This window comes from Variovorax paradoxus (assembly GCF_030815855.1).
Taxonomy (GTDB): Bacteria; Pseudomonadota; Gammaproteobacteria; order Burkholderiales; family Burkholderiaceae_C; genus Variovorax; species Variovorax paradoxus_M.
In genome coordinates this window covers 280,569-334,163 of the sequence record NZ_JAUSXG010000001.1, presented here as the reverse complement: position 1 = coordinate 334,163, position 53,595 = coordinate 280,569, and the positions used below count along the sequence as shown (strand labels likewise).

58 protein-coding genes and 1 pseudogene (2 of these 59 running past the window's edge) are annotated in these 53,595 nt (G+C 66.2%); 29 read left to right on the top strand and 30 right to left on the bottom strand.

Annotated features, from left to right (window positions below; all coding sequences use genetic code 11):
- The 8 genes from QFZ42_RS01545 to QFZ42_RS01510 all read right to left on the bottom strand — a co-directional run.
- Positions 1-856 carry the 5' portion of a cytochrome c oxidase subunit 3 gene (locus QFZ42_RS01545; RefSeq protein WP_307699258.1) on the bottom strand. It extends 26 nt beyond the left edge of the window, so only the first 856 of its 882 coding nucleotides appear in the window; it begins with the start codon at positions 854-856; its stop codon lies off the left edge, out of view.
- 79 nt (positions 857-935) lie between these two features.
- Complete coding sequence (locus QFZ42_RS01540) at positions 936-1,145, bottom strand: DUF2970 domain-containing protein (protein WP_307699257.1); 210 nt, start codon at positions 1,143-1,145, stop codon at positions 936-938.
- Positions 1,142-1,768, bottom strand: a complete 627-nt coding sequence (locus QFZ42_RS01535; protein WP_307699256.1) for a cytochrome c oxidase assembly protein — start codon at positions 1,766-1,768, stop codon at positions 1,142-1,144. The genes QFZ42_RS01540 and QFZ42_RS01535 overlap by 4 nt, the downstream gene beginning before the upstream one ends.
- Positions 1,769-1,787: 19 nt before the next feature.
- Positions 1,788-1,913, bottom strand: a complete 126-nt coding sequence (locus QFZ42_RS01530) for a cytochrome oxidase small assembly protein (protein WP_373423298.1) — start codon at positions 1,911-1,913, stop codon at positions 1,788-1,790.
- Positions 1,914-1,936: 23 nt separating this feature from the next.
- The gene (ctaD, locus tag QFZ42_RS01525) at positions 1,937-3,574 is read right to left on the bottom strand and encodes a cytochrome c oxidase subunit I (RefSeq protein WP_307699255.1); all 1,638 of its coding nucleotides are present in this window, start codon (positions 3,572-3,574) and stop codon (positions 1,937-1,939) included.
- 55 nt (positions 3,575-3,629) lie between these two features.
- Complete coding sequence (gene coxB, locus QFZ42_RS01520) at positions 3,630-4,808, bottom strand: cytochrome c oxidase subunit II (protein WP_307699254.1); 1,179 nt, start codon at positions 4,806-4,808, stop codon at positions 3,630-3,632.
- A 60-nt stretch (positions 4,809-4,868) separates the two neighbouring features.
- On the bottom strand, positions 4,869-5,345 hold the full coding sequence (locus QFZ42_RS01515) for a DUF2244 domain-containing protein (protein ID WP_307699253.1): 477 nt from the start codon (positions 5,343-5,345) through the stop codon (positions 4,869-4,871).
- A gap of 167 nt (positions 5,346-5,512) precedes the next feature.
- Positions 5,513-6,427, bottom strand: coding sequence for a biotin synthase (locus QFZ42_RS01510; protein WP_307699252.1), 915 nt, complete (start codon positions 6,425-6,427; stop codon positions 5,513-5,515).
- Between the two features lie 23 nt (positions 6,428-6,450).
- Between QFZ42_RS01510 and QFZ42_RS01505 the strand changes: the two genes are divergently transcribed.
- Both QFZ42_RS01505 and trmL read left to right on the top strand, forming a co-directional pair.
- On the top strand, positions 6,451-7,167 hold the full coding sequence (locus tag QFZ42_RS01505) for a ComF family protein (protein ID WP_307699251.1): 717 nt from the start codon (positions 6,451-6,453) through the stop codon (positions 7,165-7,167).
- 19 nt (positions 7,168-7,186) lie between these two features.
- A complete protein-coding gene (gene trmL / locus QFZ42_RS01500) occupies positions 7,187-7,648 on the top strand; it encodes a tRNA (uridine(34)/cytosine(34)/5-carboxymethylaminomethyluridine(34)-2'-O)-methyltransferase TrmL (RefSeq protein WP_307699250.1) in 462 nt (153 codons plus the stop codon).
- 7 nt (positions 7,649-7,655) lie between these two features.
- Here the strand turns inward: trmL and QFZ42_RS01495 are convergent, their stop codons facing one another.
- Positions 7,656-8,126 carry a MaoC family dehydratase gene (locus QFZ42_RS01495; protein ID WP_307699249.1) on the bottom strand — a complete coding sequence of 157 codons (471 nt, stop codon included), beginning with the start codon at positions 8,124-8,126 and terminating at the stop codon, positions 7,656-7,658.
- Positions 8,127-8,178: 52 nt separating this feature from the next.
- A complete protein-coding gene (locus QFZ42_RS01490) occupies positions 8,179-8,799 on the bottom strand; it encodes a ParA family protein (protein WP_307699248.1) in 621 nt (206 codons plus the stop codon).
- 92 nt (positions 8,800-8,891) lie between these two features.
- On the opposite strand from QFZ42_RS01490, the gene kefF reads away from it, so the two are divergent.
- On the top strand, positions 8,892-9,632 hold the full coding sequence (gene kefF / locus QFZ42_RS01485; protein ID WP_307704145.1) for a glutathione-regulated potassium-efflux system oxidoreductase KefF: 741 nt from the start codon (positions 8,892-8,894) through the stop codon (positions 9,630-9,632).
- Between the two features lie 2 nt (positions 9,633-9,634).
- Positions 9,635-11,494, top strand: a complete 1,860-nt coding sequence (gene kefC, locus QFZ42_RS01480) for a glutathione-regulated potassium-efflux system protein KefC (protein ID WP_307699247.1) — start codon at positions 9,635-9,637, stop codon at positions 11,492-11,494.
- Positions 11,495-11,510: 16 nt separating this feature from the next.
- Here kefC and QFZ42_RS01475 read toward each other — a convergent pair whose 3' ends face one another.
- A complete protein-coding gene (locus QFZ42_RS01475) occupies positions 11,511-12,377 on the bottom strand; it encodes an amidohydrolase family protein (RefSeq protein WP_307699246.1) in 867 nt (288 codons plus the stop codon).
- A 104-nt stretch (positions 12,378-12,481) separates the two neighbouring features.
- On the opposite strand from QFZ42_RS01475, the gene QFZ42_RS01470 reads away from it, so the two are divergent.
- From QFZ42_RS01470 to QFZ42_RS01450, 5 genes are read left to right on the top strand one after another with little or no spacing between them, the layout of a single operon-like run.
- On the top strand, positions 12,482-13,255 hold the full coding sequence (locus QFZ42_RS01470) for a crotonase/enoyl-CoA hydratase family protein (RefSeq protein WP_307699245.1): 774 nt from the start codon (positions 12,482-12,484) through the stop codon (positions 13,253-13,255).
- A complete protein-coding gene (locus tag QFZ42_RS01465; protein ID WP_307699244.1) occupies positions 13,252-15,105 on the top strand; it encodes a feruloyl-CoA synthase in 1,854 nt (617 codons plus the stop codon). The genes QFZ42_RS01470 and QFZ42_RS01465 overlap by 4 nt, the downstream gene beginning before the upstream one ends.
- Positions 15,106-15,128: 23 nt before the next feature.
- Positions 15,129-15,893, top strand: coding sequence for an SDR family NAD(P)-dependent oxidoreductase (locus QFZ42_RS01460; protein ID WP_307699243.1), 765 nt, complete (start codon positions 15,129-15,131; stop codon positions 15,891-15,893).
- A 32-nt stretch (positions 15,894-15,925) separates the two neighbouring features.
- Positions 15,926-16,915 carry a Bug family tripartite tricarboxylate transporter substrate binding protein gene (locus QFZ42_RS01455; protein ID WP_307699242.1) on the top strand — a complete coding sequence of 330 codons (990 nt, stop codon included), beginning with the start codon at positions 15,926-15,928 and terminating at the stop codon, positions 16,913-16,915.
- A 16-nt stretch (positions 16,916-16,931) separates the two neighbouring features.
- The gene (locus QFZ42_RS01450) at positions 16,932-18,686 is read left to right on the top strand and encodes an acyl-CoA dehydrogenase family protein (RefSeq protein WP_307699241.1); all 1,755 of its coding nucleotides are present in this window, start codon (positions 16,932-16,934) and stop codon (positions 18,684-18,686) included.
- A 21-nt stretch (positions 18,687-18,707) separates the two neighbouring features.
- Here the strand turns inward: QFZ42_RS01450 and QFZ42_RS01445 are convergent, their stop codons facing one another.
- A complete protein-coding gene (locus QFZ42_RS01445; RefSeq protein WP_307699240.1) occupies positions 18,708-19,352 on the bottom strand; it encodes an NAD(P)H-dependent oxidoreductase in 645 nt (214 codons plus the stop codon).
- 51 nt (positions 19,353-19,403) lie between these two features.
- Here QFZ42_RS01445 and QFZ42_RS01440 point away from each other — a divergent pair, with 51 nt between their 5' ends.
- The 4 genes from QFZ42_RS01440 (at position 19,404) to QFZ42_RS01425 (ending at position 21,230) form a co-directional block, all read left to right on the top strand.
- The gene (locus tag QFZ42_RS01440) at positions 19,404-20,054 is read left to right on the top strand and encodes a TetR/AcrR family transcriptional regulator (RefSeq protein ID WP_307699239.1); all 651 of its coding nucleotides are present in this window, start codon (positions 19,404-19,406) and stop codon (positions 20,052-20,054) included.
- Positions 20,055-20,076: 22 nt separating this feature from the next.
- A complete protein-coding gene (locus QFZ42_RS01435) occupies positions 20,077-20,565 on the top strand; it encodes a MarR family winged helix-turn-helix transcriptional regulator (RefSeq protein WP_307699238.1) in 489 nt (162 codons plus the stop codon).
- A 65-nt stretch (positions 20,566-20,630) separates the two neighbouring features.
- Positions 20,631-20,900, top strand: coding sequence for a type II toxin-antitoxin system prevent-host-death family antitoxin (locus QFZ42_RS01430; RefSeq protein WP_307699237.1), 270 nt, complete (start codon positions 20,631-20,633; stop codon positions 20,898-20,900).
- 12 nt (positions 20,901-20,912) lie between these two features.
- Positions 20,913-21,230 (top strand): CcdB family protein, encoded by a 318-nt coding sequence (locus QFZ42_RS01425; protein WP_307699236.1) that lies wholly within the window; start codon positions 20,913-20,915, stop codon positions 21,228-21,230.
- Between the two features lie 77 nt (positions 21,231-21,307).
- Here the strand turns inward: QFZ42_RS01425 and QFZ42_RS01420 are convergent, their stop codons facing one another.
- Positions 21,308-21,970, bottom strand: coding sequence for a TetR/AcrR family transcriptional regulator (locus tag QFZ42_RS01420; protein ID WP_307699235.1), 663 nt, complete (start codon positions 21,968-21,970; stop codon positions 21,308-21,310).
- A 135-nt stretch (positions 21,971-22,105) separates the two neighbouring features.
- Between QFZ42_RS01420 and QFZ42_RS01415 the strand changes: the two genes are divergently transcribed.
- From QFZ42_RS01415 to QFZ42_RS01395, 5 genes are all read left to right on the top strand, one after another.
- Complete coding sequence (locus QFZ42_RS01415) at positions 22,106-22,543, top strand: VOC family protein (protein ID WP_307699234.1); 438 nt, start codon at positions 22,106-22,108, stop codon at positions 22,541-22,543.
- Positions 22,544-22,592: 49 nt separating this feature from the next.
- Positions 22,593-23,120: an SRPBCC family protein gene (locus tag QFZ42_RS01410; protein ID WP_307699233.1), complete on the top strand. Its 528-nt coding sequence runs from the start codon at positions 22,593-22,595 to the stop codon at positions 23,118-23,120.
- Positions 23,121-23,140: 20 nt separating this feature from the next.
- Entirely contained in the window at positions 23,141-23,560 is a 420-nt protein-coding gene (locus QFZ42_RS01405; RefSeq protein WP_307699232.1) for a VOC family protein, read from the top strand.
- Between the two features lie 40 nt (positions 23,561-23,600).
- Complete coding sequence (locus QFZ42_RS01400) at positions 23,601-25,088, top strand: DHA2 family efflux MFS transporter permease subunit (protein ID WP_307699231.1); 1,488 nt, start codon at positions 23,601-23,603, stop codon at positions 25,086-25,088.
- A 64-nt stretch (positions 25,089-25,152) separates the two neighbouring features.
- Positions 25,153-25,512 carry a DUF1428 domain-containing protein gene (locus QFZ42_RS01395; protein ID WP_307699230.1) on the top strand — a complete coding sequence of 120 codons (360 nt, stop codon included), beginning with the start codon at positions 25,153-25,155 and terminating at the stop codon, positions 25,510-25,512.
- A 10-nt stretch (positions 25,513-25,522) separates the two neighbouring features.
- On the opposite strand, the gene QFZ42_RS01390 is transcribed toward QFZ42_RS01395, so the two are convergent.
- Entirely contained in the window at positions 25,523-26,281 is a 759-nt protein-coding gene (locus QFZ42_RS01390) for a sulfite exporter TauE/SafE family protein (protein ID WP_307699229.1), read from the bottom strand.
- Between the two features lie 201 nt (positions 26,282-26,482).
- Here QFZ42_RS01390 and QFZ42_RS01385 point away from each other — a divergent pair, with 201 nt between their 5' ends.
- Positions 26,483-26,956 (top strand): DoxX family protein, encoded by a 474-nt coding sequence (locus tag QFZ42_RS01385; protein ID WP_307699228.1) that lies wholly within the window; start codon positions 26,483-26,485, stop codon positions 26,954-26,956.
- Between the two features lie 9 nt (positions 26,957-26,965).
- Here the strand turns inward: QFZ42_RS01385 and QFZ42_RS01380 are convergent, their stop codons facing one another.
- Positions 26,966-27,712, bottom strand: coding sequence for a Crp/Fnr family transcriptional regulator (locus QFZ42_RS01380; protein WP_373423297.1), 747 nt, complete (start codon positions 27,710-27,712; stop codon positions 26,966-26,968).
- 29 nt (positions 27,713-27,741) lie between these two features.
- On the opposite strand from QFZ42_RS01380, the gene QFZ42_RS01375 reads away from it, so the two are divergent.
- Positions 27,742-29,403 carry an adenylate/guanylate cyclase domain-containing protein gene (locus QFZ42_RS01375; RefSeq protein WP_307699226.1) on the top strand — a complete coding sequence of 554 codons (1,662 nt, stop codon included), beginning with the start codon at positions 27,742-27,744 and terminating at the stop codon, positions 29,401-29,403.
- Positions 29,404-29,520: 117 nt separating this feature from the next.
- Positions 29,521-29,871 carry an alpha/beta hydrolase gene (locus tag QFZ42_RS01370; RefSeq protein ID WP_307699225.1) on the top strand — a complete coding sequence of 117 codons (351 nt, stop codon included), beginning with the start codon at positions 29,521-29,523 and terminating at the stop codon, positions 29,869-29,871.
- A 45-nt stretch (positions 29,872-29,916) separates the two neighbouring features.
- On the opposite strand, the pseudogene rtcA reads toward QFZ42_RS01370, so the two are convergent.
- From rtcA to QFZ42_RS01335, 7 genes and pseudogenes are all read right to left on the bottom strand, one after another.
- A pseudogene (rtcA, locus tag QFZ42_RS01365) lies at positions 29,917-30,955 on the bottom strand (RNA 3'-terminal phosphate cyclase).
- The gene (locus QFZ42_RS01360; protein WP_307699224.1) at positions 30,952-31,806 is read right to left on the bottom strand and encodes a nucleotidyltransferase domain-containing protein; all 855 of its coding nucleotides are present in this window, start codon (positions 31,804-31,806) and stop codon (positions 30,952-30,954) included. The pseudogene rtcA and the gene QFZ42_RS01360 overlap by 4 nt, the downstream one beginning before the upstream one ends.
- Before the next feature lie 33 nt (positions 31,807-31,839).
- Entirely contained in the window at positions 31,840-32,808 is a 969-nt protein-coding gene (locus QFZ42_RS01355) for a ribonuclease Z (protein ID WP_307699223.1), read from the bottom strand.
- Positions 32,802-33,458: a zinc-ribbon domain containing protein gene (locus QFZ42_RS01350; protein ID WP_307699222.1), complete on the bottom strand. Its 657-nt coding sequence runs from the start codon at positions 33,456-33,458 to the stop codon at positions 32,802-32,804. Before QFZ42_RS01350 ends, QFZ42_RS01355 begins: the two co-directional genes overlap by 7 nt.
- Before the next feature lie 20 nt (positions 33,459-33,478).
- Positions 33,479-34,846 carry a hypothetical protein gene (locus QFZ42_RS01345; protein WP_307699221.1) on the bottom strand — a complete coding sequence of 456 codons (1,368 nt, stop codon included), beginning with the start codon at positions 34,844-34,846 and terminating at the stop codon, positions 33,479-33,481.
- Between the two features lie 74 nt (positions 34,847-34,920).
- Positions 34,921-36,144, bottom strand: coding sequence for an RtcB family protein (locus QFZ42_RS01340; RefSeq protein WP_307699220.1), 1,224 nt, complete (start codon positions 36,142-36,144; stop codon positions 34,921-34,923).
- 301 nt (positions 36,145-36,445) lie between these two features.
- Entirely contained in the window at positions 36,446-37,597 is a 1,152-nt protein-coding gene (locus QFZ42_RS01335) for a slipin family protein (protein ID WP_307699219.1), read from the bottom strand.
- A gap of 706 nt (positions 37,598-38,303) precedes the next feature.
- On the opposite strand from QFZ42_RS01335, the gene rtcR reads away from it, so the two are divergent.
- The 4 genes from rtcR to QFZ42_RS01315 all read left to right on the top strand — a co-directional run bounded on the left by rtcR (position 38,304) and on the right by QFZ42_RS01315 (position 41,743).
- On the top strand, positions 38,304-39,914 hold the full coding sequence (gene rtcR, locus QFZ42_RS01330; RefSeq protein WP_307699218.1) for an RNA repair transcriptional activator RtcR: 1,611 nt from the start codon (positions 38,304-38,306) through the stop codon (positions 39,912-39,914).
- Between the two features lie 50 nt (positions 39,915-39,964).
- Complete coding sequence (locus tag QFZ42_RS01325) at positions 39,965-40,303, top strand: VOC family protein (protein WP_307699217.1); 339 nt, start codon at positions 39,965-39,967, stop codon at positions 40,301-40,303.
- A 93-nt stretch (positions 40,304-40,396) separates the two neighbouring features.
- On the top strand, positions 40,397-41,350 hold the full coding sequence (locus tag QFZ42_RS01320; protein ID WP_307699216.1) for an ornithine cyclodeaminase family protein: 954 nt from the start codon (positions 40,397-40,399) through the stop codon (positions 41,348-41,350).
- A 141-nt stretch (positions 41,351-41,491) separates the two neighbouring features.
- Entirely contained in the window at positions 41,492-41,743 is a 252-nt protein-coding gene (locus tag QFZ42_RS01315; RefSeq protein ID WP_307699215.1) for a hypothetical protein, read from the top strand.
- Positions 41,744-41,765: 22 nt separating this feature from the next.
- On the opposite strand, the gene QFZ42_RS01310 is transcribed toward QFZ42_RS01315, so the two are convergent.
- The 3 genes from QFZ42_RS01310 to QFZ42_RS01300 all read right to left on the bottom strand — a co-directional run bounded on the left by QFZ42_RS01310 (position 41,766) and on the right by QFZ42_RS01300 (position 45,515).
- Positions 41,766-43,559: a cytochrome c biogenesis protein DipZ gene (locus QFZ42_RS01310; protein WP_307699214.1), complete on the bottom strand. Its 1,794-nt coding sequence runs from the start codon at positions 43,557-43,559 to the stop codon at positions 41,766-41,768.
- A gap of 124 nt (positions 43,560-43,683) precedes the next feature.
- Complete coding sequence (locus QFZ42_RS01305; RefSeq protein WP_307699213.1) at positions 43,684-45,060, bottom strand: sensor histidine kinase; 1,377 nt, start codon at positions 45,058-45,060, stop codon at positions 43,684-43,686.
- 35 nt (positions 45,061-45,095) lie between these two features.
- Positions 45,096-45,515 (bottom strand): organic hydroperoxide resistance protein, encoded by a 420-nt coding sequence (locus QFZ42_RS01300; RefSeq protein ID WP_307699212.1) that lies wholly within the window; start codon positions 45,513-45,515, stop codon positions 45,096-45,098.
- A gap of 206 nt (positions 45,516-45,721) precedes the next feature.
- Between QFZ42_RS01300 and QFZ42_RS01295 the strand changes: the two genes are divergently transcribed.
- Complete coding sequence (locus QFZ42_RS01295) at positions 45,722-46,462, top strand: response regulator (protein ID WP_307699211.1); 741 nt, start codon at positions 45,722-45,724, stop codon at positions 46,460-46,462.
- A gap of 92 nt (positions 46,463-46,554) precedes the next feature.
- Here QFZ42_RS01295 and QFZ42_RS01290 read toward each other — a convergent pair whose 3' ends face one another.
- Complete coding sequence (locus tag QFZ42_RS01290; RefSeq protein ID WP_307699210.1) at positions 46,555-47,124, bottom strand: thioredoxin family protein; 570 nt, start codon at positions 47,122-47,124, stop codon at positions 46,555-46,557.
- A gap of 133 nt (positions 47,125-47,257) precedes the next feature.
- Positions 47,258-48,295: an RNA methyltransferase gene (locus QFZ42_RS01285; protein WP_307704144.1), complete on the bottom strand. Its 1,038-nt coding sequence runs from the start codon at positions 48,293-48,295 to the stop codon at positions 47,258-47,260.
- Positions 48,296-48,669: 374 nt separating this feature from the next.
- Between QFZ42_RS01285 and QFZ42_RS01280 the strand changes: the two genes are divergently transcribed.
- The 3 genes from QFZ42_RS01280 (at position 48,670) to QFZ42_RS01270 (ending at position 51,230) form a co-directional block, all read left to right on the top strand.
- Complete coding sequence (locus QFZ42_RS01280; protein WP_307699209.1) at positions 48,670-48,819, top strand: hypothetical protein; 150 nt, start codon at positions 48,670-48,672, stop codon at positions 48,817-48,819.
- A 120-nt stretch (positions 48,820-48,939) separates the two neighbouring features.
- A complete protein-coding gene (locus QFZ42_RS01275) occupies positions 48,940-50,277 on the top strand; it encodes a glycosyltransferase (protein ID WP_307699208.1) in 1,338 nt (445 codons plus the stop codon).
- The gene (locus QFZ42_RS01270; RefSeq protein WP_307699207.1) at positions 50,274-51,230 is read left to right on the top strand and encodes a hypothetical protein; all 957 of its coding nucleotides are present in this window, start codon (positions 50,274-50,276) and stop codon (positions 51,228-51,230) included. The genes QFZ42_RS01275 and QFZ42_RS01270 overlap by 4 nt, the downstream gene beginning before the upstream one ends.
- A gap of 74 nt (positions 51,231-51,304) precedes the next feature.
- Here QFZ42_RS01270 and QFZ42_RS01265 read toward each other — a convergent pair whose 3' ends face one another.
- The 3 genes from QFZ42_RS01265 to pcaF form a co-directional block, all read right to left on the bottom strand.
- Positions 51,305-52,738 carry a sensor domain-containing diguanylate cyclase gene (locus QFZ42_RS01265; RefSeq protein ID WP_307704143.1) on the bottom strand — a complete coding sequence of 478 codons (1,434 nt, stop codon included), beginning with the start codon at positions 52,736-52,738 and terminating at the stop codon, positions 51,305-51,307.
- A gap of 125 nt (positions 52,739-52,863) precedes the next feature.
- Positions 52,864-53,418 (bottom strand): hypothetical protein, encoded by a 555-nt coding sequence (locus QFZ42_RS01260; RefSeq protein ID WP_307699206.1) that lies wholly within the window; start codon positions 53,416-53,418, stop codon positions 52,864-52,866.
- A gap of 12 nt (positions 53,419-53,430) precedes the next feature.
- Positions 53,431-53,595: the final stretch of a 3-oxoadipyl-CoA thiolase gene (gene pcaF, locus QFZ42_RS01255; RefSeq protein ID WP_307699205.1), read on the bottom strand. The gene runs 1,041 nt beyond the window's last position; 165 of the gene's 1,206 nt are visible here — the last part of the coding sequence; its start codon lies beyond the right edge, outside the window; the stop codon is at positions 53,431-53,433.

Below are 53,595 nucleotides of genomic sequence, written 5' to 3'. Positions count from 1 at the left end.
GGCCGAGCCACACCACGTCGACGAAGTGCCAGTACCAGGCGGCGCCTTCGAAGCCGAAATGACGCTCCGGCGTGAAGTGGCCCTTCTGCAGGCGCAGCGTGATGAACAGCAGCATCAGCATGCCGATGAACACGTGCAGGCCGTGAAAGCCGGTCAGCATGAAGAAGGTCGAACCGTACGCGCCGGAGCTGAGCTTGAGGTTCAGTTCGGTGTAGAGGTGATGGTATTCGTAGCCTTGCACGCCCAGGAAGACCACGCCGAGCACCACCGTGAGCCACATGAAACGGATGCACTGGGCGCGATGGCCGGCGCGCAGCGCATGGTGCGCGATGGTGAGCGTGACGCCCGAGCTCAGCAGGAGCGCGGTGTTGATCGTGGGCAGCCAGAACGGGCCGACGGTCTGGAACGGCTCGACGATGTCGGCCGGCGAGCCGGTCGCACCGGCGGCAATGCTGGGCCACACGGCCTTGAAGTCGGGCCAGAGCAGCGCGTTGTCGAGGCTGCCGAGCGCCGGCAGCGAGTGGGTGCGGGCCCACCACAGCGCGGTGAAGAAGGCGCCGAAGAACATCACTTCGGAGAAGATGAACCAGCTCATGCTCCAGCGGAACGAGAGGTCGATCTTGTGGCCGTACTGGCCGCTTTCGCTTTCGCCGATGGCCGTGCGGAACCACACGAACAACGTGGAAAGCCACACGACCATGCCCAGGAGCAGCGACCACGCGCCCCACTGGTGGCCGTTGATCCACTGGCCGGCGCCAAGAATCACGAAGAACAGGCCGATCGAGGCCATGACCGGGTAGGCCGATGGCCCGGGCACAAAGTAGTAGGGCGTGGTGCCGTGGGTGGTTGAACTCATATCAGCTCCTGGCTTTCTTTCTTCTCTCGATTCGATGGGTTCTGGGTGTCGTGGGCCATGCGGTTCATGCGGACGGTGCTCAGGGTGCAACCACGTAGCGCACCAGCAGCACCAGGCCGACGATGAAGACGATGACCGCGGCAAAGGCCACCGCGATGATGTGCAGCGGGTTCAGCCTGGCCAGGTCGTCCTGGTAGGCGCTTTTCTTGCGGACCCCGAAGAACGACCAGCAGACGGCCTTCACCGTGTCCCACAGCGTGGCCTTGCGCGGCGTGTTCGGAGCGGTCACGAGCGGGGCTCATGGGCAGCATTGGAAACGGCGGCGACCGGGGCCGGAGGCGTCTTGCCGCCGACTTCGAAGAACGTGTACGACAGCGTGATCGTCTTCACGTCCTTCGAGATCTTCGGGTCGATCACGAAAGCGACGGGCCACTGCTTCTTCTCGCCCGGGTCGAGCGTGTACTGGTTGAAGCAGAAGCACTCGAGCTTGTTGAAGTATGGCGCGGCCTGCTGCGGCGCATAGCTCGGAATGGCCTGCGCCGCCATGCGGCGGTTCTGCACGTTCTGGAACTCGTACACCACGGTGTTGAGCTGGCCCGGATGCACCTCCAGCGTCCGCTCGGCGGGCTTGAAGTCCCAGAGGCCGCCGCGCACGTTGGAGTCGAACTCGACCGTGATGGTGCGGGTGGTGTCGATCTGGGTGTTGTCCGGCACGCGCACGTTCTTGCCGCCGCTCGCGCCGCCCGGCACCTCGAGCTCGTTGAGCGCGAGGATGTTGATGCCGGTCATTTCGCAAATGGCGCGATAGAGCGGCACCAGCGCATAGCCGAACGCGAACATGCCGCAGGCCACGACGGCCAGCTTGCCGACCATGCGGACATTGGCGCGCTTGATGCGTTGACCGAGGCTCATGCGTACGGCTCCGTTCGTTTCAGCGGCCGCTGAACCAGATCATGCGGACCAGGAATCCGAGGAAGAACAGCACGGCGATGGAGGCCAGCGTGAGCCCCATGCGTCGGTTGTTCTTTCTTTGTTCGGGCGTGGTCATTGTGGTCATGCGGGCCGGTGGCCGTGAAGCGCTCAGCCGATCACCTTGGTGGCGGTCGCATCGAGCTTGGGCGGGTTCTCGAAGGTGTGGAAAGGCGCGGGCGAAGGCACTTCCCACTCGAGGCCTTCAGCGGCTTCCCACGGCTTCTGCGGTGCCTTCTCGCCCTTGCCGAGCATGGTCGGCAGCACGATGAAGAAGAAGAAATAGACCTGGGCAAGACCGAAGGCGAAGGCGCCGATCGATGCCACCGCGTTGAAGTCGGCGAACTGCATCGGGTAGTCGGCATAGCGGCGCGGCATGCCCGCCAGGCCCAGGAAGTGCATCGGGAAGAAGGTGACGTTGAACGAGATCAGCGACCACCAGAAGTGGAGCTTGCCGCGCGCTTCGTTGTACATCACGCCCGTCCACTTGGGGGCCCAGTAGTAGTAGCCCGCAAACATCGCATAGAGCGAACCGGCCACGAGCACGTAGTGGAAGTGAGCCACCACGTAGTAGGTGTCCTGCAGCTGAATGTCGATCGGGGCAATGGCCAGGATGAGGCCGGTGAACCCGCCCATCGTGAACACGAAGATGAAGCCCACGGCGAACAGCATTGGGGTCTCGAAAGTCATCGAGCCCTGCCACATGGTCGCGATCCAATTGAAGATCTTCACGGCCGTCGGCACCGCGATCAGCATGGTCGCGTACATGAAGAACAGCTGGCCCGTGACCGGCATGCCGGTCGTGAACATGTGGTGCGCCCAGACGATGAACGACAGGATCGCGATCGACGAGGTGGCATACACCATCGAGGCGTAGCCGAACAGGCGCTTGCGCGAGAAGGCCGGCACGATCTGGCTGATGATGCCGAAGGCCGGCAAGATCATGATGTAGACCTCGGGGTGGCCGAAGAACCAGAAGATGTGCTGGTACATCACCGGGTCGCCGCCGCCGGCGGGGTTGAAGAAGCTGGTGCCGAAGTGGCGGTCGGTCAGCGTCATGGTGATGGCGCCTGCGAGCACGGGCATCACGGCGATCAGCAGGTAGGCGGTGATGAGCCAGGTCCAGCAGAACATCGGCATCTTCATCAGCGTCATGCCGGGCGCGCGCATGTTCAGGATGGTGACGATGATGTTGATCGAACCCATGATCGACGAGGCGCCCATGATGTGCATCGCGAAGATGCCGGCGTCCATCGAGGGGCCCATTTGCAGCGTGAGCGGTGCGTAGAGCGTCCAGCCGGCAGCGGGTGCGCCGCCGGGCATGAAGAACGAACCCACGAGCATCAGCGCGGCGGGAATCAGCAGCCAGAAGCTGAAGTTGTTCATGCGCGCGAACGCCATGTCGGATGCGCCGATCTGCAGCGGGATCATCCAGTTCGCAAAGCCCACGAACGCCGGCATGATGGCGCCGAACACCATGATCAGGCCGTGCATGGTGGTGAACTGGTTGAACAGCTCGGGGTTCACCAGCTGCAGGCCGGGCTGGAACAGCTCGGCGCGGATCATCAACGCGAGCACGCCGCCCACCATCAGCATGGTGAAGCTGAACAGCAGGTAGAGCGTGCCGATGTCCTTGTGGTTGGTGGCGAACACCCAGCGGCGCCAGCCGGTGGGCGCTGCATGGTGCTCGTCGTGTTCGTGTGCGTGGCCGTCGTGGGCGTGACCGTGGGGGTCGAGGACTGCACTCATTTCGTTGTTCCTTGCAATTTCTTCGTCGCGGGGCGCTTGGGCTCGATCTTCACGATCACTTGCCGCGCAGGGCCAGAACTTCGGCCGGCTGCACCAGCTGGCCCGTCTTGTTCGACCAGCTGTTCTTGGTATAGGTGGCGACCGCCGCGAGGTCGGTGTCGCTCAGTTGCTTCCACGAGGGCATCGCGCCGTTGTTCTGGCCGTTGAGCAGCACCAGCAGCTGGACCTTGTGGTCGGCGTCGAGCACCTTGGGGCTGGCGTCGAGCGGCTTGATCGGGCCTGCGCCCTTGCCGTTGGCCTGGTGGCAGGCCGCGCAGTTGGAGGCATAGACCTTCTCGCCGCGTGCGAGCATGTCGGGCAGCGTCCAGACCTTGCTTGGGTCGTCGAGCTTGGCCGCGGCTTCCTTGCGCTTGGTGTCGACCCACGCCGTGTAGTCGGCGGCCGAAACCACCTTCACGTGGATGGGCATGTAGGCGTGTTCCTTGCCGCAGAGTTCCTGGCACTGACCGTAGTAGTCGCCCACGGTTTCGGCTCGGAACCAGGTGTCGCGCACGAAGCCCGGAACGGCGTCTTGCTTGATACCGAGCTGGGGCACGGCAAACGCGTGGATCACGTCGTTGGCGGTGGTGATGATGCGGACCTTCTTCTGAACCGGCACGACCATCGGGTTGTCGACCTTGAAGAGGTAGTCGTCGGGCATGACGCCCTTGGCACCGGCGTCGGACATGGCACGCTGCGAGCTGTCGAGCGTGGAGATGAAGGCCAGGCCCTCGCCTTCGCCGTTCAGGTAGTCGTAGCCCCACTTCCACTGGTAGCCGGTGGTCTTGATGGTGAGGTCGGCGTTGGTGGTGTCCTTCTGGGCCACGAGCACCTTGGTGGCCGGCAGCGCCATCACGATCACGATGATGAAGGGCACGATGGTCCAGATGACCTCGACCACCACCGATTCATGGAAGTTGGCCGCCTTGTGGCCGACCGACTTGCGGTGCTTCCAGATCGAATAGAACATGACCGCGAAGACGGCAATGAAGATGACCGTGCACAGGATCATCATCACCGTGTGCAGGAAATGCTGTTCCTGCGCAATCTTGGTCACGCCAAGCGGCAGATTCAGCTGGCGCACCGAGGGGCCGCCGGGCAGATCGTTGACTGCGTGCGCCGCGCCGCTGAAAGCCGCGCCGGCCGCCAGCAACAGATTCGCCGGCCTGTACTTGTTGCGCCAAATGCTCTTCATCGTGTTCACGTTTCTCAATTTTTTCAACAAACCCAAACCGTGCAGCGCCGCGCGAGCCGTTCAGGCGCCACGCAACGCCATGCGAATCTCGCGCGCCAGTGCGGCTCGCAACTCCGGGCGTACATAGCGCCCCACCCTGACCGACCGACCCTGCCCCGAGACCTCGATCAGCGAACGATCGCCGGCCTGCGGTTCGACCCGCACCTGGTGCGGCAGAAATTCCGTGCGCTCGTAGTCGCCACCGTTCTCGAGCTCCACCACCAGCCGTCCGCCCTGCAACGCGATCTTTTCTCCATCGGTCGCGTGCCGTGCGTACAGCATGAATACGAAACCCACCGCCGCCATTTCGAGCCAGGCAAAAGGCAGCACCAGCGGCGCACCGCGCAGCCAGAACAGCGTACCGATTCCGAGCGATACCACGCACAGCGAGGCGTAGAGCCAGCCCAGCTGGCTCGGCGTCACCGAGCAATTGCGCTTCAGGAACCAGTGGATGTTCTGGCCTGAAACGGTGGCAAAACGAAACACGGAATTCGACACGGGCGAGTTCAGCAAATCGGTGCGTCGACGGCTGGCCAACCCCTTGTTCCACAGGATCGGACAGGCCTCGTTCGCGGGACAATTCCCGCGAGTTTCACGCAACGGCGGATTGTAGCGGGTAGAGACAGGGGCCCGCCGCCAAGATGCGCTGCTTGCAGCCCGGCCGTTCAGGGGCCGGGCCGGCCGCGCTGCAGCATCGAGCGCATCTCGCGCAGCGACACCGCGCTCTCGGCCGAGAGCGCCACGCGCGGCGCCGGCTTGAAGGCGTGCCCGTAGATGACCTCGAAGGTCAGCGCGATGCGCCCGCCGCCCTCTTGTGCCGGCGCCAGCTCGGGCAGGGCCTGCTTCAGCGCCCCGTGCCATGCCTTGCCGCGCAGCGCCGGAAAGCGCGCCGGATGCAGGTTGCGCCCGAGCGTGCGCAGCTCGGCAAGCGCCGCCTCGGGCGTGGCCCAGGTAAGCACGATGCGTTCCATGTCCATCACGGGCTCGGCAAAGCCGGCATGCACCAGCATGTCGCCCCAGTCGTGCATGTCGGTGTATTCGTGGCCCGCCGCCGGCCAGCCGAGCCGGGCGTGCAGCGCCCGCAGCTCGCGCGCCGTGTCGGGACCGAGGCACGAGAACATCAGGAAGCCGTCGGTCGCCACCAGCCGGTGCCACTGCGCGATGAGCGCCTCGGGGTCGGCCGCCATGTGCAGCGACATGTTGGCCCAGAGCAGGTCGACGCCGTCTTCGGGCGGCGCATCGAAGCGGGCCTTGCCGCCCTGCCAGCGGCGCGCGCTCCACCAAGGCGAGGCCAGCGCCTCGTGGGTCGGGGCGACAAGAGCCGGTTCGGGTTCGATCACGAAGCCGGCGGCTTCGCGGTAGCGCCGGGCCACGAGCTCGTGCGCCTCCAGGCCGCCGCGCAGGGGCGCCCAGTCGGCCCAGGTGCGGGGCTGGGCCTTGATCCACTGCAGCCGGTCTTCCATGCGGCGGCCGATTTCCTCGTGCAGCCAGGGCGAGCCGGCGGCAGGCGCGAGCCGCCTCCAGCGTGCGGCCGCCGTGGGATCGATGGTCGGCGGTCTTCTTGCGGGGTCGGTGGCCATGGGGCCGTGAGTATATTGAGCCCATGTTCAGCCGCTTTGCCCATCGGCCTTTGACCTCTCTCTTTGCACGGCTGCCCAGCCAGTGCGAGGTGTGCCGCGCCTGGCCTTCGCGGCGCGTTTGCGATGCCTGCGTGGCCCGCTTCGCGCCGCCGGCCGCGCGCTGCGGCAGCTGCGCCCTGCCGGTTCCAGACGGCGTGGCACGTTGCGGCGAATGCGTGCGCCACCCGCCGCCGTTGGACGCCTGCCTTGCGGCCTGCACCTATGCATGGCCGTGGCCCGAGTGCATCGCCCAGTTCAAGTTCCGTGGCGAGGCCGGCTGGGCCGGGCCTTTTGCCACCTTGATGCGCAGCGTGCCGTGGGTGGAACCGGCGCTGGAGCAGTGCGACACCGTGCTGCCCATGCCGATGGCGCCGGTCCGGCTGCGCGAGCGCGGCTTCAACCAGGCGCTCGAACTGGCGCGCCGGCTCGCTTCCGCCAAGACCGATGCGACGCTGCTCCTGCGCACCCGCGAAACGCCGGCGCAGAGCGGCCTCGCGCGCGCCGAGCGCCTTCGCAACCTGCGCGGCGCCTTTGCCGTGGAACCGCTGCGCGCGCACCGGCTGCAGGGCCGGCGCGTGGTGCTGGTCGACGACGTGATGACCAGCGGCGCCTCGCTGTTTGCGGCGGCCGAAACGCTGCGGCTGGCCGGCGCGGCCCATGTGACGGCGATCGTGTTCGCGCGGACCGATCCGCCGCACTGACCGCCGCGACAATCGGCGCATGTTCCATATCGTTCTGGTCCACCCCGAAATTCCGCCGAACACGGGCAATGTGATCCGTCTCGCGGCCAACACCGGCTGCACGCTGCACCTGATCGAGCCGCTGGGCTTCTCCATGGACGACCGACTGCTGCGCCGCGCCGGGCTCGACTATCACGAATACGCCGAAGTGAAGCGCCACGCCGACTGGCAGGCGCTGCTCGACGGGGAACGGCCTGCCACCGAGCGCATGTTCGCGCTCACCACGCGCGGCACGCGCGCCGTGCACGACGTGCGCTTTCAACCGGGCGACTGGCTGGTGTTCGGCTCGGAGACCAGCGGCTTGCCGCCGGCGGTGCGCGACGGCTTTGCGGAGCCCCAGCGCCTGCGGCTCCCCATGCGCGAAGGGCAGCGCAGCCTGAATCTTTCGAATGCGGTGGCGGTGACCGTCTTCGAGGCCTGGCGGCAGAACGGGTTCGGCTGAGCCGGATTCAGCGGTAGCGGCGCACCACCGACTCGGCCACGCAGGCCGGCTTGGCCGCACCTTCGAGCTCGATCGTGGTTTCCCAGGTCATCTGGAAGCCGTCGTCCGCAATCGGCTCGGCCGTGAGCAGCTTCATGCGCGCCCGCAGCCGCTTGCCGACCGGCACCGGCGACATGAAGCGCACCCGGTTCAGCCCGTAGTTCACGCCCATGCGCGATTCGACCACGTCGAGCGCCGTCTCGTAGAAGCGCGGCAGCAGCGACAGCGTCAGGAAGCCGTGGGCAATCGGGGCGCCGAAGGGCCCAGCCTTCGCACGCTCGACGTCGACATGAATCCACTGGTGGTCGCCCGTGGCTTCGGCGAACTGGTTCACCTGCTCCTGCGTGATGGCGATCCAGTCGCTCACGGCGACCTCCTGGCCCACGCAGGCGGCAAGATCCTGAAGCGTCTGGAATGTCTTTTTGGTCATGCGCGGCATTCTGGCGCCAAGGCGAGCGGCGCGGCTGTCGGCCTCGCGACAGCCGAAAGCCTCAGCCCTCGAGCCATTCGCAGATCGGCTGCCACTGTTCCAGGTCGCGCTGCACCCGCCCTGGCGCGATGTCGAACAGCGTGAGCCCGCGTGCCGCGAGCTGCACATAGTTCTGCGTGTCGCGCAGTTCGCCCAGCACAGGAACGCCAAGGCTCGCGATGAACTCGTTGAGCCGGTCGGCCGCCAGGGTGCGGGCGTTCACGCGCATGCCCACGAGGCTGATTTTGGTTTTCTCGGCACGGCGCTGCTCCATCAGCCGATCGAGGAAATCGCGCGTGGCGTAGATGTCGAAGATGCTCGGCTGCAACGGAACGATCACCCGGTCGGCGAGCGCCAGCACCTCCTTGAAGCGCCATCCGTGCAGGCCGGCCGGCGTGTCGAGCACGGCGTGCGTGGTGCCGCGCGGCGGCCGCACCACGGCGCTGTCGCCGGCGGCTTCCCAGGTGGCGATGGACCGGGCTTGCGGCGGCCGCAAGCCGAGCCAGAGGCGGGACGACTGCTGGCGGTCCACGTCGCCGAGCATCACGGCATGGCCGCGGCTTGCGAAGTAGCCCGCAATATTCGTCGCGAGTGTCGACTTGCCTACGCCACCCTTGGGATTAGCGACCAGAACCACCGGCATGAGCATCTCCTCCAGAGCTGGAACACCCGCATCGTAGCGACACGACGTGCGCGGGCCCGAGGGAAGAGGCAATCTTGCGCTATGTTCGCGGCATGACGACAACAACACCCGCCGCCGCCGACACCGGCGGCATCTACGTGCTCGCGGCTCATCCGCACTGGCGCGACTCCCGCGTCAACCGCCGGCTGCTGGCCGCCGCGCGCTCGGTGCCCGGCGTCGAAGTGAACGACCTCTATGGCAGCTATCCCGATTTCGCCATCGACGTCGAAGCCGAACAGGCGCGGCTCGCGAAGGCCAGCCTGGTGGTGCTGCTGCACCCGATCCAGTGGTACTCGATGCCGGCGCTGCAAAAACTCTGGCTCGATGACGTGCTCAGCTACGGATGGGCCTATGGGCCCGGCGGCACGGCCCTGCAGGGCAAGGACTGCTGGCTGGTTGCCACCACGGGCAGCCCCGAGGCGAGCTATCACCCGCAGAACTACCACCGCTATTTCTTCGACGCCTTCCTGCCGCCCTACGAGCAGACGGCGGCGCTCTGCGGCATGCGCTTCCTGCCGCCGCTGGTGCTCCACGGCGCGCGCAGCGCCGCCGAGGCCGAGGTGGCGGCGCACGTCGACGTGTTCGCGCAGCGGCTCGGCAGCTATCCGCAGTGGCCCGAGCTCGAGGAACTCGACGTGTGCGTGGCCTGCCCGGTGCCCGAAACCGATCGTCCTGCAGAACATGACGACCAGAATGCAGTGGTCGCCGGCGCCTTCCATTCCGCAATGACCCACGGCATCGCTTCCATGTCCGCCGCGAACGAAGAAAAGAACAACGAAGAAGGAATGGCCTGAGCATGGAACACGCACCCGCCTGGCTGACCAGCAGCCTGATCTACCTGGGCGCCGCCGTGCTGGTGGTGCCGTTGTCCAAGGCCCTGGGCCTCGGTTCCATCATCGGCTACCTCGTGGCCGGCATCGCCATCGGCCCGTGGGGGCTCGGCCTCGTGTCCAGCGTGGAGGAGGTGCTGCACTTCGCCGAGTTCGGCGTGGTGCTGATGCTGTTTCTGGTGGGCCTCGAACTCGAGCCCAAGCGCCTGTGGAACCTGCGGCGGCCCATCTTCGGCTGGGGCGCCGCCCAGGTGCTGAGCTGCGCCGCGGTGCTGTTTGCCGTGGGCTGGGCCGCGGGTGCCGAATGGCGCGTGGCGCTGGTGGCGGCGCTCGGCCTGGCGCTTTCGTCCACCGCCATTGCGCTGCAGGTGTTCGGCGAACGCAACCTGCTCAAAACGCCGAGCGGCCAGGCGGGCTTTTCGATCCTGCTGTTCCAGGACGTGGCGGCCATTCCGATCCTGGCGCTCTTGCCATTGTTGGCGGGCGCCACCGCGGCCGAACAGTCGCTCAGCGGGCTCGACCGCGCGCTCGAGGGCCTGAAGATCGTCGGCGTGATCGCCGGCATCATCCTCGGCGGCCGGCTCGCCTTGCGTCCGCTGCTGCGCTGGATTGCGCGCAGCGACACGCCCGAGATCTTCACGGCCGCCGCGCTGCTGCTGGTGGTTGCCATCGCGGCGCTGATGCAGTTCGTGGGCCTTTCGATGGCGCTCGGCGCCTTCCTCGCCGGCGTGCTGCTGGCGGAAAGCGAATACCGGCGCGAACTCGAAACCGACATCGAGCCCTTCAAGGGCCTGCTGCTGGGCCTGTTCTTCATCGCCGTGGGCATGTCGATCAACTTCGGGGTGCTGATCGCAAGCCCCTGGCTGATGGCGATGCTGGTGGTCGGCTTCATGGTCATCAAGCTGGCCGTGATCTACGCGCTGGCCAAGGCCATGGGCCTGGCCTACCAGGAGCGGCCCGTGTTCACACTGCTGCTCGCGCAGGGCGGCGAGTTCGCGTTCGTGGTGTTCCAGGCGGCCGGGCCCGATGTGCTGCCGCCTGAGATCACTTCGCTCCTGATCGGCGCGGTGGCGCTCTCGATGCTGCTGTCGCCGCTCCTCCTGGTGCTGCTCGACAAGTTCGTGCTGCCGCGCTACAGCCGCAACAACGGCCCGCAGCTGGAAGAAATCTCGGAGCAGCAGGATGCCAAGGTGCTGATCTGCGGCTTCGGGCGCTACGGCCAGATCGTCGGCCGCATGCTGATGTCGCAAGGCCTGCGCGTGACGGTGCTCGACCACGATGCCGACACCGTCGAAGGCCTGCGCCAGTTCGGCTACCGCGTGTTCTACGGCGACGCCACCCGGCTCGACCTGCTGCGCACCGCAGGCGCCGGAACGGCCAAGGCCATCGTCGTGGCGGTCGACGACATCGAGCAATCGCTCGACATCGTCGACCTGGTGAAGGAGCACTTTCCGCAGGCGCGCATCATCGCGCGGGCCCGCAACGTGACGCACCTCTTCCAGCTGCGCGACCGCGGCGTGACGGATGTCGAACGCGAGGTGTTCGAATCGTCATTGCGCAGCGCCCGCACCACGCTCGAGGCGCTGGGCTGGCCGGCGCACGAAGCGCGCGAGTCGGCCATGCGCTTCCGGCGCCGGAACATCAAGCTCAGCGACGAGATCTATCCGCACTACAAGGACCGCGCCAAGCTCATCGCCGCCAACAAGGCGGGTCGCCAGCAATTCGCGGAGCAGATGGCGCGCGAACGCGAAGAGCGGCAGCGCCGCTTGGGACGCGACTGGGACCGACTCGACGAGAAGGAAGAGGCGGAAAAGGCAGACTCGTAGCCCTCGCTGCTTCCGGTCAGCCTTCGAGCTTCAGCAGGCGCACCGCGTTGCCCTTCAAAATGCCCGGCATCACCTCGGGCTTGAAGCCGGCCGTCTCGAAGTCCTTCATCCAGCGGTCGGGCGTGATCAGCGGGTAGTCGCTGCCGAACAGGATGCGGTCCTTCAGCAGCGTGTTGGCGTACTGCACCAGCTGCTTCGGAAAGTACTTGGGGCTCCAGCCCGACAGGTCGATCCACACATTGGGCTTGTGCGTGGCCACGCTCAGCGCCTCGTCCTGCCAGGGGAAGCTGGGGTGGGCCATCACGATCTGCATGTCCGGAAAGTCGATGGCCACATCGTCCAGGTGCATCGGGTTGCTGTATTCCAGCCGCAGGCCGCCGCCGCAGCGCATGCCTGACCCAATGCCGCTGTGGCCGGTGTGGAAGATGGCCGGCAGCTTGTACTCGGCAATCACCTCGTAGATCGGCCAGGCCATCTTGTCGTAGGGGTGGAAAGCCTGCACCGTCGGGTGGAACTTGAAGCCCTTCACGCCGTGCTCCTCGACGAGCCGGCGCGCCTCGCGCGCACCCATCTTCCCCTTGTGCGGATCGATGCTGGCGAAGGCGATCATCATGTCGCTGTTCTGCTGCGCGGCCTCGGCGATCTCCTCGTTCGGAATGCGCCGGCGCCCCATGTTCGATTCGGCATCCACCATGAACATCACCAGGCCGATCTTGCGCTCGCGGTAGTAGGCGACGCTCTCGGCGATGGTCGGGCGCCCGCTCGAGCCGAAGTACTTGTCCGCGGCGCGGTCGTACTCCTCGCCGTAGTTGTCGAACGGGTTCCAGCAGCTCACTTCGGCGTGGGTGTGGATGTCGATCGCAATCAGGTTCTGGTGGTCCATCTCGTTGTCTCCAGTACGGGTAAGTCCCTAGGATTTGGGGCGCTCAAGTGCCTTGAATTGATTATTTATCATAACCATAATCCAACTCACACACCAATGCAATCATGACCAATCCCGATCTCCAACTCGACATTCGCGACGAAGTCGCCATCGTCCGCCTGACGCGCGGCGCCAAACGCAATGCCCTTTCGGACGGCCTGATCCTCGCGTTGCGCAACACCTTCGAGACCCTGCCCTCCACGGTGCGGGCCGCGGTGCTCGACGGCGAAGGCCCTCACTTCTGCGCCGGCCTCGACCTGAGCGAATTGAAAGAGCGCGACGCGGGCCAGGGCATGCAGCATTCGCGCCTGTGGCATGCCGCCCTCGACCTGATCCAGCACGGCCCGGTGCCGGTGGTCGCCGCGCTGCACGGCGCGGTGGTGGGCGGCGGGCTCGAACTGGCGAGCGCCTGCCACATCCGCGTGGCCGACCGCAGCACCTTCTACGCACTGCCCGAAGGCTCGCGCGGCATCTTCGTGGGCGGCGGCGGCTCGGTGCGCATTCCCAAGCTGATCGGCGTGGCCCGCATGACCGACATGATGATGACCGGCCGGGTCTACAACGCGGAAGATGGCGAGCGCGCCAACTTCGCGCAGTACCTGGTCGACGAAGGTGCGGCTTTCGACAAGGCCTTCGAGCTCGCCAGGCGCATTGCCACCAACGCGCCGCTCACCAACTACGCGCTGATGCACGCGCTGCCGCGCATTGCGGAACAGTCGGCCGACCACGGCTTCTTCACCGAGGCGCTGATGTCCGGCATCGTGCAGAACGCGCCCGAGGCCAAGGAGCGCGTGCGCGATTTCCTCGAAGGCCGCGGCGCCAAGGTGAGCAAGGGATGACCACCGTTCGCTACCGTCCGCTGGCGTTCGGCGTCACCCGCGCAGTGCTGCGCGCCGGCGCGCCGGGCACGCAGTACCTGCGGGCCGAAACAGAGCTCGGCCCCTACCGCGACCGCATGACCGACCGCCTGGCGCACTGGGCCGAAGCGGCACCCGAGCGCACCTTCATCGCGCGCCGCGAGCGGCTGGCCGACGGCAGCACCGGCGAGTGGCAGCGCGTGAGCTACGCCGAGGCCCTGCAGAAGGCCCGCAGCATCGGCCAGGCCCTGCTCGATCGCGGCCTGAGTGCGGATCGCCCGGTCGCGATCCTCAGCGAAAACGGCATCGAACACGCCCTGCTGGCCCTTGGCTGCCTCTATGCCGGCGTGCCGTATTGCCCCGTGTCGCCGCCCTACTCGCTGGTGAGCCAGGATTTCGAGAAACTGCGCCACGTGCTGGACACGCTCACGCCGGGCCTCGTGTTCGCCGCCGACCCCGCGCGCTACGGCCGTGCCATTGCAGCCGTCGTTCCCGCCGACACCGAAGTCGTGCTTGCCGAAGGCCAGCTCGAAGGCCGTGCCGCCACCTCGTTCGACGCGCTGATCGCCACGCCCGCAACGCCCGCCATCGACGCCGCGATGCGCGCCACCGGCCCCGACACCATCACCAAGTTTCTGTTCACCTCGGGCTCCACCAAGATGCCCAAGGCGGTGATCAACACGCACCGCATGTGGTGCGCCAACCAGCAGCAGCTGCGCCAGTCGATTCCCGCGCTCGGCGAAGAGCCGCCGGTGCTGGTCGACTGGCTGCCGTGGAACCACACCTTCGGCGGCAACCACAACGTGGGCATCGTGCTGGACAACGGCGGCACGCTCTACATCGACGACGGCAAGCCCACGCCCGGCGGCATGGCCGAGACGCTGCGCAACCTGCGCGAGATCGCGCCCACCATCTACTTCAACGTACCCACCGGCTTCGAGGCCATTGCGCACGCGATGGAAACCGACGCGGTGCTGCGCCGCAACCTGCTGTCGCGGGTGAAGATGTTCTTCTACTCCGGCGCGGCGCTCGCGCAACCGATCTGGGACAGCCTGCACCGCACGCAAGAGGCCGAAGTGGGCGAGCGCATCGTGATGGGCACCGGCCTCGGCATGACCGAGTCGGGCCCGTTCGCGCTGTACGTCACCGGACCCGAGGTCAAGTCGGGCGACATCGGCCTGCCCGCGGCAGGCATCGAGCTCAAGCTGATCCAGGTCGACGGCAAGACCGAGGTGCGCTACCGCGGTCCGAACATCACGCCCGGCTACTGGCGCGCGCCCGAAGCCACGGCCGAGGCCCTGGACGAAGAGGGTTTTTTCTGCACCGGCGACGCGGTGAAGTGGATCGACGAAGACAACATCCACCGAGGCCTGCGCTTCGACGGCCGCATCGCCGAAGACTTCAAGCTCGCCACCGGCACCTTCGTGAGCGTCGGGCCGCTGCGCGCGAAGATCATCGCGGCCGGCGCGCCCTACGTGCAGGACGCGGTGCTCACCGGCATCAACCTGAAGGAAGTCGGCGCGCTGATCTTCCCGACGCAGAAGGTGCGCCAGCTCGCCGGCCTGCCCGACGGCGCACCCATGCAGCAGGTGCTCGAAAGCGCGCCGGTGCAGGCGCACTTCCAGCAGGTGGCCGACGAACTGGCCGCCATGGGCACCGGCAGCGCCAACCGCATCGCGCGGCTGCACCTGATGGCCGAGCCGCCTTCGATCGACAAGGGCGAAGTGACCGACAAGGGCTCCATCAACCAGCGCGCCGTGCTCAAGCACCGCGATCACCTGGTCGAGGCGCTGCATGCCGACACCCTGCCCTTCACCCTGAAGCCCCGCTGAACCCATCCAGGAGACCACACACCATGAAGATCGAAGGACAAGCCGCACTCGTCACCGGTGGCGCATCGGGCCTCGGCGAGGCCACCGCACGCGAACTCGCGCGCCTGGGGGCCAAGGTGGCCGTGCTCGACCGCAATGCCGAGCTGGCCGAAAAAGTGGCGTCAGAAATCGGTGGCGTCGCGTGCGTCTGCGACATCACCGATACCGAGAGCGTCACCGCCGCGCTCGACAAGGCCGCGGCGGCGCATGGCGCCGCGCGCATCCTCATGAACGTGGCCGGCATCGGCAGCGCGAAGCGCATCGTCGGCAAGGACGGCAACCCGGCGCCGCTCGAAGACTTCGTGCGCGTGGTCAACATCAACCTGATCGGCGGCTACAACATGGCGCGCCTGTTCGCGGCGCGTTGCGCCAAGCTCGACGCGCTCGACAACGGCGAAAAGGGCGTGATGCTCTTCACCGCATCTGTCGCGGCCTTCGACGGCCAGGTGGGCCAGCAGGCCTACAGCGCCTCCAAGGGCGGCCTCGTCGGCATGACGCTGCCGATGGCGCGCGACCTCGCGCAGCACGCCATTCGCGTGTGCACCGTGGCGCCGGGCCTCTTTGCCACGCCGCTCCTGATGGAACTGCCCGAAGCCGTGCAGCAATCGCTCGCCGCGTCGATTCCATTCCCCCCTCGCCTGGGCAAGCCTTCGGAGTTCGCCGAACTGGCCTGCCACATCGTGACCAACGGGCACTTGAACGGCGAAGTGATTCGCCTCGATGGCGCCCTGCGCATGGCGCCGCGCTGATTTCAGCCTCGAACAACACTGGAGACAAGACCATGACCAATCGACGTCAGTTCGTGAAAGCACTCGGCGGCGCAGCCGCACTCGGCGCCCTGCATCCGCTCGCCGCGCTGGCCCAGGCCGTGCAGCAGGCCAAGATCTACTACGGCTTTCCGGCCGGCAGCGCGGGCGACAGCGTGGCGCGCCGCGTGGCCGAAAAGCTGGGCGACACGCCCTATTCGAAAATCAATGCGGTGGTCGAGAACAAGCCGGGCGCGGGCGGGCGCATTGCGCTGGACACGCTCAAGACTTCGGTGGCCGACGGCTCGGTGCTGTGCCTGGCGCAGGCCTCGGCGCTGTCGACCTACCCGCACATCTATACCAAGCTGAGCTACGGCCTCGCCGATTTCGCGCCGATTTCGATCGGCGCCGTGATGACGCACGGCCTGGCCGTCGGGCCGATGGTGCCCGCCAGCGTGAAGACGCTGAAAGACTACGTCGCGTGGGCCAAGGCCAACCCGGGCCAGGCCAGCTACGGCTCGCCGGGCGCGGGCTCCACGCCGCACTTTCTGGGCGCGCTGCTGGGCCTGAACAGCGGCACCGACCTGCGCCACGTGCCCTACCGCGGCTCGCTGCCGGCCATCAACGACGTGGTGGGCGGACAAATCGCATCGAGCATGACGCCCGTGGGCGACTGCCTGCCCTTCGTCAAGGCCGGCAAGCTGCGCGTGCTCGCCACCTCGGGCGCTCAGCGCGCGGCCTACCTGCCTGAAGCGCCCACGTTCACCGAGCAAGGGTTCCCCGAAATCGTGGCCGACGAATGGTTCGGCTTCTTCGCGCCGGCCAAGACTCCCGCCGCCGTCATCGCCGCGGCGAGCACCGCGATCCAGGCCGCGCTCAAGGACAAGACCGTGGCCGAGGGCCTGCTGTCGGTCGGCCTGGTCGCCCACGGCTCCTCGCCCGAGGACATGAAGAAGTCGCTCCAGGCCGAATACGAGCGCTGGGGTCCGCTGGTCAAGAAGATCGGCTTCACCGCGGAATCCTGAGAGCGCGCACGCACCGATGAGCTACCGGCCCCGCCCCGAAGACAGCCGATTCATCCTGAACGCGGTGCTCGACGCGCCGGCGAAGCTGCGCGCCCTGGCGCCCTTCGCGGAGGTCGACGAGGCGCTGCAGGGCCAAGTGCTCGAAGAGGCGGCGCGCTTCGTGGCCGAAGCCGTGGCGCCGTCGAACCGCGATGGGGACGAGATCGGCTGCCGCTTTGCCGGCGGCGAGGTCACCACGCCGCCGGGTTTTCGCGAGGCTTACCAAGCCTTGGTCGACGGCGGCTGGCCTGGCTTGTCGGCGGCGCCGGAAGATGGCGGCCAAGGCCTGCCCGCCGTGCTCGAAGCCATCCTCTACGAGTGGTTGAGCGCGGCAAACCATGGCTTCACCATGGCACCGGGACTGCTGCATGGCGCCTATGCCTGCCTCAAGCACCATGGCAGCGACGAGCTCAAGCAACGCTATCTCCCGAAGATCGCGAGCGGCGAATGGCTTGCCACCATGTGCCTCACCGAGGCGCACGCGGGCAGCGACCTCGGCCAGGTGCGCACGCGCGCCATGCCGCAGGCCGACGGCAGCTTTCGCGTGAGCGGCGGCAAGATTTTTATCTCCGGCGGCGAGCACGACCTCACGCCCAACATCGTGCATCTGGTGCTTTGCCGGTTGCCCGATGCGCCTGCGGGTCCCAAGGGCCTGTCGCTGGTGCTCGTACCCAAGGTGCTACCGGACAGCACGCGCAATGCGGTGCATTGCGAGCGCATCGAAGAAAAAATGGGCCTGCACGGCAGCCCGACCTGCGTCATGCGCTTCGATGAAGCCACCGGCTGGCTGGTCGGCGAGGCGGGCCGCGGCCTGGCCGCGATGTTCGTGATGATGAACGCGGCACGCCTGCACGTGGCGCTGCAGGGCATCGGCCTGCTCGATGCCGCCTGGCAGAAGGCCGACGCCTATGCCACGGAGCGCCGCCAGATGCGCGCGCCCGGCGCCGTACCGGCAAGCCGCGGCAGCGAAGCGGCCGACCTGATTGCCGAACACCCGGCGGTCCGGCGCATTCTCGATACGCAGCGCGCCTGGGTCGAGGCCGGGCGTACGCTCGCCTACCGCAGCGCGCTGATGCTCGATGTGGCCGCGCACGACGCCGACCCCAAGGCACGCGAACGTGCGCAGCGCTGGTGTTCGCTGGTCACCCCGGTTCTCAAGGCCGCCTGTACGCAGCAGGCGTTTCATGGCGCGAGCGAATGCCTCCAGGTGTTCGGCGGCCACGGCTACGTGCGCGAATGGGGCATCGAGCAGATCGTGCGCGACGCGCGCGTGACCATGATCTACGAGGGCACCAACGAGATCCAGGCCATCGACCTCTTGGTGCGCAAGGTGCTGCCCGACGGCGGCGCCGCCATGTCGGCCGTGCTGCTCGAGCTGCGCGACACGCTCGATGCGTCGCGCGAGGCCGATGCCGACGTGCAGCGCCGGCTCGCGCAGTTGCGCTACCTGGGCACCACCATCGCCATGGCCGCGCATGCCAACCCCGTGCTGCCCTATGAAGTGGCCGACGACTACCTGCGCGTGGTGATGCTCACGCTGATGGCCTGGGCCTGGGCGCGCATCGACGCGGCCGACGCATCCGAGGCGGAGCGCGCCGCGAGAGCCGGCGCCGCGGCGGCATTCCGGCGCTGGGTGTTGCCCGAGTTCGAGATGCGGCTGGGCATCGTCAAGCGCGCCTGCGAGAGCATTGCGCTGTCGCAGGCTGCGGCAGGCCATCCGGGCCAACCCTGAATGCGCGCCGCACACTCGACGTCATCGCACGCCAGTGGGAAGCGGCTCTGCCGAAGCTGAAAGCGTTTGCCGAGTCGGACTAGAAGCGGTTGCCACCTTGCGGCCCAGGGCCGTGGCCGTCTCGAAGTTCTCGCGCCAGTCGCCGTCCGCCGGCTCGAGCAGCAGCTCGGACCGCGGCACGCCGGCACCGCAGTAGTCGAAGATGCCGTGGTCGATCTGGGTTCGCATGGCGCCGAAATAGCCGTGGCGCGCATAGGTGCGCCAGTCCGCCCCGCCGATCGCGGCCAGGTACACGGGCAGGCGGTGCAGCTTCTTCTTCAGCGGCATGCCCGGCGCCTCGTCGTACGCCCAGCCGTTGGAGAACACCCGGTCGATCCAGCCCTTGAGCAATGCCGGGAAGGACCACCAGTAGACCGGGTACACCAGCACGAGCGCGTCGGCCCGGTCGATGCGCGCCTGCTCCGAACGCACGTCGTCGCTTGGCGTGCGCCGCTCGCGGTGCACCGCGATGTCGTGTTCGGTGAAGCGGGGATCGAAGCCTTCGGCCGCCAGATCGGCGGCCTCGGCCGAATGCCCGGCCAGCTCGATGCCTTCGATGATTCTGGCCGCGACCGCGTGGGTGGCGGAATCGGGCTTGGGGTGGGCAACGACGACGAGCGCATGCATGAGGTAGTCCTTTCGAGTGCTTTATATACGTTTGGTAGGTAGTCGACTGCAATGTACCATTGGTACATAACCATTCCGTACACCCCGACATTGCCTGAAGCGCCCACCCGAAAGCGTCTCGCCCGCAGCGACCGCTACCGCCAGCTCATCGAGTCGGCGTGGGCGCTGGTGCGGCATGAAGGCATGGATGCACTGACGCTCGGGCGGCTTGCCGAGCAGGCCAAGGTGGCCAAACCCGTCGTCTACGATCACTTCGGCACCCGCAACGGGCTCATCTCGGCGCTTTACCTGGACTTCGAATCGCGCCAGGAGGCCATCATCGACGCGGCCATCGCGGCCAGTGCGAACACCTTGCCGGCCATGGCAAAGGTCATCGGCTCCACCTATGTGGACTGCGCGCTGGCGCAGGGCCGCGAGCTTCCGGGCATCGTCGGCGCCCTGTCCGGCGCGCCGGAGCTCGAACTGGTCAAGCGCGAATGTGCCGATGCGTTCCACGAGAAGTGCCGCAAGGTGCTGGCGCCCTTCGCGCCCGCCGGGCAGTTGGCACCGCTGCGCGTGCGGGCCATGCTGGGCGCGGCGGAGGCCCTGTCGTACGCGGCCGTCGCCGGCGAGATCACGCCCGCGCAGGCCAAGGCCGAGCTGCAGGCCACCATCGCGCTCCTGGTCACGACGCCCAGGACGCAGAAACCGCCCGCGGCATAGCAAGCGGTTACGCTCCGGTCCTATGCCTCGCCCCTCCAAGAACAGTTCCGCCAAGACAGAGCCCGCGGCCGCCGCCGGCAAGCAGGACCGGCTCGACGCCCGCATCCTCGAAGCCCTGGTCGGCTACAACGCCCGCCGTGCCTGGTTGATCATCAGCGGCGTGTTCGCCGAACGCATGGCGCCGTACGGGCTCAAGCAGATCGACTTCTCGGTGCTCTCGCTGCTCGCGCACAACCCGGGCGCCACCTCGCGCCAGCTGTGCAACACGCTCGACATCTTGCCGCCCAACCTCGTGAGCCTGGTGGCCACGCTGGACAGCCGCGGGCTCATCGAGCGCAAGCCGCATCCGCACGACGGCCGCGCGGTGGGGCTGCACCTCACCGAGGCGGGCGAAAAACTGATCCGCGAGGCCGAGCAGACCGTGACGCAGCTCGAGGCCGACGCGAGCGCACGGCTCACGGCGCGCGAGCGCGAAACGCTGATCCGGCTGCTGCAGAAGATCTATCTGTAGCCTGTTCCGACGTCCAATTTCACTCCAGGAATGGCTAAAATGGCTGATCCTTATAGGATTCACCCATGCAGATCAGTGCCACGGAAGCCAAGAACCGGTTCGGCTATTACCTCGGCCAAGCCGAGCGCGAGCCTGTCCATGTGATGAAGAACGATCGCGTGGCTGGTGTGATCGTGTCCGCCGCGCGCTTTGCCGAGCTGGAGGCCCTGGAACAGAAAAAGTCGATGGCTCAGCGCAAGCGGGAATTCGGTGAGACGTACAAAGATTGGATTGCCGCACAAAACGATCTAGTCGATCGCATCGGCGTCTTCGGCGAAGAGTTCAGGCCCTGGTGAGAACAGCACCCAGTGGCCCAGTTCGACGTCTACCCCAATCCCTCGAAACTTCAACGTCCGGACATTCCCTGGATAGTCGACATCCAGAGCGATCTCCTCTCGGCATTGCCGACGCGCCTGGTCGTTCCACTCGCGTTGCGCAAGCACATGCCTGCCGCTTTGCCTCGTGCGTTATGCCCGCAGTTGCAGTGGGAGGGCAATGCCCTGGTCGCTCTGCCGCACCTGGCCGCGCCGTTTCGCGTGAAAGATCTCGGCACCTCGCTAGGCAGCCTGCGATCGCAGGCGAGCGAGTTCGTCGGGGCGCTCGACGCCGTCATCAGCGGGGTATGAGCGGCCGCGGGCGCAGCGCCCTGGCGAACTGTTCGGCCTTGCGGCACCAGGCTCACTGACCAGGAAGCGCACCCGGGTTAGAGCCCCCGCTCCACCATGTCGATCAAGCGCTGCCCAAGCGCATGGGCAGCCTCCGGCTCCATGCCTTTCAGCGGCCCCTCGATGATCAGCAGCGCGAGTCCATGCACGGCCGACCAGGCCAGGTATTCGGCATTCGGACGACGTGAGGGGGCGAGCGCACCCGCCTCCACCAGCCGGTCGACCGCAGTGCCCAGCAACTCAAATGGGTTCATGCCGCCTGCCCCCGCGCTCGCCGGCCCCACCTCGCCCTCGGCATCTTCCGACGACACCAGGAACGCCGTGCGGAACAGGCCCGGCTCGGCCTGCGCAAAACGCAGATAGGCGGTGCCGATCGCCCGCACCCGCGCCCGCGCGAAATCGATGGGCGGCTGGTCGCGGGGCAGCGCCGCCAATTCCTTTTCCATGGCAGTGGCCGCGGCCGACAGCGCGGCCGCGCGCACCGCCAGCAGCAACTCCCGCCGGCTCGCGAAATGCCGATAGGCCGCGTTCGGCACCACGCCCGCGCGCCGCGTCACCTCGCGCAGCGCCACCGCCTCAGGGCCACCGTCGCGCGCCAGTTCGATGCCTGCATCGAGCAGCGCGCGGCGCAAGTCGCCGTGCCGGTACGTGCTGCGGGCGGCAGGCGGAACAGGGGCTGGCGGAACGACGGGAGGGCTCAATCGGAATCTCCATGTGGACAGTGTCCATTATGTCTGCTATTCTTTGTGGACGGTGTACACAAACTAGGTATTCCGTATTCGCGCAGGGCTTCTGCGCACCCCCTTTTCTTTCACCCTCTGTCCAAAGGAAACGCCATGAAAGTCCAGTCTTATCTGTCCTTCGAAGGCCGTTGCGACGAAGCCATCGCCTTCTACAAAAAGGCGCTCGGCGCCGAAGTCGTCCAGCTCATGCGCTACAGCGAGGCGCCCGCAATGCCACCGTCTTCGGATGCCGAAGCCAGCTGCGGCGGCGGCGGGCCTGCCGCCGACAAGGTGATGCACGCCGTGGTGCGCATCGGCGAAACCGAACTGATGGCTTCCGACGGGCGGTGCTCGGGCCAGCCCGAGTTCAAGGGCATCATGCTCGCCCTTACCGCCGCCACCGACGCCGAGGCGCGCCAGTGGTTCGGTGCGCTCGCCGACGGCGGCCAGGTGATGCAGCCGCTGATGCCGACCTTCTTCAGCTCCAGCTTCGGCATGCTCACGGACCGATTCGGCATCGGCTGGCTGCTGGTGGTGGCGCAAGCCGGCTGAGCGCGGTCACGCCTATCCCCTCATTGTTCCCCTTGCATCCGGAGTACCCATGCTCAAGACCATCGCCCTCGCCGTGCTCGCGCTGATTGCCGCGCTGCTGATCTTCGCAGCCACCCGGCCCGACACCTTCCGCGTCGAGCGCACCGCGCGCATCCAGGCGCCGGCCGAGAAGATCTTTCCGTTGATCGGCGACTTCCATCGCTGGGGCACCTGGTCTCCCTACGAGAAGCTCGACCCGGAAATGAAGCGGGAATTCGGCGGCACACCGAGCGGCAAGGGCGCCACCTATGCCTGGGACAGCAAGGGCAAGGCGGGTGCGGGTCGCATGGAAATCATGGAGTCATCGCCTTCCTCCAGGATCGCGATCAAGCTCGACTTCATCAAACCTTTCGAAGGCCACAACACGGCCGAGTTCACGCTGAAACCAGAGGGCGATGCCACGCAGGTCACCTGGGCCATGTACGGCCCCAACCCCTATGTTGCAAAACTCATGGGCATTTTTTTCAACATGGACCAGATGATCGGCAAGGACTTCGAAGCAGGCCTTGCCAGTCTCAAGACAGCCACTGAAAAATAAACCGTCACCAAGGAAACCTCATGTCCCCCATCCACGCTTATCTCTCGTTCGACGGCAACGCCGCCGAAGCCATGCGCTTCTATGAGAAAACACTCGGCGGCACCATGCAGATGATGATGACCATGGGCGAAGCGCCGGGCGCCCAGCACTTTCCGCCCGGCGCCGAAAAACGCATCATGCATGCGGCCCTGGCCTACGGCGACGGCATGCTGATGGCTTCCGACACCATGCCCGGGCAGGCCTACGAAGGCATGAAGGGCTTCGGCGTCGCGCTCACCCTCGAGACCGTCGCGGAAGCGAAGCGCGTGTTCGACGCCTTCGCCGACGGCGGCACCGTCACGATGCCTTTCGAGAAAACCTTCTGGGTCGAAGGCTTCGGCATGGTGACCGACCGCTTCGGTACCCCATGGCTCATCAATGGCGGCAAGTCGCTGGTCTGAGCACACTTCATCCGCAAAATTCTGCAGGGGATCACTCTTCATGACCGACACACTCGACAACAACCGGAAGCGCTGGCTCGCATTGATGGTGCTGTGCCTCGGCGTGCTGATGATCGTGCTCGACACCACGATCGTGAACGTGGCATTGCCTTCCATTCGCACCGACCTGGGCTTCACCGAAACCTCGCTGGTCTGGGTGGTGAACGCCTACATGCTGACCTTCGGCGGCTTCCTGCTGCTGGGGGGCAGGCTCGGCGACCTCTACGGGCACCGCAGGGTCTTCCTGGTCGGCCTTGTGCTGTTCACGCTCGCCTCGCTGGCCTGCGGCATCGCCAACTCGCAAGGCGTGCTGATTGCGGCGCGCGCGGTGCAGGGGCTGGGCGGCGCGGTGGTGTCGGCCGTCTCGCTCTCGCTGATCATGAACCTGTTCACCGAACCGGCCGATCGCGCGAAGGCGATGGGCGTGTATGGCTTCGTCTGCGCGGGCGGCGGCAGCATCGGCGTGCTGCTGGGCGGGCTGCTCACGAGCACGCTGAGCTGGCACTGGATCTTCCTGGTCAACCTGCCGATCGGTGTGGCGGTGTATGCGCTGTGCGTGGCGCTGCTGCCCAACGCGCGCGGCCAGGCGCACGGCGAGAAGCTCGACGTGGCCGGCGCCGTCACCGTCACGCTGTCGCTCATGCTCGCGGTCTACGGCGTGGTCAACGGCAACGAAGCCGGCTGGGGTTCCACCCAAACGCTGGGCCTGCTCGGCGCTGCCGTGGTGCTGCTCGCGATCTTCATCGCCATCGAGGCGCGCGTGCAGCATCCGCTGATGCCGCTCGGCCTCTTCCGCCTGCGCAGCGTGTCGGTCGCCAACGTGGTGGGCGTGCTGTGGGCGGCGGCGATGTTCGCGTGGTTCTTCATCTCCGCGCTCTACATGCAGCTGGTGCTGAACTACACGCCGATGCAGATCGGCCTCGCCTTCCTGCCGGCCAACATCATCATGGCGGTGTTCTCGCTCGGCCTCTCGGCCAGGCTGGTGATGCGCTTCGGCATCCGCAAGCCGCTCGCGGCCGGACTCTGGCTCGCGGCCATCGGCCTCGCGCTCTTCGCGCGCGCGCCGGTCAACGGCAGCTTCGTCGTCGACGTGCTGCCCGGGATGATGCTGCTCGGCCTGGGCGCGGGCATGGCGTTCAACCCGGTGCTGCTCGCGGCCATGAGCGAGGTCGACCCGGCCGATTCGGGCCTCGCCTCGGGCGTGGTCAACACCGCCTTCATGATGGGCGGCGCACTCGGTCTCGCCGTGCTGGCCAGCGCCGCCGCGGCGCGCACCGGCTCGATGCAAGCAGCCGGGGCGCAGTTGCCTCTTGCGCTCACAGGCGGCTACAACCTTGCGTTTCTTGTCGGCGCCGTGTTCGCGGCGCTCGCGGGCTTGATCGGGGCCTTGCTGCTTCGCACTGCGCCACCGGGGTCCACTCAGAACGACAAGAACAACGAAGGGGCCGCGGCATCCGCAAGCGCGGCCAACCGTGCGGCGGCGTCCTGAAGGCTCGGCCGTGCGGCGGCCGACCTTTCTTTTCTTTCTTCCGTTTCTTTCAAGGAGACCTTCAATGGCCCGCTATGTCGATGGCTTTCTCGTTCCCGTTCCCTCGAACAATGTCGAGGCTTACCGCAAGCTGGCGCGCAAGGCCGGCAAGATCTGGATGGAATACGGTGCGCTCGAATATGTGGAGTGCATCGCCGACGACGTGAAGCCCGGCAAGCTCACCTCGTTTCCCCAGAGCGTGAAGCAGAAGGCGGACGAAACAGTGGCGTTCTCGTGGATCGTCTACAAGTCGCGCAAGCACCGCGACGCGGTCAATGCCAAGGTCATGGCCGACCCGCGCATTGCCGCGATGGACCCGAAAACCATGCCCTTCGATGCGAAGCGGATGATGTTCGGCGGCTTCAAGTCGATCGTCGAGTTCTAAAAGCCCGCCTTCAGGCCAGGAAGCCGTCGTAGACGAGCTTCAGGCCGGTCAACAGCATGCCCAGGTACACGAAGCGATAGAACCACGTCGCGTCGATGCGCCGCGCAATGCGAATGCCGACCCACACGCCGAGCGGCGCCAGCGGCATCAGCACCGCCGACGTGGCGAGCGTGCGCAGGTCGATCAGCCCGAGCCATGCGTACGGAATCCACTTGCTCAGGTTCACCACGAAGAAGAAGTACGCCATCGTCGCGGTGAATACCACCGGCTTGAGCCGCAGCGGAATCACGTAGGCATTGACCGGCGGCCCGCCCGCGTGGGCGATGAAGCTCGTGAAGCCCGACACCGCCGTGAGCGCCGCGCCCACCGCACGCGAGGGCAGCGGATCGTCGGGCTTGGGCGGAAACACCAGCCGCTGCGCCAGGAACAGCAGCGTGAACACGCCGACGATGCCGGCCACGGTGTGGGCCGAGAGCGTCCGGAACAGCAGCGTGCCGATCACCGTGCCGAGCAGCCCGAACGGAATCAGGAACTTGAGCAGCGCGCGGTCGAAGTCGCGGCGGAAGGCGGCCACGCCGAGCAGGTCCATCAACAGCAGCAGCGGCATCAGGATGGCCGCGGCTTGCGGCACCGTGACCGCCAGCGCCATCAGCGGCACCGCGAGCGAGCCGAAACCGGCGCCGAATCCGCTCTTGCTGATGCCGAGCAGCAGCACGGCGGGAATGGCAACCGCATAGAAATGCGGATCGGTGATGAGGGGAAAGACCATGGGAAGGCGGCGCAGAAAAAAGCCCGCCGTATTGGCGGGCGGTGCAAGCGTAGCAGGATGGCGCCGGGCTTGCAGAGGCTCCTCGGGCACCTTCTGAAAAGTGTGCGTAAACGCACAGCCCGATCGGCCGCGGCTGCGCACACTGGAACCGCAACCGTCGCAGTCCGCGGCGGCCTTTCTTCAATTTTCCAAGGATCTGCCATGAACACCCAGGCCGTAGCCGCCGATTCCGCGCGTGCGCCGATCGCACCTTCGCTCGCCTCTTCCTCCCCCGCCGCGTTGGACGATTCCGGCAAGCTGCTGCTGCGCGTCGCCATTGGCGTGCTCGTGCTGCTGCATGGCATTTTCAAGATCTCCGCCGGCGTGGGCTTCGTCAGTGCCATGCTGGTCAAGGCCGGCCTGCCCGGCGGGCTGGCCTACCTGGTGTACGTGGGCGAGATCGTGGCGCCGCTGCTCATGATCGCCGGTTTCTGGACCCGTGCCGCCGCCGGCGTGGTCGTCATCAACATGCTCGCGGCCTTCGGCCTGGTGCACATGGCCGACCTGTTCTCGATGACCAAGCAAGGCGGCTGGGCACTCGAACTGCAGGGCCTGTATCTGTTCGGCGCGCTCAGCGTGGTGCTTCTGGGCGCGGGCCGCTTCAGCCTCGGCGGTCTGCGCGGGCGCTGGAACTGAACCTGCCGCTCAGCCGGCGTCGCCGCGCACCTGGGCGACCATGCGCTCCAGCCGCTCGGCGTCGGCCACCAGAAGGTCCTTGCCGTCCTTGCGCAGCACGCCGCTGCGCACCAGCACGTTGAGTTCGCGGGTCACCTGTTCGCGGTTGGTGCTGATCTGGCTGGCCAGGGCCGCGTGCTTGGGCGCCGGCTCCAGCCTTGCCTGGTTGCCTTCCACGCCGGCCGCGCGCGCGAGGCGCAGCAGTTCGGCATGCAGCCGGTTCTGAACACCCAGCGTGCTCAGGTCGATCACGCGTTCCGACAGTTGCCGCACCAATGACGCGAGCCGCTGCATCACGCGCTCGGCCACCAGGGGCTCGTCGCGCAACAGGGCCATGAAGGAAAGCCGGTCGAGGCTGGCGAGCACGCTGGGTTCGAGCGTGACCACATCGGCGGAGCGCGGCCCGCCGTCGATGGCGGCAATGTCGCCGAAATGCTCGCCGGCTTCCGAATCCCTGAAGGTGACCTGCCGTCCGTTGGCCGAATAGGTGGTCACCCGCACCTGCCCCGAGACCAGCAGGAACACGTCGCTGTGCTGCTCGGTGCGCAGCAACAGCGGCTTGCCGGCGTCGACGCTGTGCCAGAGGCATTGCTGCGCGAGCCGGTCAAGACGCTGGTCGGAGAGGCCTTCGAGCAGCGCGATGCGGCGCAGCGCAAGGCTGGAACGAAGAGTGGTTGGAGTAGTGAGGGCCATGCCGGTCGATAGGGGCGCGCGCATTATGCTCGGGTGCCCCTTCGAACCCGTTCATGGACAGACGTTCCCTCCCATTCCCTTTTCCGCCGAGACCGCCGACCCGGCGCAATCTCCGCTGGGCGAGCGGGCTGGTGCTGATGGCCTATGTGACGGCGCACCTACTGAATCATTCGCTTGGCATCGCCGCCTTTGCCGCGGCCGAGACGGTGCTGCGCGGCGTGCAGAGCTTCTGGCACAGCCTGCCGGGCACGCTGCTGCTCTATGGCGCCGCCACGGTGCACCTGGCACTTGCGGTGGCTGCGCTGTGGGAGCGCCGCACTCTGCGCATGCCGCCGCTCGAGGGGCTGCGCGTGCTGCTGGGCTTCGCACTGCCGCTTTTGCTGGCCACGCACCTGACCGCCATGCGGGGGGCCTACCTCGCGTATGGCATCGAGGGTTCCTATGCGCGCGTGGTCTGGGGCCTGTGGAGCTTGCCGGGCGCGAGCGCGCAACTGGCGATGATGCTCGCGGCCTGGCTCCACGGCTGCCTCGGCATGCACTTCGCCCTGCGGGCGCGGCCGGCCTACCGCCGCTTTTCCCATCTGCTGCTGGCCTTCGCGGTGGTGCTGCCGCTCACCGCGGCGATGGGCTTCGTCTCCATGGGACGCGAATTCCAGTGGACCGGCGTTCCGCCCGCCGTGCTGCCGACACCGGCCCAGGGCCAGGCGCTCGACACCGCGGAGACCCGCATCAAGCTCTTCTACGCGCTCGGACTGGCCGCCCTGCTGGCCGCCTATGCGGCGCGCCACTGGTTCGCACGCCGTCCGCGAGGACCGTCGATCGCGCTGCGCTATCCGGGCCGCACGGTGCGTGTGCCGCGGGGCTGGAGCGTGCTCGAGGCCAGCCGCTCGCTAGGCATTGCGCACCTCTCGGTCTGCGGCGGACGCGCGCGCTGTTCGACCTGCCGTGTTCGCGTGCTCGGCCCCGCGGAACACATCGGCGAGGCGGGCCGCGACGAGCAGCGAACGCTTGACCGTGTGCGCGCACCCGGCGACGTGCGGCTGGCGTGCCAGCTGCGGCCGCGCGGCGACATCGAAGTCACTCCGCTGTTCGCACCGCCGCCCAACGCGGGCCGCCCCGCGCCGGTCAGCAGCTTCGGCCGAGAGCGCGACGTGGCCATTCTGTTCGTGGACCTGCGGCGCTGGTCCGGCTTGTCGGAGCGGCAATGGCCGTTCGACCTGGCCTATGTGCTCGACCGCTACTTCGCTACCGTGGGCGCGGCCGTGCGAGAAAGCGGCGGCGTGCCGAACCAGTTCATCGGCGACAGCGTGATGGCCATCTTCGGCCTCGAGACCGACCTGTCCACCGCATGCCGGCAGGCGCTGCGCGCGACCGAGCTCATCGGCGAACGCATGGATGCCTGGAGCGAAGGCTTCGAGGCCCAGTTCGGCCAGCGGCTGGACTTCGGCATGGGCCTGCACGCCGGGCGCGCGGCGGTGGGTGAAGTGGGCTACCTCGACACCACCACCTTCACCGCCATCGGCGAGGTGGTCAACACGGCGAGCCGTCTTCAGGACCACGCCAAGACCGCCGCATCGCGCCGGGTGGTTTCGCTGTTCGCGGCGCAGCAGGCCGGCTTCGCGCACAGCGTGGAACAGGTCGATACGCTGGTGGTGCGCGGGCGATCCGAACCCCTGGCGGTGATCTGTTCACCGCCGATGGCAACGCCCCTGTAATCGACGAAAAGCGGTGCTCAAACGCACAGCGCCACTCACGATGCAGTTTCACACTGCATCTTGTGGCAACGACGAATGTCCGCCGCCCACACTACTTTCCGTCAAGGGACTCTCACCATGAACACGAAGCAACTCATCGCCGCCGCCGCACTCGCCGTCCTGGGCACGGCAGCCGCCCACGCCGAGACCTACGAAGGCGTGCAGGCCGTCACTTCCTACGCCAACCGCGCGGACGTGCAGGCCGAAGCCGTGGCGGCCGCTCGCGGCGGTAATCCGTATTCGGACAGCGCAGCCGAAGGCGTGCTGGCCATCGATTCGACGCTGGATCGCAATGCCGTGCGCGACCAGGCCGTGGCCGCCGCGCACAATCCGCTGCAAAGCCTGGACCGCCGCGCCTTCTATCGCGACCAGGTGCCTTCGGCGTACAGCAAGCCGGCCGTCTCGTTCACCCGGCAAGCCGGCCTGTAAGAAGGGCGAAAAGCGCTTTTTCTGCCCCGCCGCATTGCTCAGGCCTCAGGTCCGCGCCACCTTCACGGTGGCCGTGCCCGGCGTTTCGCCGATGACGTAGCGCACCGGCAGAAAGCGCTCGATCACCGCGCAATTGGTTCGGGTGTGCTCGGTCACTTCGCTGCAGGTGAAGGTGCCGGCGCCGCCGCTCTGCCACGCCGCCAGGCCCAGCAGCAGCGCCAATTGGTCGGCAAGGTGCGGCCCGACGGCCGCTTGGCTTTTCTGGAAGTCGCGCAGCTCGTTCACCAGCGCATGCGCCACCTGCTCCGCACTCAGTGTCTTTTCGCCAAAGGCGGTGAAGACTTCGGTGACATGCTCGTAGGCGAGCGTGGCGAGGAGTGCGTTGCCCGGACCCTCGTTCTGCCGCGCGCTGCCGACCCGCAACTGTTCACCTGACCAACCCATCGCCTTGCCGAACGTTTCGAGCTCGCGCGTGGCGATGTGTCGCGCCAGCCCCGGTGCCAGGCACTCCGCATGTCCCGACAGCGGCGCGCCCCGCGCCATCAGGTCGAAGGACTGCAGCGCACCGGCCGCCGGCACGATGGTTGCGTCCACTTCGCCGCCGCCGGCCGGATAGAAACCGCAGCGGCGCAGCACCAGTTGCAGGTCCGCGCCCAGGCGGCGCACCAGCGGCGCGAAGGCGCGCTCCAGAAAGTGGAAAGGCGGGGCCATCGGGTTGTGCGTGCCGCCGCGCAGGTGCACGTGGCTCGGCGCACCGGCCAGCAACAGCGGCGGCAGCACCGTTTGCAGCACCCAGCATGCAGCTGCCGGCGCTGGCAATCGTGAAGCTGTATTCGCCCGCGCGCACCGGTCCGGGTACGAAACGCAGCGATTGCGATCCGAGCTCGCCCCCTTCGACCTGCGCGCCGCTGATTTCGGCGGCGGCGTTCACGCACGCGAGATGCTGGCGCATCAATCCCGGCTTGGCGCGCCCCGCGCGAATTTTCTCGATGGCGACCGGCTGGCCCGTGGCCACCGACAAGGCCAGGCTGGTGCGCAGGATCTGGCCGCCGCCCTCGCCTTGCGATCCGTCGAGCTCGATCATCCGCAGCCTCCTTCCGTCGCGGCGGGCGCGGCCGCGTCGAAGCGCAGCACCGTCTCGCAGAGAAACGCGTCCAGCCCCGCACTCTCGGCCTGCGGCAGCGGCGCGACCGGCTCGGCCGCGTTGGCCGCCAGTTCGCTTTCGATGAACGCGTGAATGCCAGGCCAGCGCGGGCTGGTGGCGGCTTCGCCGGCGCGCATCTTCACCTCGAGCAGCGCGTTGATCTCTTCGATCAGCGCAGCGTCGCTTACGGGATCGAGCGTCTTCTGAGCCAGGTCGGCAAAGCGCATCGGCGGTACGCCGGCTTGCGTCCGGATCCAGCGCGCCGCAAGCAGCGGGCGCAGCACGTAGAGATATTTCTTGTAGCGCACCTCTTCGGCCTGCAGATGCTCGCGGAAGTTCTTCTTGGCCATCGAGGCGTAGTGATGCCAGCCGCGCGCGTTGGAGAACACCGCCTCCGAGAGCGCACGAAAGCGCGGCATTGCGACCGCGTCGTCGCGGTACACGACGGGCGAACGCAGCCATTCGAGCAGCGTAGGGTTCGACTCGCGCATCAGGCCCAGCGCCTTGCGCAGGTCCCAGCCGTTGATGTCGAGATCGCCGCTGATCGGCAGTTCGATCACGTCGCGGCGCGGCGTGACGGTGAGATACCACGGCAGGCGGTTCACGTAGATGAAGCGCACGTCGTAGTCGCTGTCGGGCGAGGCAAAGCCCCAGCCACGGCTGCCGGATTCGCAGGCGAACAGCACCGTGACGTCATGCCGCGTTTCGATGTCGCGCAGGGCGTCCATGATCTGCACGCGCATGGCGGGATCGATGGAGTGCGCCGAGCGCAGGAATTCTTGGTTGCTCATGAATAAAAATCTTCTTCTTGCCGCCGGATTCGTTCATTCGTCCGATCGGGCAGGCGTGACAGTCACCTTGCCGGTGCTGTCGAGTTCAAAAACGTCCAGGTCGTTGGCCAGGAATGCATGGCCACTGTAGTGGGCCTGCGTCTCCGCCATCAGCGCGGCCATGCCCTCTTCGTTCTGGTGGCGCGGGCTGAGGTGCGTGAGAACCAGGTTGGGCACTTCGACGGATTGCGCAAATTCGGCCAGCAGGCGCGCCGAACTGTGCATCGGTCCAGGCCCGACCTTGTCGAGCGCCTCTTGCGTGTAGGTGGCCTCGTTCACCAGCAGCTGCGCCCCCTCGCAGGCCACGCGCAACAGTGCGGGTTCGGCGTTGTCGCCTCCGAGCACGGCGCTGGCCCTGTCGATGTGCGTCTCCGCGAAATCGGCACTGCGCAGCACCTCGCCGTTGAAAGGCACGTCCTCCCCGTTCTGCAGCGCGCGCCATGCGGGGCCCGGCGGCAGGCCCGCGGCGCGCAAGGCGTCGGCCTTCAGCCGCACGCGCCGGGTTTGCACCTGCACGCGGTAGGCGTGGCTGGGCACCCGGTGCCGCAGCACATGGCGCTCGATGCGCAGGCCCGGGGCTTCGTAGACCAGCGCCTCGGCTTCGAGATCCACATGCTCGACCTCGTACGGCAGATGCAGGTCCGTCAACCGGCGCGTCGCCTCGAACCACTCCCACACCGGCCGCGGCGCGATCAGCTTCAGCGGCTTCGTGCGCTTGCCCATGCCGGCGCTCGCGAGCAGTCCCGGCAGGCCATAGCAATGGTCGCCGTGCACATGCGTGATGCAGACAGCTGCCAGGTCGTGCAAGGACAGCGGCGTTTGCAGCAGGCGGTGCTGCGTGCCTTCGCCGCAATCGACCAGGAACCAGTCGGCGCCGAGCACGGTCTGCACCGCAAGGCCCGAGACGTTGCGCTGGCGCGTGGGGGTGCCCGAGGAGGTGCCCAGAAAAGTGAGTTTCAACATTCCCGATCTTTCTCCGCCCAGCGTGCCAGTGCTTTTGCCGCGGCATTCGCCGCTTCGCGTTCCCATGTCCCGTAGCTGCTTCCGCGGTCTGCCGCAAATGCTTGCAACCGTTCGATCTGCCCGGGACCGCCCCACTGGCCCATGACTTCGATTGCGACCACGCGCAAGCTGCGCCACTTGCTTTGCAAGGCAGCCTCGACCTGTGCCAACGCGTCGGGCGTCGGCTTTTCCGTTGTTGCCAATGCGCGCAATCGGGTGACCTCGCCGCCCAGCAGGTTGGCGCCTTCGTTCCGGAGCGCTGCGTCGCGCAGCGCGCGACGCGCTTGCCGGCATGCACGGCATCGAACCGCATGGCTGTACACCGAACCCTGCGCGACTTCGTGCCACCACTTCTGCTGCTTGGCGGTCCACACCTCTTTCGCGCCGCAATCGCGGCAGGTGTAGGCCTGGTCGAGATAGAAGTCCGGCACTTCGCCAAAGGTGGTGTTGTAGTGCGCAAGCCGTGACTTGTCGGCCATGGCCATTCCCGGCACAAGGCCGCCCGCCGAGAGCTGCCGGGCGTCTTGCGTGCGCAGTTGCACCTTCAGCGCGTCGGCGCGTTCGAGGCGATGCGCCTTGATCTCGGCGCGGCGTTGCTTGTTGCTTTTCATGATGGCAAATGTGGTGTTGTTCAGATCACGCGAAAGGCTCGAAGGTGGTATTCGATCTCTTCAGGAAAACCGTGCGGCAAAAGGCCAGCCGGCCTGTCCGCGCGCAGCAAATCAGACCTGCGTTCCCACAGGGCCGCCAATCTGGCGGCTTGATCCGATCGCGGCTGAACATAGCTGCCGGCCATCGCCTTCACCCATGCATCGAGTTCGATGTTGACCGCGTTGCGCAACTTGCCCGAAGGCGGTTCTCCATCCAGAAGTGCCATGACAAACAGCAGCCGATCCCAGGGCGACCCGCTGCCGAGCATGGCAATGACATCCATTGCGAGTTCGCGGCGTTCGAGCCCCATGCGCATCAACGCAGCCGGGGTCGGCAAAGGGGCACCGCGCCGGATGTGCTCGACCGCAAGCCGCCGCATCTTCGGTGACGGATCGGCTGCCAGCGCCATCAGCTGCTCGTCGAGCTCGCTGCCTTGTGCCGCAACGAGCATCAGCCAGCGTGCCAACCGCCGCAACGGCACCGCCTGCGAATCGGCCATCGAGTGGGCAAGAACGAAGGCCTGCGGATCGCCGAGCAGGTGCAGCACGTGAAGCGCTGCCACGGTCCGCCGCGCTTCGCACCCGGTCCTGTTCAAGACCTCTTTTGCGCGCGCGCGTATCTCGTCATGCTCGGCCGCCAACGCGCCCACTGCCAGCGCGCGCACGGCGGCGTTGGTGTCGAAACACATGCCGCGAAGAAAAGGCCTCGCGTCATGATCTGGCAAGCCCAGCAGCTCTCGAATGGCGATCATGCGCACCCGGGGCAACCGCGAACGGCCGGCTGCCTCGAACACCGCACGGCGGTCAGAAGGAGCCTGCAGCCGCTCGACCGCCTTCAGGCAAAGCAGGGAGGTCAGCAGATCGTTCGAGCGAACACTTCGGCACAGCAGGGCCAGCAGCGCCGGATCGCCGTGCGTTCTTTGGAGACGCAACGTGAAGATCCAGCGCCGCATCTCATCGTCCATCGCCGATGCGTGCTGCTCCAGAGCGTCGATGTTCCGCGCCAGGAATTCCTCGATGGCACCCGTCAGATCGCTCAGATCGGTTCTGCGGACACGATAGGCAAAAGCCAGTTCGGGCAAGGCATGCGCCCACTGCGCAATGAACTCATCGCGCATGAACACGGAAAGACCTTGCTTCGCCGCATGGCGCACCTCCGAAACCCAGTCGCCGACACACACCAGCAAGACCGGGATGGCTTGCGGGTCTGCACGGCGAACCAACTCGACGACGGCCGTTTCGCGCTGATAACCGTCACAGGAGCGTGCGAGCTCCATCAATGCGCTCCCATCGAGGGCCTGCATCTGCAGTGTCGGCAACGCTTCGGTTCTTGTTTTCCACCACTTCATCGCTCTGTCCTTTTCCAGCGCCTATGAAATTGCGCTGCCTCCGTTTGCCAGGGCGATGAGCGTCGCCCTGGGTACTATCCCTTCACGCAAACCACCTGCTTGAGCGTGTAAACCACCTCCACCAGGTCCTTCTGCGCTTCCATCACCGCATCGATGTCCTTGTAGGCCATCGGAATCTCGTCGATCACGTCGGCGTCCTTGCGGCATTCCACGCCTTCGGTCGCGGCGATCTGGTCGGCGATGGTGAAGAGCTTCTTCGCCTTGGTGCGGCTCATCGTGCGGCCCGCACCGTGGCTGCAACTCATGAAGCTCTCGGGGTTGCCCTTTCCGCGCACGATGTAGCTCTTGGCACCCATGCTGCCGGGAATGATCCCGAGTTCGCCGGCCTTGGCGCTCACCGCGCCCTTGCGCGTGATGAGCACGTCTTCGCCGAAATGCGTCTCGCGGCTCACGTAGTTGTGGTGGCAGTTCACCGCTTCCACATGCGCCTCGAACGGCTTGGCGATGACCTTGCGCGCAGCCGCGACCACGCGCTGCATCATCACTTCGCGGTTGGCACGCGCGAACTTCTGGGCCCAGCCCACCGCGCGCACGTAGTCGCCGAAGTACTTAGCGCCTTCCTCGAAGTACGCCAGGTCCTGGTCTGGCAGGTTGCGCTGGTGCAGCTCGGCATCCTTCTTCGCGAGCTCGATGAAGTGCGTGCCGATGGCGTTGCCCACGCCGCGCGAACCCGAGTGCAGCATGAACCACACGGCGCCGGCCTCGTCGAGGCACACCTCGATGAAGTGGTTGCCGGTACCCAGCGTTCCCAGGTGCTTGTGGTTGTTCGTGTTCTTGATGCGCGGGTAGTCCTCGCAGATCAGGTCGAACTCATCCACCAGCTTGGCCCAGGCCGCATCGGTTTCGTCGGGCGGCGTTTCCCACGAGCCCTTGTCGCGGCCCATGCGCTTGGGATTGCTTCCGTGCGGCACGGCCTTCTCGATCGCGGCGCGCAGCGGACCCAGGTTGTCGGGCAGGTCGCGTGCGTTGAGCGTGGTCTTGCACGCCATCATTCCGCAGCCGATGTCCACGCCCACCGCGGCCGGGATGATGGCCTTGAAGGTCGGGATCACCGAGCCTACGGTCGCGCCGATGCCGTAGTGCACATCGGGCATGGCCGCGATGTGCTTGAAGACGATGGGCAGGCGGGCCGCGTTCTCGAGCTGCTTTTGCGCTTCGTCTTCCACGGGCACGCCGTTCGTCCACATCTTCACGGGGACGCCGTTGGCGACCTGGTGCAGTTTGTAGTTCTGTTCCATTTTCTTTTCTCTCTCTGTCTATCTATCTATTCTTACGGCCGAATGGTGGACACGGCGGGATTCGAACCCGCATCAATACGGCGACCATGGTGTTTGAATCCATTGGCCCAGTCGACGATTGGAAACGCGCGCCAGTGACAGACCCGTCATCGGAGCCAGCACCTGCATCCTCAACCTTGCTCGTCGACCGGCTTTCCCGCCGTACCTGGTCTTACCCAGGCTGCCGGCAATTTCAAACATTTTTGGCAGTGGCGCTCCCTTCTGTGCCTGCGTGCCCGTATCTCTTTCTTTCCCCTATCGCTCAGGAACCGTTCGGCCGCAGCGTCACGAGTCCGTTGAGCACCTGGTCCAGACCACCGACCACCGAGATCTTGTCGATCCGCTCGGCCACGCGTTCCAGCGTTTCGAGTTCCTTCATCCGAAGCGCGACGGGGTTGCCCTCCATCACCTTGGCGGTGTTCAGCAGCGAGCGCGTGGCCGCGGTTTCCTCGCGGCGGCGGATCACGTTGGCCTGGGCCGACTTCTCGGCCTCCACCACCTGGGCGAGGATGGTTTTCATCTCGCCGGGCAAGATGATGTCCTTCACGCCCACGCTTTCCAGCGAGACGCCCGAACCCTCCAGCCGCTCGCGCACCTGTGCCAGCACCGTCTGGTCGATGGCCGACTTGTTCTCCAGCAACGCGTCGAGCGTTTGCTCGCCCACCGCGGCACGCAGACCGAACTGCAGTTCGCGATAGACATGCTCGGCCGGCTTCGGCATCTGTGCCATGGCCTGCCGCACATCGAGAAAGCGCCACACCGCCGACAGGTTCAGCCGCAGCCCCACCTTGTCGCGGGTCAGGATTTCCTGACCGCTCACTTCGGCGATCTGCGAGCGCAGGTCGACACACGTCACCGCCACCTGGCGGTTGAAGCGCCAGAAACCGTGGTTCCCCGGCGGCAGCATTGCCTGCATCTGGCCCTCGAGCGTCAGCACGCCGGCATGGAACTCGGGCACCTGCACCAGCAGCACGCCGTCGAGCCCCTGCACCGCACGCGGACGCAGGGCCACGCTCTGCAGCTTCGACAGCAGCTCGGCCGGCAGGCGCGCGTCGCCCGCCACGTCGATCACTTCGATGCGCTGTTCGCGCAGCCCGCGCCAGTACAGCTTGCGCGTGGCAGGCGGCAGGATCTGCACCAACACGCCGTCTTCATGGCGGAGTCCGACCTGCGTCTCGCCGAGCGACGCCTGGACGAACTCGCGCGCCACCAACTCGGGCTCGCGCGCCAGGAAATAGTCGGCCAACTCGTGCTCGAACGACGGCTCGGCGAGCGAGAAGCGCTCCAGCTTGAGGGTGTCGAATGCCGAGAACACGCGGTGCTTCCCCGGGCCGAGCAGTTGCTCGAAGTCGCCATTGCGCAGCAGCAGCGCGCGTTCGTTCTTCTTGACGGTGTATTGATTGAAACCCAGCATTTTTTCTCCCACTCGTTGTTCGGTTCGGTTATTCGGTTCGTTCGTCATTCATTCATTCAATCCAGGCCCACGAAAGGGCAGGCGGCGGGCACTGCGGTCGACAAGGCCTGACATGCAGCGGTCGCGCGGTTCGGTAGGTGCCTCCCGGCGTCGCATGTGCAACGCCGCCACTCCCTCTCCGTCGATGACTGCACGCAGTTCCTTGCCGCACACGCGGTGCGCAAGCCGCCTGCGCTTGGCACGGTGTCGCGCGCCGCAGGGCTTTTCTTTTTGCCCTGCGCCATCGCTCCGGTGTGCCGGGGCGGGGGGCTTTCGCCCCAACAGATGGCAGTGCAAGCACTGCCAGGTTTTTCGCGGGAATCGAACCCGCAACGCCATGTGGTTAGCACGGTGCTCAACCATGAGCAGAACTGAATCAAGTTCAGTCGCCAGCCAGTTCAACAGCGGCATACCGCAAGCCCAAGACAGGTCTGGCCTGCGGCACCGGGCCGCTTTCATGCGGCACCTGCGAGCGGATGAACTGCATCCGGACGGTTCATCTATTGCAGCAGACGTGCCAGCTTGCGAAAAACCGCTCGTCCAGTGAGGCGGATGCGACTCAAGTTATTGATTTGCAATGGAAATCCCTTTCTCCGGCCCTTGCATAGCGGCTCTTGCACCTGATAATATTTCCACCAAATTTATAAATTCAGCTAGATTCATATCCATGAAGCCAACGGTCGTCATCGGCTTTCTCGGCACGCAACTCGACGCCGGCCAAGGCACCGGCCGCTGGGAAAAGTGGCGCCCCACCGTCTCGCTCGCCCAGCACGACGACATGGTCGTCGCGCGCATGGAGCTGCTCTACACGCTCAAGCACAAGGCGCTCGCCGAGGTGGTCAGGGCCGATATCGCCACCGTGTCGCCCGAGACCCAGGTCAACCTGATTCCCATCGATCTGGAGGACCCTTGGGACTTCGGCGAGGTCTACACGCGCCTGTACGACTGGGCGCGCGCCTACCCCTTCGACACGGAGCGCGAGCAGTACTGGGCGCACATCACCACCGGCACGCACGTGGCGCAGATCTGTATGTTCCTGCTGGCCGAATCCCGCGTGATTCCCGGCGTGCTCGCGCAGACCTCGCCGCCCAAGCGGCAGCGCGCGGGTCATCCGGGCGAGATCGCGCTGATCGACCTCGACCTGTCGCGCTACGACGCGATCGCGCGGCGCTTCGATGCCGAGCAGCGCGATGCGGTCGCGTTCCTGAAGAGTGGCATCGCGACGCGCAATGCGCGCTTCAACGCGCTCATCGACGAGATCGAACGCGTGGCCGTGCGCTCGCGGGCGCCGATATTGCTGGTCGGCCCGACCGGCGCGGGCAAGTCGTTCCTGGCCCGGCGCATGTTCGAGCTGAAGCAGGCGCGACACCAGATGACCGGGCCGTTCGTGGAAGTGAACTGCGCCACGCTGCGCGGCGACGGTGCCGCGTCCACGCTGTTCGGCCACAAGAAGGGCGCCTTCACCGGCGCCGCGGGCGAGCGCGCGGGCCTGCTGCGCACGGCGCACCGGGGCGTTCTTTTTCTCGACGAGATCGGCGAACTCGGCCCCGACGAACAGGCCATGCTGCTCAAGGCCATCGAGGAAAAGCGCTTCTTCCCGGTGGGGGCGGACAAAGAAGTGGAAAGCGACTTTCAGCTCATTGCCGGCACCAACCGCGACCTGCGCAGCGACGTGGCGGGCGGGCGTTTCCGCGAAGACCTGTTCGCACGCATCAACCTCTGGACCTACGACCTGCCCGGCCTCGCGCAGCGGCCCGAAGACATCGAGCCCAACATCGACCACCTGCTGGCCATCCACGCGAACGAGAACCATCGCGTGGTGCGCTTCAACGCCGAAGCGCGCGCGGCCTACCTGCGGTTTGCACAGAGCGCCGAGGCGCTGTGGTGCGGCAACTTTCGCGACCTCTCGGCCAGCGTGACGCGTCTGGCCACGCTGGCGGACGGCGGGCGCATTCCGGTGGCGCTGGTCGAGGCCGAAATTGCACGGCTGCGGTGGCTGTGGAACCGCGAAGGTCCGAAGAAGGGACACGGCGGCGCCGCGGATGCGGACCTCGACGCCCTGCTCGGCGAGGAACGCGCGGCCGCGCTCGACCTGTTCGACAGGCTGCAGCTCGAGGCGGTGGTGCGCGTGTGCCGCGAAGCACGCAGCCTGTCGGACGCGGGGCGGCAACTTTTCCAGGCATCCCGCGCGCAGCGCAGCGTGGTGAACGATGCCGACAGGCTGCGCAAGTACCTTGCGAAGCACGGACTCGAATGGAGCCGTATCGCCGCGGGCTGAGCTATCCTCCGCCGAAACGGCCGTTCGGCCGCACGCCAAGGAGGCCACCCATGCCGCTGACACTGCTCCTGCGCTGCCACGATCTGGCACAGACCGAACGCTTCTACGCCGATGTTCTCGGCTTCGCGGCCGCCCGTTCGGCAGACGACACCCTGACGGTCGAGAAGCACGGCGGCAAGCTCATCTTCACGCAGCAGGATCTCTGGAAGAGCCCTCCCACGTGCTCCGGCACCTTCTATTTCGCCGTGGCCGATGCGGCGGCCTGTTACGCCGCCGTCAAGGACAAGGCATCGATTGCCTGGCCGCTGCAGCAGATGCCATACGGCTCGAGCGAGTTCGGGGTTGCGGACTGCAACGGCTATCACCTTGCGTTCCGGCAGCAGGCCTGAGCGGTCGATTCGAACGGTGCTCCATGCAGTCGGGGTTCAAGAAGCGCACTTCTCATGAGCTGGAAACCGCCGGAACCTCCCTCCACGACGACCATGAAGCATTTCGACGCCACCGCCACCCGCGAGCCGCTCACCTTTGCGCGGCTCGTGCCCGCCCTGCGCTCGGCCTTCGCGGCCGATGCGCAGGTGCCGCCGCGCCATGTGCACAGCATCGAGACTGCCGGCGCCGACAAGGGCACCGTGCTCATCATGCCGGCGTGGAGCGACGCGGGGTTTCTGGGCATCAAGACCATCAATGTCTTTCCGGGCAACGGCGCGCGCGGCCTGCCCGGCCTGCATGCCACCTATGTGCTGTACGACGCGCGCACTGGCGTGCCGCTGGCGATGATGGACGGCAACGAGCTCACCGCGCGCCGCACGGCCGCCGCATCGGCGTTGGCTGCTTCTTTTCTGGCACGTGCCGATGCGCGTCGTCTGCTGGTACTGGGCACCGGCCGCGTCGCCAAGCTGCTGCCCGCCGCACATGACAGCGTGCGCCCGATCGACGAGGTGCAGGTGTGGAACCACCGGCCCGAAGGCGCCGAAGCCTTGGCTGAGCAATGGCGCGCCGAAGGCTTCAACGCCCGCGCCGTCGTCAGTAACGAACTGGAAGCCGCCGTGCGGCAGGCCGACATCGTGAGCTGCGCCACGCTCGCGACCGAGCCCCTCGTGCGCGGCGAATGGCTCTCGCCGGGCTCGCACCTGGACCTGATCGGCAGCTTCACTCCCGCCATGCGTGAAGCAGACGTGCGCTGCTTCGCGGGCGCACGCACCTTCATCGACACCACCGAGGCGCTGCAGAAAGCAGGCGAGCTGCTCGACGCCGTCGCAGCCGGCACGCTGCGCGCCGATGAGGTGCAGGGCACGCTGGCCGCACTCTGCCGGGGCGAACGAACAGGCCGCACGGGCGGCGGGGAGCGCACCGTGTTCAAGGCGGTGGGCAGCGCGCTGGAAGACCTGGCGGCTGCCACGCTGGTGTGGCAGCACACCGAATCGATTCCGGCCTAAGGCTTAAGGCCTAGAAAGCCGCGGTGGGTGCCATGGATAGATAGCCATTTACTGACAGACACATACGTCATGCAGCGGATGGCACGCCTCTTGCGCAAGGCTAAGCTGATGCCCATACCCCAAGGTCCAGAGGCCCGTCGCATGCTTACCATTTTTCAGAAAGCCACCATTCTCAGCAAAGCCGGTTTCGAGGTGCCCGCTTGCCCGGCCGCAGACCCTTCGGCAACGTCGACCAGCGTGGTTTCGCAAAAGATGCACGAATGGGGCAAGGCCATCGAAATGCTGTACGTCAGCTACGTGGCCGCCCGCGCGGCCAAGAGCCTGCGCGACGCCGAAGAATCGCGCCAGGCGGACATGCTGCGGCGGCTTTCGCTGAGCGCCTGGACGGCCTGAGCCGCCGGACCCGAGTCCGCGCTCAACCGAAAGTGAATGCGTAGGCCTGCGCTCCGGCGTCGAGAAACTCGATTTCGAACAGCCGGTCTTTTCCGTTCGCCGCCTGCTGGCGCACCAACTGATAGAGCTTCTGCACATCGATCACGCCGTGGCCTTGCGCATCGATGTCGGAGCCATGGTCCTCGAGCGGCGGCTTTCCATCGACCCACACCCTGAAGCGCACCGGCTTGCAGTTGGCCGCGGGACCGAGCACCAGGTGCACGTCGCGCGCCTGAAACCGATAGGCGATGCGCCCATTCGCGCTGTTCAGCACCGCGCGCTCGGCCTCCACCGTCCAGTCGCCGGCCAGCGACCACTGGTTCGTGCGCAATGAAGAAGAAGCGGGCTGATAGACGTTTGCACGACCGCGCGCAATGCCGCCCGGCGAAGCAAAGCCGTGCGCGCGCTCATGGCCCAGGTAGGTTTCGCCAGACAACGCCGGCTCGAGGCCGGGCGCGGCCTGGGTACCCTGCCCCAGAGGCGCCACCAACCCGGCGGCGATGCGGGTCCGCCCCGCCTCGGCCAGCAGTTGCTGGATGACCTGCTCCGCCTGGTCGTACCGGTTCTCACCGAACTGGCGATGACGGATGCGCCCCTCGGCATCGATGAAGTAGAACGCGGGCCAGGCCTGGTTGTCGAAGCCGCGCCAGATGGCAAAGTCGTTGTCCAGGGCCACCGGGAAGCCGATGCCCAGCTCATCGACTGCCCTGCGCACGTTGGCCGGGCGCTTCTCGAACGCGAACTCCGGCGCATGCACACCGAGCACCACCAGGCCCGCGTCCTTGTACTTCTCGGCCCATGCGCGCACATAGGGCAAGGTGCGCAGGCAGTTGATGCACGAGTAGGTCCAGAAATCGACCAGCACCACCTTGCCGCGTAATGCCTCGGGCGTGAGCGGTGCGGAGTTGATCCATTCGGTTGCGCCGGCAAGCGAAGGAAAGTGCCCTTCGACCTTGAGCGCGCGGGCGAGCGGCGTCTCGCGGCTTGCCGACACCCGCGCGAAGCCCGCTTCTTCGCGCAGCGCAGAGGATTCCACCTGCGGCGGCGGTAGCTTCGGCTCCCGGACCCGCTCGACGAGTGCCTGCTCCAATGCCGACGTCGTGCCCACCGAAAGACGCGCGAGCAAGCCGGTGTCCAGCCCCAGCGCGATGGCGCCCACGCCCAGCAGCACGGCCCCACCGGCGGCGCGCCGCACCCATTCGCCCATATGCAGCGAACGCTTCATGGCCGAGAACAGCCGTCCGCCGAACAGCAGCGCAGCCGCGAGCGACGTGCACGCGCCAGCGGCATAGGCGAGCAGCAGCAGCGAGGTGCCGAAACTCGCGCCGTTGAGCGCCGCGCTGGTCAGGATCAGGCCCAGGATCGGGCCCGCGCACGGCGCCCAGAGCAGGCCTGTGCCAACACCGAGCAACAACGGAGAGAACACCGACAACGCACGCCCATCACTACGCGGCCCCGAGATGCGCAGGCCCAGCGCCACCAGCGGCCGGCTCATGCGGTCGGCGATGCCGGGGAACAGCAGCGTCACGCCGAACAGCGCGAGCATGGCAATGGCCGCCAGGCGGCCGTATTCGTTGAGGCTGACGATCCAGCTGCCGCCCACCGCCGCCAGCGTGGCAACGGCGGCAAAGGCCAGCGCCATGCCCAGCAGCATGGGCAGGCCGTGCGGCCGGAATGGGCGGTCGGCGCGCGCAAACACGAACGGCAGCACCGGCAGGATGCAGGGGCTCAGGATGGTGAGCACCCCGCCCAGGTAGGCAACGATGAGGATGAGCATGATGTTTCAGCGATCAGGGTTGAACGGATGCAGCCTTCGGCAGGGCGTGCGAGGACTCTGCGGTCTCGCTTCGCGAGCCGCTGCTTCAAGGGTCAATCGATTGCGAGCCGCCGCGGCGGGCGTCTCAGTTCTGCGGTGCGGTGGTCATCGTGAGCCGGGCCTCCAGTCCGCCCTCGGGGCGGTTGTGCAGCGTGAGCTCGGCGCCCATGGCCATGGCGAGCTGATGCGCAATGGCCAGGCCCAGCCCCGTGCCGCCGGTGCTGCGGTTGCGCGAGCTCTCGACGCGGTAGAAAGGCTTGAGCACCGCTTCGAGTTCGTCGGGCGGAATGCCCGGCCCGTTGTCGAGCACGCTCAGCACCAGCCCGCCTCCCTCGGCCTGCACGCGCAGGCGCACGTCGCTGCCGAATTTCAGCGCGTTGTCGATCAGGTTCATCAAGATGCGGCGCAGCGCGTTGGGGCGGCTCACGATCGGCGTGCCGACCCGGCCTTCGAGCCGCACCTGCTGGCCCACGTCTTCATAGTCGGCCGCCATGCTCTCGAGGAGCGCGTCGGCGTCGATGCGCAGCGGCGGCTCCGTGGCACCGTGCAGCGTGCGCGCATAAGTGACGCCTTCGCGCACCAGCGAGTGCATGGCGTCGAGGTCTTGCCGGAACTTCTCGCGGTCTTGCTCGTTGTCCATGAGGTCGGTGCGCAGCCGCATGCGTGTGATGGGCGTCTGCAGATCGTGCGAGATGGCCGCAAGGATCTCGACACGCTCGGACATGTAGCCGGCGATGCGCTGCTGCATGGCGTTGAAGGCGCGCGCCGCGTGCGCCACCTCGGTGGGGCCTTCTTCCGCGAGCGTCTGCGCCTTGAGGTCGGGCCCCAGGTCGTCGGCCGCGGCCGAGAGTTGGGCGAGCGGCCGCGTGACCAGCCGCACCGCATACCAGGCGCACAGGGCCAGCACCAGCAGCTGGACGACCAGCACCCACATCACCCAGCCCGACACCGGCATGCCCACGCGCATGGCATGGACGACCACGGAAGAACCGTCGCCGAGCCGGACCTGGATCTGCAGGCCCTCGGGCGGCCAAGGCACCTCCCCCGCCTTGACGACGTGGAACGGGCGCATGGCGTCGACGATGGCCGCGGCAAACTGCCGCGAAGCCGGCGAGGCGGGCTCGGTGCCCTGCGCGCTGCCGCCCAGCACGAAGCGGTAGTTGCGGCGCTCCAGCCGGTCGAGCCAGCTTGCGCGTTCCGCGGCGGGAAGGCGGTCGAGCATGGCGACCGAACTGGCAATGTCGCGCTCGATGCCGATCATCATCAGCTCGCGAAGCGCCATGTTCCGCTCGTAGCGGATCGCGGCGAAGGTGAGAAGCTGCGCGACGGCCAGGCCCACCACGATGATCAACGTCACGCGGGAGAACAGCGAACCCGGAAGCAGGCGGCGCCACCCACCCGCGGCACCCGCCGCACTCGCGGTGCCGGCCGGGTTCGCAGAAAGATTCGCGGGAGTGGACATGGGCACCTTCTCTTCTTGGGTACGGCGTGGCTGGCTTACACCAGGTGGATGGCAACGTCGATGTTGCCGCGGGTGGCCTTGGAGTATGGGCAGGTCTGGTGCGCCGCGTCCGTCAGGGCCTGCGCGACTTCGCGGTCCAGGCCCGGCAGGCTCACATTCAAGCGTGCCTGCAGAAAGTACTCGGCGCCCGCCGTGCCCAGGTCGACCTCGGCATCGACGGCCAGGTCGGGCGGCAGAGTGACCTTCATCTTGCCCGCTGCCTTGCCCATGGCACCGATGAAACAGGCCGACCAGCCGGCGGCAAACAGCTGCTCGGGGTTGGTGCCGCTGCCTGCGCTGCCGGGCGACGAAAGCTTGATGTCGAGGCGGCCGTCGGAGCTGCGCGCTTCGCCGTCGCGGCCGCCCGAAGAGGTATGGGTCTTGCCGGTGTAGAGGACTTTTTCGATGCGGGTCATGGTGATTCCTTGGTGAAGTCGATGTGGATTGGTTTCGAAACGGACGGATTGTTGAGCCGCCCCTGCCCTGCCAACACACATTGCGTATTCCTATGTATCCGCGCGAGAAATCCACACACTACGTTTCACTGCCTGCCCCATTGCACGGCCGGGGCGCTACATTGCGGCTGCGGCGCCTCTCGCGCCATCCTTCCCCTGCCACTGCCATGACGCCAAAGACCTCGGACCACATCCTCATCGTCGACGACGACCGGGAAATTCGCGAACTGCTCACCGCCTACCTGGTGAAGAACGGCTTGCGCGTGGTCGCGGTACCCACCGGCCGGCACATGCGCGCCGCGCTGGAAGAGTCGGGCCCGTTCGACCTGATCATTCTCGACCTGATGCTGCCCGGCGAAGACGGGCTCACGCTCTGCCGCGACCTGCGCACCGGCAAGTACAAGGCAACGCCCATCCTCATGCTGACCGCGCGCAGCGAGGAAGCCGATCGCATCCTCGGCCTTGAGATGGGCGCGGACGATTACCTGGCCAAGCCCTTTTCCGCCCGCGAGCTGCTCGCGCGCCTGCGCGCCGTGATGCGCCGCACGCGCATGCTGCCGCCGAACATGGGTGCCATCGAGCCCGCAAAGAAACTGGGTTTCGGCGAATGGCAGGTCGACACCGTGGCGCGCCATCTGCTCGATGACAGCGGCGTGATGGTGGCGCTGAGCGGTGCCGAATACCGGCTGCTGCGCGTGTTTCTCGACCATCCGCAAAAAGTGCTGAGCCGCGACCAGCTGCTGAGCCTCACCCAGGGCCGCGAAGCCGAGCTCTTCGAGCGTTCCATCGACCTGCTCGTGAGCCGGCTGCGCCAGCGCCTGCGCGACGATGCGCGCGAACCCCGCTACATCAAGACCGTGCGCAGCGAAGGCTATGTGTTCGCTTCGGCGGTCGAAGCGAGGAGCTGACCGAGGCAACGCACTGGCAGCTGGTCGGGTGGCGCACCTCATGCGCCATGCCACCCGCGAAGAACAGCAGCGCGAACCAGAGCTTCTTCATTTCAGCCTCCTCCCGTGGCAGCGGACGGCTCCGCAAGAAGCGCCTGGATCTTCTTCTCGGTCGCGCCGTAGCTGCCTTCGCCGAAGTGCGAATAGACGATGCGCCCCTCCTTGTCGATCAGGTACACCGCCGGCCAGTACTGGTTGTTGAAAGCCTTCCAGGTTCCGTAGCTGTTGTCTTGCGCCACCGCGTGCTTGATCTGCAGGCGCTGCACCGCTTCCTTCACGTTCCGGGTCGATTTCTCGAAGGCGAACTCCGGGGTGTGTACGCCGACCACCGTCAGGCCCTTGTCCTTGTACTTCTCGTGCCACTCCTTCACATGCGGCAGATGGTTGAGGCAGTTGATGCAGGTGTAGGTCCAGAAGTCGACCAGCACCACCTGGCCGCGCAGGTCCTCGAGCTTGAGCGGCGGTGAATTGAGCCATGTGTCGATGTGCTGGAACTCCGGTGCCGCGCGCGCCGCGTTCACAGGCCTGTCACCGCCGAACGGCGGCGCGGCAAACGTGAGGGCGCCCGCCGACGCGGCGATGGCCGCGACGGCGAACAATGCGTGGAGGCGAGTGATCCGCATGGTGATTTCCTTGGGATGCGCAATGGGCGCGGGTGGGTGACCCGCGGATTGTTTTCCCGCCCGTCACTCCCCCGCGCCCATTGCGTATGCCTCTGTGTCGCGGCGGCCAGCCGACACACTACGTTTCACAGGCCTACGGCCTGTCTTCAGCCCTTCGAAGCGTCACCACCCGCACTTCGGCCGCGCGCGCCCTCAGCTGGCCGCAGCCGCCGTCGATGTCCTGGCCGGCCGAATAGCGCAGCTTCGTCAGGATGCCCCGCTGATGCAGCGCGCGAGCCATCTGTTCGCAGCGTTCCCGCGACGGCCGGCTGAACGCCACGCCATCCACCGCGTTGAAGGGGATCATGTTCAACACGCCGTATTTGCCCGAGAGCAACCTGACGATGCCTTCGATCTCTTCCGGCCCGTCGTTGACGCCTTCCAGCAGCGTCCACTGGTACTGAATCGGGTAGCCGGTGGCGCGCGCATAGCGCTCGCCGGCGCTGACCAGTTCTTCGGGCGTCATGTCCGGCGCACGCGGGAGGAGCTTCTTGCGCAGGTCGGCCCTGGTCGTGTGCAGCGAGAGCGCGAGCGCGGGCCTGACGCGTTCCCGGTGCAGCCTTTCGAATGCACGCGGATCGCCTACTGTAGAGAACACCAGGTTCTTGTGGCCGATGTTGCCCACCGTGCCGAGCATCTCGATCGCCTCGACCACGTTGTCCAGGTTGTGGGCCGGTTCGCCCATGCCCATGAACACCACCTTGCGCACCGGCCGCCGCATGCGCGCGAGGGCCACCTGGGCGATGATTTCGGCGCTTCCCACCTGGCGGAGCAAACCGTCCCGGCCCGTCATGCAGAACTGGCATCCGACGGCGCACCCGACCTGCGACGAGACGCACAGGCCGTCCCGAGGCAGCAGCACGCTCTCCACGGTCTGGCCGTCGGCGAGGGCGACGAGCAGCCGCTCGGAACCGTCCGCGCCGGGATGGACCGCGTGAATGCGCGCCAGCCCCGCAAGCTCGGCTTCGATGGCCGGCAGGGCGTCCATCAGCGACGACGGAAAGAAGCTGTGCGGCAAGCGCCTGCCGCTGTTCCGGGGAAGTGCATGGGACCACAGCCGCAGGATGCGTTGCTCGTGGCTGGGGCCCGCCCCGGCTTCCCTGAGTCGTTGTTTCAATTCTTGGATTCGCATGCGCTGCCTGGGCAAATGGGCTCTGAAGCGAGCGGCCGGGCGCCGATGCGCGTCCTGTGCAACGGTCGCCGCCCGCTCTGGATGTTACCTGCGTGCCCGAGACCTGCGGTAGTCGCGGCATGCCGCCGAAGCAGAAGCTGGCCGCGGATGTGTCCGCGCAGGTCGGCGGCCATGCTCCGATCGTTGCTGTCTTCGGAGGCGCTTTGTCATGGGCGGTCGCCGGAGTGGCGGTGCGATTGTCTCCCTGCAGAAAGTGCGCACCGCTCATGCGCGGGCGCGGCGCAATTTCTACAGTGACTCCACGGCGAAAAAATGTCTTGTTCCAAGAGTCGGTAACAAGCGGCGCCAATTGGCCACCTCACTGGAGAACGCGCATGGAAACGCACAGCCTGCCGCCGGGAAGTTTCTTCACGAACCTGCTGCGTGAAGACGCCGGCATGTCGTCCACGGAGTTCGCTGTCATCAGTGCACTCGCAGTGTTTTTTTATTTGCTCCTTCTGCTGCTTGTACGGTTCAGCAACTGACGTGAAGCGGCTTGCGGCATCCGCCGGTTGATGCGTCGGCGGCCAGGTACCTTCGTAGGTGTAAACAGATTCTTCTGATTGCTTCTCGGCATTACATTTCTTGGAACTATCGAGGGCGGTATGAACCAAGACGGCGAGAAAGCAGTGCAGTCGATGATTTACCTGCCTGTGTCAGGTAAATTTCTTATTGCGTTGATCGGCGCCAGCGCCTGGATGGGATTTTCGATATGGGCTGCGGGGCCCTGGATGGCCGAATTGCAACTGCATATCGGTGCCGCCCTGGCTATTTTCCTGGTGTATGGCATCGCGATCATTCCGGGCTTCATGAATGCGTTTCTGGCCATCAGCCTCATGCTCGACAAGAGGCCGCCGCACCGCCCGCTGTCTGTCTATCCGGCCATATCGATCCTGATCGCCGCATACAACGAGGAAGCTTCCATCGAGGAGACGCTGGTCAGCATCGATCAGCAGAACTACCCTGGTGAATTGCAGGTCGTCGTGATCAACGACGGATCGGCCGATGGCACGTCTCTTGTCGTCCAGCGTGCCCTGGACCGGTACCCATGGCTGAGCTTCGTCGATCTGAAAAAGAACGGCGGCAAGGCTCGCGCCCTGAACCTCGGGTTCAAGGAAGTTCTGCACGACCTCGTCGTGACCGTTGACGCCGACTCTTTTCTATACCGAGGGGCGCTCACCAGCATCGTCGAGCGCTATCGGGCCGATCCGCCCAATACGCGGGCCGTCGCGGGAAAAATCCTGGTTCGGAATTCGCGGCAAAACTGGATCACCCGCTGCCAGGAATGGGACTACTTCCATGGCATTTCCGCCATCAAGCGCGTGCAATCGCTGTTCCAGGGCACCCTGGTGGCACAGGGTGCCTTCTCTGTCTACGACCGGGCCGCACTGATCGAGGTTGGCGGGTGGCCTGAATGCGTGGGGGAAGACATCGTCCTCACGTGGGCCCTGCTGAAGGCCGGCTATCGGGTGGGCCACTGCGAAGATGCATGCCTGTTCACCAACGTGCCCAGCACCATCAAGCAATTGGTCAAGCAGCGCCAGCGATGGGCCCGGGGAATGACGGAAGCCTTCGTCAAGCATCCCGGAATCCTGCTCAAGTCGCGCCTGTCGACCTTTTTCATTTACTGGAACCTGCTGTTTCCCTGGCTCGATCTGGCGTTCACCATCGGATTCATACCGGGGTTGATATTTGCCGTCTTCGGTTATTACTGGATCGTGGGGCTCATGACCCTGGCGCTGCTGCCGGCTGCTTTCGCACTGAGTCTTCTGATGTTTTCGATCGAGCGGCGAATGTTCAAGAAAACAGGCTTGGTCGTGCGGAAAAACGTGCAGGGATTCATTGTTTACGTGCTGCTGTACAGCCTGCTGCTGCAGCCGGCCAGCGTGCTCGGCTATTTGGACGAGCTGTTCAGAAGGCCCAAGGCCTGGGGAACGAAATGAGCGCGGCGTCGAGAAGTTTGTGCGCCGGCCTTCTGGGGTTCATGGTGCTGATTGCTCCCTGCAGAGGGGAGGAGAAAAAAAGCGACGAAACAACACCCGCCATGGCTTTTGGTACGGAGTTCTTTCTGACCAACGACAGCGATCATTTTCAATCGCGGCGAGTGTCCGTGGAGTTTTTTCCCGCTTTTGAAAACGCCGATCGCTTCCTGGGATTCCGGCTTGGGGACTATCAATACAAGCAGGACGACTGGCGAAGGGCCGGACGGAAGATCTCGTTTCTTGCCCGTTCCATCGAAACCAGGACCGGAGACGGCGGTGCGCTGGAGGCGGGCGTGTTTCAGCAGGGAGGGCATTCGCTGCTCACCCTCGACGGCAGCTACCGCTTGTCGCCGACCAAGAGTACGGCGGTAGAGTTTCTCGTGACGCGCGACTGGGTCGAAACCCCGAAATCGCTGGACCGGGGAATCGACTTCTCATTTGTCGGGGCTGCGGTCGATCAAGGGCTTGGAGACCACTTCACTCTGGTGGGGCTGCTCGCACAGCAGTATTTTTCGGACGGCAATCGACGCGACCACGGCCGCCTGCGGCTGATTTATCAACCCTCACTCGATCTGGGATTGACCCTGCAAGCGCGCTTTCGAACGTACCGAAGCAGCCACGAGGACGTCGACCGGGCCTATTTCAATCCGAAGAACTACAGCGAGTCGATGCTGGCGGTCGCCTGGCGGTACCGTTTCCAAGGGTGGACCGCCGCTGTCACGGCCGGGCTGGGCAACGAGAAGATCAATCACGATCTGAGCCAGCCCACGAAACTGCTGGACCTGAGTCTGCAAAGCCCCGTCAGAGGATCGCAGGTCTTCCGTTTCAACGCGGGCTACAGCCGCAGCACCACCTTTTCGGGACCGAGCTACCAGTATCGATACCTTCGCGGCGAATGGATCCTACTTTTCTGAAGAGGGCCGCCGTGACATCGGCTGCAACGCCGATGGGCAGCGCGGTCTTCCGATAGCAGATTTCAGGGCGAGCCTCAAGAGCGGCGGCGATCCGTCGCGCTTTCCCGATAGTGGCGGGTCTTTTCCTCGTACATCGCGCGGTCTGCAAGCTGCAAGGCCGCGTCGAGCGAGTCACCGGCCTCGCAGGTCGCCACGCCGACCGCAAGGCTCAGCACCCTCCCGCTCTGCCCTGCATAGAACTGGTTGTTGAGTTCGAGCATGGAAGCGATGCGATCGCGCATTGCCTCCGCGCCGCGCTCGTCCGTCTTCGGCAGCACGACGGCGAACTCGTCGCCGCCGATGCGCGCGGGCCAGCCGGGCTCGTCGACCGCCTTGCTCAGAACCTCGCCCACGCGGCGCAGCAGCGCGTCGCCGGCCGCGTGTCCTTCCTCGTCGTTGACGGGTTTCAGGCCGTTCATGTCGATCACCAGCACCGACACCGGCCACGGGCCTTTGCGCGACAGCCGGTTCAGCTCTTCCGAGAAGAAGGCGCGGTTGCGCAGTTGCGTCAGCACGTCGTGCTTGCCGAGGTATTCGAGATAGGCCTCGGCCTTCTTCCTGGCCGTGATGTCGATCAGCGACACCAGCACGAGATCCCAGGTGCCGAGCCGGTCTTGGAGCACCGCGAATTGCATGTGGATGTTCAGCGGGTCGCCTGCCAGCGCATAGTTGATGACTTCCCGCTGCTGCAGCATCTTGCCGTTCCAGAGGTCCTGCAACTGCTCGGCGAAGGAGTCGTGCATCTCGTCGCGAAAGATGCCGGCGATGTTGTCCAGCAACTCGCTCTTGTCGGCCGCGCCGAACATGCGCAGCGTCTCCCGGTTGACGTCGATCACGCGGATTTCGCGCATGCAGCGCGTGATGAACTCGGGGTGCACCTTGATGAAGGTCGCGAAATCGCTGATGCCCCGCTTGCGTACGTCGTCGAGCAGGGTCTTGACCGCGCTGAAGTCTTCCACCCACAACGACACCGGCGAATGCTCGAACAGTTCGCGTGCGTAGCGCTCGCTCTCGCGGCGCAGTTGCTCGGCGCGCACGCGCTCGGTGATGTTGTCCGATGAAACCAGCACACGATCCCACGAGGCTTCGTGTCCGGGCAATATCTGCACGCGCACGTGCACGTCGAGCCTGCGGCCGTCCAGCGCGTAGTTGACCGTCTGGTTGTCGAAGCAGAGATTTCCGCGCCAGAGCTGATCCAGCTCGTAGATCACCGGGGCGCTCATGTCGTCGCGAAAGACGCTGTCGAGCCGGGACAGCAGGTCGGCCTGGCTTGGCGCGCCGAACAAGGTGAGCGTGCTCTGATTGACGCTCAGCACCCGCAGCTGCGCCATGCATTCGCGCACATGCCCGGGCTCGGCGTTCAGGTGGCCCACCAGATCCACGACGCCTGCGCTGCGCCATGAATCGAACAGCTGGCGCAGCCCGCTGTAGTCCTCGAGCCAGAGCGACATCGGCGCAAACTCGAACATCGATTCGTAGTCGGTGGAAGACGGCACGGATTTCTCCTTCGCGCGAGGACGCGACCGCAATGATGCCCTATCGACAGGCTGCACCGAAGCGCGGCCCCAGTTTCATCGGCAACGGCTCTGGTGCTTCAAGGATTCTGGATCGGCTCGACAGCCAAAGGCATCGAGCCGATTCGTTGGAGCCGCTTGCCAGTCCAGAGATAGTAGAACTTGCCCGGCGCGGTTCCATCGTTGATGCTTCCTGAAATGATCAAGAGCCGGCTGTCATGCCTGAATTCGATGCGCTCGTCGCCGTTGCCCATGACGCCGGAAATTTCCTCGGCGTGAGGAAGGGTGTAGGCGGAGCCCGTCTTCTGGTCGAGGACTGCGAAGTTTCGGCAGTCGGTTCCGCATCCCCACTGCGCCACTCTCAGATGACCCGCGAAGTTTGCCGGCTTGCCGAATTCTTGACGCAGGAGCGTCGCGTAGCGCCGGGTCGACGAACTGGCCAGCCGCAGTGCGACAGGGTCAGCGGTACGAGGCTGCTCACCTCCCGTGCCGGGGTAGTCGGAAAACTGCGGCGCGGACTTCAGAGGCCTTGCCGGCGCCCCTGCCACGGCAGACACGTTCCCGCAGAGCATGACCAGGAAGACGAGCGACACCGCCACTGCATGCGAGAACTTCGACGGGTGCAGCGGCGGCATCGGAAGGTCCGGTCAGACGCGTTCGAGGATCACGGCAATGCCCTGCCCCACGCCGATGCACATCGTGCACAGCGCGTAGCGGCCGCCGCCCTTGTGCAGCTGGTTCACCGCGGTGGTGGCCAGGCGCGCGCCGCTGGCGCCCAGCGGGTGGCCGAGCGCGATGGCGCCGCCGTTGAT

What these genes read in the sequence shown, in the direction of transcription:
- QFZ42_RS01535 (WP_307699256.1), bottom strand. Translation starts at nt 1,768, where the DNA reads ATGAGCCTCGGTCAACGCATCAAGCGCGCCAATGTCCGCATGGTCGGC.
- QFZ42_RS01530 (WP_373423298.1), bottom strand. Translation starts at nt 1,913, where the DNA reads ATGACCACAATGACCACGCCCGAACAAAGAAAGAACAACCGACGCATG.
- ctaD (WP_307699255.1), bottom strand. Translation starts at nt 3,574, where the DNA reads ATGAGTGCAGTCCTCGACCCCCACGGTCACGCCCACGACGGCCACGCA.
- coxB (WP_307699254.1), bottom strand. Translation starts at nt 4,808, where the DNA reads ATGAAGAGCATTTGGCGCAACAAGTACAGGCCGGCGAATCTGTTGCTG.
- QFZ42_RS01510 (WP_307699252.1), bottom strand. Translation starts at nt 6,427, where the DNA reads ATGGCCACCGACCCCGCAAGAAGACCGCCGACCATCGATCCCACGGCG.
- QFZ42_RS01505 (WP_307699251.1), top strand. Translation starts at nt 6,451, where the DNA reads ATGTTCAGCCGCTTTGCCCATCGGCCTTTGACCTCTCTCTTTGCACGG.
- trmL (WP_307699250.1), top strand. Translation starts at nt 7,187, where the DNA reads ATGTTCCATATCGTTCTGGTCCACCCCGAAATTCCGCCGAACACGGGC.
- QFZ42_RS01495 (WP_307699249.1), bottom strand. Translation starts at nt 8,126, where the DNA reads ATGCCGCGCATGACCAAAAAGACATTCCAGACGCTTCAGGATCTTGCC.
- QFZ42_RS01490 (WP_307699248.1), bottom strand. Translation starts at nt 8,799, where the DNA reads ATGCCGGTGGTTCTGGTCGCTAATCCCAAGGGTGGCGTAGGCAAGTCG.
- kefF (WP_307704145.1), top strand. Translation starts at nt 8,892, where the DNA reads ATGACGACAACAACACCCGCCGCCGCCGACACCGGCGGCATCTACGTG.
- kefC (WP_307699247.1), top strand. Translation starts at nt 9,635, where the DNA reads ATGGAACACGCACCCGCCTGGCTGACCAGCAGCCTGATCTACCTGGGC.
- QFZ42_RS01475 (WP_307699246.1), bottom strand. Translation starts at nt 12,377, where the DNA reads ATGGACCACCAGAACCTGATTGCGATCGACATCCACACCCACGCCGAA.
- QFZ42_RS01470 (WP_307699245.1), top strand. Translation starts at nt 12,482, where the DNA reads ATGACCAATCCCGATCTCCAACTCGACATTCGCGACGAAGTCGCCATC.
- QFZ42_RS01465 (WP_307699244.1), top strand. Translation starts at nt 13,252, where the DNA reads ATGACCACCGTTCGCTACCGTCCGCTGGCGTTCGGCGTCACCCGCGCA.
- QFZ42_RS01460 (WP_307699243.1), top strand. Translation starts at nt 15,129, where the DNA reads ATGAAGATCGAAGGACAAGCCGCACTCGTCACCGGTGGCGCATCGGGC.
- QFZ42_RS01455 (WP_307699242.1), top strand. Translation starts at nt 15,926, where the DNA reads ATGACCAATCGACGTCAGTTCGTGAAAGCACTCGGCGGCGCAGCCGCA.
- QFZ42_RS01450 (WP_307699241.1), top strand. Translation starts at nt 16,932, where the DNA reads ATGAGCTACCGGCCCCGCCCCGAAGACAGCCGATTCATCCTGAACGCG.
- QFZ42_RS01445 (WP_307699240.1), bottom strand. Translation starts at nt 19,352, where the DNA reads ATGCATGCGCTCGTCGTCGTTGCCCACCCCAAGCCCGATTCCGCCACC.
- QFZ42_RS01440 (WP_307699239.1), top strand. Translation starts at nt 19,404, where the DNA reads ATGTACCATTGGTACATAACCATTCCGTACACCCCGACATTGCCTGAA.
- QFZ42_RS01435 (WP_307699238.1), top strand. Translation starts at nt 20,077, where the DNA reads ATGCCTCGCCCCTCCAAGAACAGTTCCGCCAAGACAGAGCCCGCGGCC.
- QFZ42_RS01430 (WP_307699237.1), top strand. Translation starts at nt 20,631, where the DNA reads ATGCAGATCAGTGCCACGGAAGCCAAGAACCGGTTCGGCTATTACCTC.
- QFZ42_RS01415 (WP_307699234.1), top strand. Translation starts at nt 22,106, where the DNA reads ATGAAAGTCCAGTCTTATCTGTCCTTCGAAGGCCGTTGCGACGAAGCC.
- QFZ42_RS01410 (WP_307699233.1), top strand. Translation starts at nt 22,593, where the DNA reads ATGCTCAAGACCATCGCCCTCGCCGTGCTCGCGCTGATTGCCGCGCTG.
- QFZ42_RS01405 (WP_307699232.1), top strand. Translation starts at nt 23,141, where the DNA reads ATGTCCCCCATCCACGCTTATCTCTCGTTCGACGGCAACGCCGCCGAA.
- QFZ42_RS01400 (WP_307699231.1), top strand. Translation starts at nt 23,601, where the DNA reads ATGACCGACACACTCGACAACAACCGGAAGCGCTGGCTCGCATTGATG.
- QFZ42_RS01395 (WP_307699230.1), top strand. Translation starts at nt 25,153, where the DNA reads ATGGCCCGCTATGTCGATGGCTTTCTCGTTCCCGTTCCCTCGAACAAT.
- QFZ42_RS01390 (WP_307699229.1), bottom strand. Translation starts at nt 26,281, where the DNA reads ATGGTCTTTCCCCTCATCACCGATCCGCATTTCTATGCGGTTGCCATT.
- QFZ42_RS01385 (WP_307699228.1), top strand. Translation starts at nt 26,483, where the DNA reads ATGAACACCCAGGCCGTAGCCGCCGATTCCGCGCGTGCGCCGATCGCA.
- QFZ42_RS01380 (WP_373423297.1), bottom strand. Translation starts at nt 27,712, where the DNA reads ATGCGCGCGCCCCTATCGACCGGCATGGCCCTCACTACTCCAACCACT.
- QFZ42_RS01375 (WP_307699226.1), top strand. Translation starts at nt 27,742, where the DNA reads ATGGACAGACGTTCCCTCCCATTCCCTTTTCCGCCGAGACCGCCGACC.
- QFZ42_RS01370 (WP_307699225.1), top strand. Translation starts at nt 29,521, where the DNA reads ATGAACACGAAGCAACTCATCGCCGCCGCCGCACTCGCCGTCCTGGGC.
- QFZ42_RS01360 (WP_307699224.1), bottom strand. Translation starts at nt 31,806, where the DNA reads ATGAGCAACCAAGAATTCCTGCGCTCGGCGCACTCCATCGATCCCGCC.
- QFZ42_RS01355 (WP_307699223.1), bottom strand. Translation starts at nt 32,808, where the DNA reads ATGTTGAAACTCACTTTTCTGGGCACCTCCTCGGGCACCCCCACGCGC.
- QFZ42_RS01350 (WP_307699222.1), bottom strand. Translation starts at nt 33,458, where the DNA reads ATGAAAAGCAACAAGCAACGCCGCGCCGAGATCAAGGCGCATCGCCTC.
- QFZ42_RS01345 (WP_307699221.1), bottom strand. Translation starts at nt 34,846, where the DNA reads ATGAAGTGGTGGAAAACAAGAACCGAAGCGTTGCCGACACTGCAGATG.
- QFZ42_RS01340 (WP_307699220.1), bottom strand. Translation starts at nt 36,144, where the DNA reads ATGGAACAGAACTACAAACTGCACCAGGTCGCCAACGGCGTCCCCGTG.
- QFZ42_RS01335 (WP_307699219.1), bottom strand. Translation starts at nt 37,597, where the DNA reads ATGCTGGGTTTCAATCAATACACCGTCAAGAAGAACGAACGCGCGCTG.
- rtcR (WP_307699218.1), top strand. Translation starts at nt 38,304, where the DNA reads ATGAAGCCAACGGTCGTCATCGGCTTTCTCGGCACGCAACTCGACGCC.
- QFZ42_RS01325 (WP_307699217.1), top strand. Translation starts at nt 39,965, where the DNA reads ATGCCGCTGACACTGCTCCTGCGCTGCCACGATCTGGCACAGACCGAA.
- QFZ42_RS01320 (WP_307699216.1), top strand. Translation starts at nt 40,397, where the DNA reads ATGAAGCATTTCGACGCCACCGCCACCCGCGAGCCGCTCACCTTTGCG.
- QFZ42_RS01315 (WP_307699215.1), top strand. Translation starts at nt 41,492, where the DNA reads ATGCTTACCATTTTTCAGAAAGCCACCATTCTCAGCAAAGCCGGTTTC.
- QFZ42_RS01310 (WP_307699214.1), bottom strand. Translation starts at nt 43,559, where the DNA reads ATGCTCATCCTCATCGTTGCCTACCTGGGCGGGGTGCTCACCATCCTG.
- QFZ42_RS01305 (WP_307699213.1), bottom strand. Translation starts at nt 45,060, where the DNA reads ATGTCCACTCCCGCGAATCTTTCTGCGAACCCGGCCGGCACCGCGAGT.
- QFZ42_RS01300 (WP_307699212.1), bottom strand. Translation starts at nt 45,515, where the DNA reads ATGACCCGCATCGAAAAAGTCCTCTACACCGGCAAGACCCATACCTCT.
- QFZ42_RS01295 (WP_307699211.1), top strand. Translation starts at nt 45,722, where the DNA reads ATGACGCCAAAGACCTCGGACCACATCCTCATCGTCGACGACGACCGG.
- QFZ42_RS01290 (WP_307699210.1), bottom strand. Translation starts at nt 47,124, where the DNA reads ATGCGGATCACTCGCCTCCACGCATTGTTCGCCGTCGCGGCCATCGCC.
- QFZ42_RS01285 (WP_307704144.1), bottom strand. Translation starts at nt 48,295, where the DNA reads ATGCGAATCCAAGAATTGAAACAACGACTCAGGGAAGCCGGGGCGGGC.
- QFZ42_RS01280 (WP_307699209.1), top strand. Translation starts at nt 48,670, where the DNA reads ATGGAAACGCACAGCCTGCCGCCGGGAAGTTTCTTCACGAACCTGCTG.
- QFZ42_RS01275 (WP_307699208.1), top strand. Translation starts at nt 48,940, where the DNA reads ATGAACCAAGACGGCGAGAAAGCAGTGCAGTCGATGATTTACCTGCCT.
- QFZ42_RS01270 (WP_307699207.1), top strand. Translation starts at nt 50,274, where the DNA reads ATGAGCGCGGCGTCGAGAAGTTTGTGCGCCGGCCTTCTGGGGTTCATG.
- QFZ42_RS01265 (WP_307704143.1), bottom strand. Translation starts at nt 52,738, where the DNA reads ATGTTCGAGTTTGCGCCGATGTCGCTCTGGCTCGAGGACTACAGCGGG.
- QFZ42_RS01260 (WP_307699206.1), bottom strand. Translation starts at nt 53,418, where the DNA reads ATGCCGCCGCTGCACCCGTCGAAGTTCTCGCATGCAGTGGCGGTGTCG.